Here is a 56,036-nt window from a genome sequence, read left to right as displayed (position 1 = left end):
CATTCGAGCAGATATAGAACACATTTCCTCAAATACAATGAGTCCATTTTCTTGTAATGTTGTTCCTGTTTCAACAATATCAACAATTGCATCTGCCAATCCAAGAATAGGAGCGATTTCTACAGAACCTTCTATTTTAATAATTTCTACATCCTCTCCTTTATCATGAAAATAGGTAGAAGTAATATGGGGATATTTCGTTGCAATACGTTTCTTCCGGTAGCTCTTCGGGTTATATGTAGGGATAGAAGCTACACAAAACTTACACACGCCTACTCCTAAATCCAACATTTCATAAATATCTTTCTCGTTTTCCATTAAAATATCTTTTCCAACGACCCCAATATCCGCTACTCCATGTTCTACATAAGTAGCAACATCTACTGCTTTCACTAAAATAAATGAGATATCTGTATTTTTACTTTGAAAGACAAGCTTTCGTCCTTTATTTTTGAGCTCTGAACAATCAATTCCAATCTGCTCAAAGAGTGGAATCACATGCTTCTCTAATCTTCCTTTCGTTAACGCAATTTGAATGTTACGCATGAGGTTTCTCCTTCTTTCTGGACTACCCATTTCTCTTTCCATACATATTCCACTAATGATTCATTCTTTGCCTCAACGACCGTTATTATTTGATTTTTTCTTGCAAATTGAAAGGTATCGTTTACATTAGAGAATAAAGATAGCTCTACTTTTTTCCCGTCCTTTTGAAGTAAACTTCGTAATCTTTCCGCTTCTGCTAATCTATTTAACTCATAATGAATAATAATATCTATTCTCTTTCGTTCATATGGTTCTTGCTGCTCTTGCAGCGCCTTCACAATTTGATTGACTTGCACCGCGAGTCCAACGGCCGGCAGCATTTCTCCAAAATTTCCAATTAACTCATCATATCTTCCGCCACTAACAATTTCTTCTCCAATTTCATATATATACCCTTTGAAAATAACTCCCGTATAGTAATCTAGATTTTGGATCATACCTAAATCAATTGATATGTAAGATCCATAGCCTAGTTTTTCAATGGCTTCATATATTTCTTTCACTCTTGCGATGGCCATTTTCATTTCATTACTCGAGGCGAGTTTTTCCGCTTCCTCAATCACTTCTAAATTCCCAAATAACCTTGGTAATTTCTCAAGTAATCTCACTGTTTCATCACTTCGATCTAATTTCTTTTCTCTAATAAAATTTGATAGAGCAGCATAATTTTTACTTTCAATATATGTTCTAAGTACTCTCTCTTCTTCCTCATGAATGGAGAGCTTTTTGACAATACATTTATATAACTGCACTTGCCCAATCTCTATTGTAAAAGATTGCACCTTCACCTTTTGAAGTGATTGAATGACGCTTATGACGCATTCAATTTCAGCTCTTACATTATCAATCCCAATAATTTCAATACCACTTTGTACAATTTCATTATATTTTCCAGTAAGGGACTCATTCGCCCGAAATACATTCCCGCCATACGTCAGTTTTAGCGGCGTATCCCACCTCTGCGTTCCCATTACTCTCGCTAAAGGAATTGTCATATCTGGACGTAAGACGATAATCCGTCCCTTTTCATCAAAAAATTTATACATCTTTTCTTCATCTATCGGTCTATTTTGAAAGGCGAAAACATCATAAAATTCTATTGTAGGTGTCCTTATTTCCTCATAACCTCGCTCTAAAAAAGTACGTCTTAATTTTTGTTCCACTTCTTCAATTAACGTACATTCTTCGAATAAATAGTCTCTCGTTCCATTTGGATTTGCCCGTTTCCATTTTGTCATCTAAATTCTCACACCTTTCCCTTTCTAATGTATGCCTATTTCATTCACCTAAACCGAAAATAAAAAGAGCCTTGTAGACAAAATACCTACAAGGCTCTTTAGTAGAGTGTAGGTACAACGGGAATAACCCTTGTGCCTACACGTTTTCACGCTAGGTTCAAGGGCTTTATGTATGATGATGTAGTTGTGTAAGCATTTCAATAGGTTGCACGATATTCATAATACTTACTCCCTTTCTCCTCTGATTTTTTACATAGTATATAATACTTAATTCTGAATGTAAATACATTTCGAACATTCCGTTATTTCTTAATATAAAGCTGCTTTCCTTTCATATTCTACAATCTCTTGTTCATATTGCATTGTAATACTAATTTCATCTAGACCATTTAATAATTTCTCTTTCCACATTTTCTCGATTGTAAAATGAAACCTGTGCGTACTCGTTGTAATGACTTCATTCTCTAAATCTACTTCTATTTGTTCTCTCGCATCCGTTTTGGCAAGTTGTTCTCGCATTTCTTTATCCATTACAATTGGTAACATACCATTTTTCATACAATTCATATAAAAAATATCTGCAAACCCGCCAGCGATAATAACGCGAAAACCATAATCAGCAAGCGCCCATGGAGCATGTTCTCTTGAAGAACCGCAACCAAAATTATCACCTGTAATTAATATACTTGCTCCTTTTCTATCTTGTGCATTAAGTGGAAAATTAGGGTTTTCATGGCGGTTATTATCATAACGCCATTCATCGAATAAATATTTTCCAAATCCCGTCCGTTCAATTCTCTTTAAATATTGCTTCGGAATAATTTGATCTGTATCAATGTTATCATTCATCAGTACTGCGGCAGTACCTTTATGAATACGAAATGGCTCCATCATAACTCTCCTTTCTAGTATCAACAAAATGACCATATAATGCAGCTGCTGCCGCCATTGCTGGGCTAACCAAATGTGTTCGTGCTCCTTTTCCTTGTCTTCCTTCAAAATTACGGTTTGAAGTGGAAGCACAATGTTCTCCTTCAGGTACTTGATCTGGATTCATTCCAAGACACATTGAACATCCAGGTTCTCTCCATTCAAATCCCGCTTCTTCAAAGATATGATGTAGCCCCTTTTGCATCGCAGCTTCTCTTACTCTTTTCGATCCAGGCACAACGAGTGCTCGCACACCTTCTTTTACCTTTCTTCCTTTCACAACAGATGCAGCAATTTCTAAATCAGAGAGCCTGGAATTTGTACAAGATCCAATAAAAACATGCTGAACTGGAATGTCATACGTACTTTGTCCAGGGCTTAATCCCATATAAGAAAATGCTCTTTCGTCATTTGCATCATGCTTTTCTGGCAATTTTTCATCAATACGAACACCCATACTCGGGTTTGTTCCCCACGTAACGTACGGTGCTAAATCCGCCACATCAATTGAAATATGTAAATCATAAATCGCATCTGAATCTGTATACAGTTCAGACCATTTTTTCTCGAAAGTTCCATAGTCTTTCGGTGCATATTGACGTCCTTTTACATAAGCAAATGTTTTTTCATCTGGTGCTATAATACCAGCTTTCGCTCCTCCTTCAATTGCCATATTACAAAGCGTCATTCTCTCTTCCATCTCCATAGCTCCAATTGTCTCTCCATAAAACTCCATTACGTATCCGGTTCCAACTGCTACACCGTACTTTGAAAGGAGATGCAAAATAATATCTTTAGCGTAAACACCTTTCTGTAATTTCCCTTTTAACTCAATGCCCATCGCTTTCGGTTTACGTTGCCATAACGTTTGTGTCGCCAATACATGTTCCACTTCACTCGTGCCAATGCCAAATGCTAGCGCGCCAAACGCACCGTGTGTTGCTGTATGACTATCACCACAAACAATTGTTTTTCCTGGCTGCGTGAGCCCAAGTTCTGGTCCGATAACATGAACAATCCCTTGCTCTTCATCTCCAATATCCGCTAAAGGTACCTGAAATTGTTTACAATTTTCACGAAGTGTATCTAGTTGCTGTTTCGCAATGCGATCGGTAATATTCCAAACATCTTTCGTTGGAATATTATGATCCATCGTTGCGAATGTTAAATCTGGTCTACGGACCGTTCGATTTGTAAGCCGCAAGCCTTCAAAGGCTTGCGGTGACGTTACTTCATGGACAAGATGAAGATCGATATATAATAAATCCAACCCATTTTCGTTTGTCGTAACTATATGTCTTTCCCATAGTTTATCTAGCAACCTTTTCCCCATTATCTCCCTCTCCCTACTAACGCTTGCTCTTCCATTTCTTGCATAACCGCCTTCGTAAATGAAGTTGTCGTTTCAGTCCCACCGATATCTGCTGTACATTTCCCTGATGTAAGGACTGCAGAAATTGCTTCTTCAATTGCACACCCTTCTCTCGTTAATCCGAACGATTGCCCAAGCATCATTGCAACAGAGCGCATCATTGCAATTGGATTCGCCTTATTTTTCCCGGCAATATCCGGTGCTGATCCGTGAATAGGCTCGTATAATGAAGGTCCCTTTTCCGCGTGACTTGCTGATGGAAGCATCCCTAATGATCCAGCTAATACGGAAGCCTCGTCACTCAAAATATCTCCAAATAAATTTTCCGTTACAATTACATCAAACCGTCCTGGATTTCGAATTAATTCCATCGCGGCGGCATCTACTAAAATATGTTCTAGTTCAATGCCTGGATAACGAAGTGCTACTTCTTCTGTCACAGTTCGCCATAGTTTACTAGACTCTAAAACATTCGCCTTATCAATCGATGTCACTTTCTTCTTCCGCTTGCTCGCTAATTGAAAAGCATACGAAACGATACGCTCAATTTCATGACGATGATACGTAAGTGTATCTGTTGCTACTTCGTCCGTTCGTTCTTTCGGATAAGAAAAATAAATTCCACCTGTTAATTCACGAACGACAACGAAATCAATTTCATCAGCCTTTTTTAATGGCGATAAATGTGCCGTTGCGCTTTCTACCGTTACAGGGCGAACATTTGCAAATACGCCGAGTCCTTTTCTTAAAGCTAATAACCCTTTCTCTGGTCTTTCTTTCGCACTATCCCACCTTGGTCCACCAACTGCTCCTAATAAAACTGCATCACTTGCTAAACAGGCGGCAAGCGTTCGCTGTGGTAATGGTTGCCCATTTAAATCGATAGCACTCCCACCAAAGTACTCATCTTGCAAATGAAAACGATGCCCATATAATCTCTCTACCATATGCAATACTTCCTTCGCACTTTCCATAACTTCCGGGCCAACACCATCACCAGCTAAACAAACGATACGTTTTTCCAAGTTCAACACTCCTTTTAACTGAATTTTCAGAACTTTAATTTGATAGGTGAGGAAAGCTTCTCTCACCTATCAACCACTTATTTCACAAGCTGGATAAAAGATTTTAATTTCCCCGCCGCATGGACATATGCTCTCGCCGACGCTTCCAATACGTCTTGCGCGACACCAAAACCTGATACTTGATGCGTTCCTTCTTTTAATTCAACATGAACATGAGCTAGTGCGTCTTGACCTTGTGTAATAGATTGTATGCGATAATCCGCCAATTCACATTCTAATCCTAAAATTCTTTGGATTGCATTATAAATCGCTTCAATACTACCAGAGCCAGTAGCTGCATCTTCGTATATATTTCCTTCCTCATCTTTTAGCACAACTGTCGCGCATTGTGTACTATTTGATACGAAATGTACTTGCAGTTGCGTAATGGTATATTGCTGAGCCGCAAATGCTGCTTCACCAAGCATAAGTGCACGTAAATCTTCCTCCGTAATTTCCTTCTTGCGATCAGCTAATTTTTTAAACGCTTCAAACACCGCATCTCGTTCTTCCTTTGTAAACTCATAGCCAAGCTCTTTCATTTTTTCTGTAAACGCGTGACGTCCAGAATGTTTTCCAAGTACGAATAGATTTTGAGATTCGCCTACTAGCTCTGGTTCAATAATCTCATACGTTGTCACTTCTTTTAATACACCATCTTGATGAATGCCTGATTCATGAGCGAATGCATTCGCTCCAACGATCGCTTTATTTTTCGGTACAACCATACCTGTTAATCTGCTTACTAGTGTACTCGTCGCTTTAATTTCTTTTAGCGTCATAGAAGACTCTGCTTTATAGAAATCTTTTCTAATATGAAGAGCAACTGCGACTTCTTCTAACGCCGCATTCCCTGCTCTTTCTCCAATTCCATTAATTGTTCCTTCTACTTGCAACGCTCCACCTTCAACTGCAGCTAATGAATTGGCTACAGCCATCCCAAGATCATCGTGACAATGACAAGAGAAGATTGCTTTTTCATATGAAGGAACAGATTCTTGTAAGTATTTAAAAAGAGAATAATATTCTTCTGGATTCGTATACCCAACTGTATCTGGAATATTAATTACATTTGCTCCTGCACGAATTGCAACTTCTACTGCTTCAGCTAAAAAATCTCTTGCTGTTCTTGTCGCATCTTCTGCTGAAAATTGTACTGTCGGAAATAACGATTTCCCAAGTGTCACCGAGCGATGAATACTATCTAACACATCTTCCTTTGACATACAAAGTTTATACTTCATATGAATATCACTCGTAGCTAAAAATACGTGTAGACGGGGAGATACAGCACCTTTCACCGCTTCATATGCTCTTCGAATATCACTTTCTTTCGCTCTAGCTAAACTCATAACTGTCGCATTTTGAATTGTATTTGCGATGCGTTTTACCGATTGAAAATCCCCTTCGGAAGCTGCTGCAAAGCCAGCTTCCATGACATGAATACCCAGTCTCTCTAATTGCCTTGCAATTTGCAATTTCTCTTGTTCATTTAAATTCACTCCTGGTGATTGTTCGCCATCACGTAGCGTCGTATCCATGAACAAAATCTGCTTCATATTATTTGACCCCTGCCTTTACTCGTGGCTGTACGAAAGGCATCATTTCACGTAACTTACGTCCAACTACTTCGATTTCATGTTCATTCTCTTTCTCATTTGTCGCATGGAAATTTGGTTTTCCTGCTTTATGCTCTGCAATCCAACCTCTCGCAAATGTACCATCTTGAATTTCGGCTAGCACTGCACCCATCGCTTTCTTCGTATCTTCCGTTACAACGCGTGGTCCTGATACGAAGTCGCCCCACTGTGCTGTATCTGAAACTGAATATCTCATATTTTCAAGTCCACCTTCATACATAAGGTCAACGATTAGTTTTAGTTCATGTAAACATTCAAAATAGGCAAGTTCAGGCTGGTATCCTGCATCAACTAGCGTTTCAAATCCAGCTTTTACTAGCGCAGTTACTCCGCCGCAAAGTACAGCTTGCTCTCCAAATAAATCTGTTTCTGTTTCTTCTTTAAACGTCGTTTCTAATACGCCCGCTCTCGTCGCTCCGATTCCATCAGCATAAGAAAGTGCCTTTTCAGTCGCAACTCCTGTCGCGTCTTGATATACGGCAAATAATGCAGGAACGGCTCCGCCTTCAGCAAACGTACGGCGTACAAGATGCCCTGGACCTTTAGGCGCTACTAGAAATACATCTACATTAGCTGGTGGTTTCACTTGATCAAAGTGAACATTAAATCCGTGTGCAAAAACGAGAGAATTTCCTGCCTGTAAATTTGGTGCAATTTCCGCTTCATATACTTCTGGCTGCAGTTCATCGGGTAGTAAAATCATTACTAAATCAGCCTGCTCCGCTGCTTCTGCTACTGTATATACAGAAAATCCATCTTCTTTCGCTTTATCCCAAGACTTCCCTTTTCTTAAACCTACTACTACATCAAATCCGTTATCACGCAAGTTTTGCGCATGCGCATGACCTTGCGAGCCATATCCGATAATTGCTACTTTCTTTTCTTTTAATACATTTACCGTTACATCTTTCTCATAATAAACCTTTGCCATTTTCATTTCCCCCTATATTTAAATGATTATTGAATTAACATAACTTGCTTATCTTGTTTTTTCATACTACGCGTAAATGCTGTTACACCTGTTCTAGCAATTTCTTTCAAACCGTATGGACGAAGTAATTCAATTAGTGCTTCTACTTTCTCCTGCGTACCAGTTACTTGCACAACTATGGAATCCTTCCCAACATCTATTACAGCGGCTCGAAACGGTTCAATTAAACTATATAATTCTGCTCTTGCTACTGATGTTGCGACTTTAATAAGTGCAAGTTCTCTTGCAATCATCGCTTCTTCTGTAATATCTGATACTTTCAGAACATCAATTTGCTTATGAAGTTGTTTAATTAACTGCTCAACTTGCTGTTCATTTTCAACGTGTACAACAATCGTCATCCGTGATATGTCCGATGATTCTGTATGACCTACTGAAATACTTTCAATATTAAAATGTCTTCGTGTCATAACACCTGTAATTCGGTTTAACACACCACTTTGATTTCGAACTGTCGCTGTAACAATTCTCTTCACCTTTTTTCCACTCCCTCCATTTGGTGAACACCTTTCCCCGGCGCAACCATCGGCATTACCTTTTCTGATTGAAGTACACGGCAATCAATTACGACCGGTTCTTGTAATTCAATCGCATGCTGTATTTGCTTCTTTGCAAGAAGTGGATCATCTATGCGAACTCCTTTTATGCCATACGCATTCGCAAGAGCAACGAAATCTGGTTGACACGATAGTAAAGAGTGCGAATATCTTTTGTTATAAAATTCATCTTGCCATTGTCTTACCATTCCTAAAGCTTCATTATTTAAAATAAATACTTTAACAGGTAAAGAATGTTCTTTTAATACACTTAATTCTTGCAGCGTCATTTGAAATCCAGCGTCACCAACAATTGCAATAACTAGTTCTTCAGGCTTTGCAATTTGCGCACCAATTGCTGCTGGAAATCCGAACCCCATCGTCCCTAATCCTCCTGAAGTTACCCATTTATCTGGGTTTTTCAGCGGATAGTATTGGGCTGCCCACATTTGATGTTGCCCAACATCTGTTGTTACAATCGCTTCTCCCTTCGTAATTTCATATAACATATCAATTGCGTATTGAGGCTTAATACTTTCAGAGTTTCGTTTATAAGAGAATGGATACTGTTCTTTTCTACTCTTTAATAAAGTGATCCATTCATGATGATTTTCTTTCCTTCCTTCCGGTTGAAGTAATACTTCCAACGCTTGCTTAGCACTTGCAACAATAGGAATTTCAGTTGGCACATTTTTTCCGATTTCTGCTGGATCAATATCGATATGTGCAACAGTCGCCCCTTTAGCAAAATAAGCTAAATTCCCAGTAAGCCGATCATCGAATCTTGCACCTATATTAATAAGTAAATCGCATTCATATAATGCCATATTGGCTGTGTAAGAACCGTGCATTCCTCCCATTCCTAGAAAAAGTTCATCATCTGGCGGAAAGCCCCCAAGACCAAGTAATGTATGCACAACTGGAATTTCATACTTACGAGCAAAACTCGTTAACTCTTTTGATGCTTTCGCATGCAATACACCTGCTCCAGCTAAAATTAACGGCTTATTTGCAGCACGAATTGCTTGTAATAATTTGTTTATTTGGAGTAGATTCGGTTCATAATTCGGATTGTATCCTGGTAAATCCATTTGTACGTCATTACATCGTTCTCCTTGCTCTACCACCATATCTTTCGGAAGATCAATAACGACTGGGCCTGGTCTTCCTGTTCTAGCAATATGAAAGGCTTCTTTAATAATTCGAGGTAAATCTGAAGCCTTTCGCACCTGATAGTTATGTTTTGTCACCGGCATCGTAAGCCCCATAATATCCGCTTCTTGGAAAGCATCACTTCCAATTAACGTTGTTGCTACTTGCCCTGTAAATACAACAAGTGGTAACGAATCAATCATCGCATCTGCAAGACCCGTAATAACATTTGTAGCACCTGGTCCACTCGTTGCAATGACAACCCCTGGATTACCAGTAATTCTGGCATACCCTTCAGCGGCGTGAATAGCACCTTGCTCATGCCTTGTTAAAATATGCGGAATTTCACAGTCATAGAGTGCATCATAAAGAGGTAAAACAGCACCACCAGGATAACCGAAAATTACTTCTACTCCTTCCTTTTCTAGCGCTTCTAACAATAGCTGTGCACCTGTTGCCAGTTTCTCTTCCGTTTTTGAAGACATTGTTCTTATAAGCCCCCTTTTTGAAAACTTTTATCAATAAAAAAATCCTACGTCCACACTCCAGCTATGTGCTGAAGGGACGAAAGATTTCGCGGTACCACCCTTCTTCGCAAGAATACTCTTGCCTCAGTGACCCATAAATGAGTCTAGCTAATAACGGAGCTACCGTCTAAGCCTAGACAAATGCTTCAGCTTAGCACTCAAGGGCGATGTTCGTCGACGTGAACCATCGGTTTTCAGCAACCACCGACTCTCTGTGAGGCTTCACAATCAACTACTCCTCCCTCTCAACGCTTTCTTATGTTATAAAAAGTTGTTATCCAACTTTATTTTCTTCGTAAATTTTCTCTCCATCTTCTATAACTAATTTTCGGAATTCTTCTAATAAACGATTCGTATGTGGACCTGTTTGCCCTAAACCAATCGTTCTACCATCTACTGTCGTAACAGCAATTACTTCAGCAGCCGTTCCTGTTAAAAATACTTCATCAGCTACATATACATCATGTCTTGTAAATAACTCTTCTCTAACGTCATATCCAAGTTTTTCGCCGATTTCTAAAATAGCGTTTCGTGTAATACCTTCTAACGCTCCAGCAGAACTTGGTGGTGTAATTAATTTATTTCCTTTTACAATAAACACGTTATCTCCTGAGCCTTCAGCTACGTATCCTTGGTCATTTAACATAAGTGCTTCTTGTACTCCAGCTAATTTCGCTTCAATACGAACTAAAATATTGTTTAAGTAATTTAAAGATTTTACTTGAGGCGACAAAACATCTGGACGGTTTCGGCGCGTCGCAACTGTTACAACCGAAATCCCTTTTTCATAATATTCTTGTGGGAATAAAGATAGTTGTTCTGCAATTACTACTACATTCGGTTTCTGACAAGAATCAGGATCTAATCCAAGATTTCCTGCACCTCTCGATACAACAAGGCGAATGTATCCATTAGATAATTTATTTTGTCGAATCGTCTCAACAACAATATTCGTTACTTCATCTAAAGAATATGGAATTTCTAACATGATGGATTTTGCTGATTCATATAACCGGACAAGATGCTCTCTCAAACGGAAAACATTACCGCTATAAACTCTAATTCCTTCAAATACTCCATCTCCATATAAATAACCATGATCATATACTGAAACTTTTGCTTCGTCTTTTGGAACAAATTCTCCATTTAAGAAAATCCATTGCTCATTCACTGGAAAGCGCCTCCTATGTTCTATGAATTTTTTATTGTTTCCTAGTTTACTCTCCTTTTTAAATAAATCAAGTAAATTTTTAGAAAATTTTTAATTTTTAATCGTACGTACATCTTTGATTATATTGATTTAACAGCATTGTTAACGTTTACAAAAAGTCAAAAATTTTTTTTCGCCAAATTCCACTAAAAAATATATTTGTTTAAAAGAAGGATTTTCATCAATTGATACGAATCTATTGTATTCAATAAACGGACGTCCGTTTTTATAAATTCGGGAATATACAACGACTTTTGCTGAAAAAGGGGGAAAATAATAAAAATAACGCTGTCTAAAAATAACATTCATATTTTTCATCTCGCAATCATAATCCTATTTTTAAAAAACAATTTGTCAAAATGAAGGAGGAAATCAATATGGCGTGTGTACAAATTAAAGGAACGAGACAAGAGGTAGTAGAAATGCTTCAACTATTTGATCTAATGGATACGAAAGGTTTTTGTAAATTCGATAATTATGTAGAGGTAGAACCAAATAATAAAGAACATAATAATTTTATTGCTTCAATCGACATTCGTTCAAATACTTCTTCCGCCCAAGATACTTTAAACGATCAATTCGTAAGTCAAATGCTTACTGGTGTATATAACGACTAAGTAAAGTGATACGTTAATTAAGCTATCCGTCAATAGCAGGATAAATATAGGCTTCCTACCGTCTTTGCATAAATATATGCGATGTACTTGAGCATACTAGCAACTAGATGGTAGGAGGTGAGAATTATGGCTAGAATTGGCGTTGAAAACTCATTAACAGATGTTAAACAAGCTCTTAAGCAACAGGGACATGAAGTCGTTACCCTTCACTCCGAACATGATGCACAAGGGTGCGATTGTTGTGTTGTAACTGGGCAAGATTCCAATATGATGGGTATTGCAGATACATCTATTAAGGGATCGGTAATTACAGCTCATGGTTTAACAACAGATGAAATTTGTCAGCAAGTTGAGAGCCGTACTTAAAAAAGAAAGAGGACTCCTTTTCAAAAGGAGTCCTCTTTTTTATATTCACCTAACGGGAAAGTAACATATACTGGATGAAAGCCCTACCTCTCTCTCATCATTACGGTTCCAATGACCGCTCCTTGATTCACTAGTATACCTATAAAGCCTACAATTATAATTTATAGGGTTTGTTCACAAAAGTTGTTGGTAAGACTACCCGATCTTTCGCAAACTTTTCGTATTATATTTATAAGATTTATTTACTTTACACTAGCTGTAACCGAGACACGAATCAAAATTCTAACACCAATATAATAACTTGTCAACATTTTTTACAAATTAAAAACAGACAGTAACGGTTTGTCTGTTTTAGAATGGAGCTTTTTCTTTTATTACATATACAACAAAACCGCTTACTAACATACATAAGCCAACTACTAAGTTTTTGATATTAATCATAAATTCCTCTCCCTTATTCCACACATCATATATATTTACAGTTCAATTATTCCGATCATCCTAAAGCGCACTTTTTCTAATATATCATAATTCCTAAAAAATGCAAGTTCACTTTTGACGACCATTTACAAATTTATCTACAGTGCTTGGTACAGTATTTAAAGCCTTTTCAATTAAATGCGTACTACTATTGAGGTGCAATACTTGCACACCGTTAGAACCGACTACTAAAAAAGCAACTGGACTAATTGAAACCCCAGCTCCGCTTCCGCCTCCAAATGGATGACTTTGCTTGTTCTCTTTATGCTGCCCTTGTCCGTTATTATGTTTTTCAGAAATAAAATCACCTTTAAAATCACTTCCACCGGCACCAAAACCAAAAGCCACTTGAGATACTGTTAATACTACATTTCCATCAGCCGTTGAAACGGGACTTCCGACAATCGTATTTACATCTACCATCTCTTTTAAATTTGTCATTGCTGTTTTCATTAAATTTTCAATTGGATGTTCCATTATGTATTGCACCCTTTCCTTCTTATTCTTTTTTATACTTTCCAAAATAGAGGAAGTCATACTAACTTTTCCTATTTCAAAAAAACAATTTCTACCTTTTAAATGGATATTACTCCCTGTACATACTCGGATAAAAAAGAAAAAGAGAAACATACTACTATTGAACCTTGTTATGAAAGGAGTCATGACTTTGACTGAGAAATTTGATGAGTATAAAAAAAGAGATAGAATAGATAGTGATTATAGTGACTATAAAGAAGAATATGCAGCTGAGGTTGCACCACAGCGCATTGATTATGATTACGATGAGAAAGATCATAAAGGTGATGTAAGATCGTCTGCGGCTGGATCAACTGCTGGCTTTATCGCTCTTGCCTTATCTATCTTATCACTCTTTACCTTCCCAACATTATTTGGTCTTGTTTCTGTATTACTAGGGATTTACGCTTATAATCGTGGAGCTACTGTAACTGGTGGTATCGCTGCGATTGTCGGCGGAATTGCAGCACTTATTGCAATTTTATTCCGAGTAGCACTTGTCGGATTATTGTTCTCCCTTTTTTAAAACGAAAAAGGTATCTCGCTTATGCGGGATACCTTATCCTGTAAATACATCTTCCGATGGATATTTAATTTTTTGTTTTGCTGGTCGCGCTAAAGAAAACACAAGTGTTAACGGTCCAATTAATCCGCAAAACATAACAAACATAATAATGCATTTTCCAAACGCTGATAGCTTTGCAGTAATCCCCATCGTTAACCCTACTGTACCGAACGCTGAAATTGTTTCAAATAGTAACTGAATAAAGCTGAAGTTTTCTGTAAGCATTAATACAAATACCGCTGCAAAAATGAGGATTTGACTGGCAACAGCAATAGCTAATGCTCTCGTTACCGTCGATATTTTTATTGTGCGCTGAAATAATACAATTTCCTCTTTCTTTCTAAAGAACGAAAGGACAGATGTAACTAAAATAACAAACGTTGTTAATTTAATCCCTCCACCCGTGGATACACTTCCTGCCCCAATAAACATTAAAACCATCGTAAATAATATAGATGATTCTTCCATACCCCCGTAATCAACTGTATTAAATCCAGCAGTACGAGGAGTAATACCTTGGAAAAAAGAAGCCCATAACTTTTCATTTAAAGGTAAATTCCCTAACGTCTTCACATTATTATATTCTAATACAAAAATCACAATCATCGCTATAACATTTAACGCTACTGTTCCAACAATCATAATTTTGGAATGAAGCGATAGTTTTCGAAAACTACGGCTATACCATATATCAATTAATACAGTAAAACCGAGACCACCTATTACGATTAAAGAGCAAATCCCTATATTAATAATAGGATCTCCTACATACCTTGTTAAATTATCCGGCCATAGAGCAAATCCAGCATTATTATAAGATGCAATAACGTGAAAAATACTATAGTATACACCTTTTCCAAAACCAAACTCTGGAATAAAACGAAATGATAAAAAGATGACTCCAATAAGCTCAATACAAATTGAAAATATAAAGACACGTTTTACTAATTTTACAAGACCACCTATATTTGTCTGATTAAATGCCTCTCCAATTAATAATCGATGGCGTAATCCGATTTTTTTACCTAATACCCAAACAATTAAAATGGCAATTGTCATAAGACCTAAACCGCCTGTTTGAATTAAAAACATAATAACAATCTCGCCAAACATCGTAAACGTACTTGCAGTATCTACTACTCCCAATCCCGTTACAGTTGCCGCTGACGTTGCCGTAAAGAAAGCATCTACCCAACTAATATGTACTTTCGTTGCGAATGGTAACTTTAATAACAAACCGCCAACCACAATTAAGCAGAAAAAACCTAATGCTAATATTTGTGGTGGATTTAATCGTATAAAACGATTATATAGCCCTTGTCTTTTTGTTACTTCCATATTCACTAACTCCCTTTTTCCCCTCATAACTAAAGGCTTATAAGAAACCTTACATAGCGGGATAAACCTTATATTCTCATAATATAGTTGAGCATAATCCTTTTTTTCATAGTTTTCAACTTTTATTTATACTTGAACTTTACTTCATTTTATGACGAAACACTTTCTATTCTATTTATTCTTATTCTATAACTCTCGCAACAATCATTTTATATGTATCATTTCTCAAATCCTCATACCTTTCACTCTATGTTCACGCCAAGGTCACATCTATCTTTTATAGTATATGTATCGAAGTTGTTCCTCCCTAATTTATAAGACATTCCCCAGTGTCTTGAACAACTTCCATCCCTAATTAAATTGACATAAATTGTCCCCTTCCTTGACCATCTCTTATGTGATGGTCTTATTTTTGTTTACCCTATCTTCTATTTAAAACTCCCTCTCTCTTTCACTCTATGTTCACACCCTGGTCACATCCACCTTTTATAGTATATGTATCGAAGCTGTTCCTCCCTAATTTATAAGACATTCCCCAGTGTCTTTGAATAGCTTCCATCCCTAATTAAATTGACATAAATTGTCCCCTTCCTTAGACCATCATATGTGATGGTCTTATTTTTTGTTTACTTTATCCTTCATGTAAAATTCCCTCTCTCTTTCACTCTGTGTTCACGCCAAGGTCACATCTATCTTTTATAGTATATGTATCGAAGTTGTTCCTCCCTAATTTATAAGACATTCCCCAGTGTCTTGAACAGCTTCCATCCCTAATTAAATTGACATAAATTGTCCCCTTCCTTGACCATCTCTTATGTGATGGTCTTATTTTTTTGTTTGCTTCATCCTTTATGTAAAACTCCCTCTCTCTTTCACCCTATGTTCACACCCCGGTCACATCCATCTTTTATAGTATATGTATCGAAGCTATTCCTCCCTAATTTATAAGACATTCCCCAGTGTCTTTGAATGGCTTCCATCCCTAATTAAATTGACATAAATTGTCCCCTTCCCTAGACCATCCTATATGATGGTCTATTTTGTTTTCTAACTAGATTTCCCGATTTTTTTGCTTACTCTAGCAAAAGCAATCTATATTTAAATAGATATTTTTATACAAAATATTCAGAAAATATTGTCAAAATAGGTAGTTTTTCGGTACAATTAATGTAGAAAGTAATTTCACAAAAATAAGGGGGGGTTTTATTGAAACAAACAAAAGCAATCTTAATTGCATTATTTCTCGGTTTAGTTGTTGGGCTTACTTTAAATTTAGCTGCACCATCCATTTTTGAACCATTAAATCAATATGTGTTCAATCCACTTGGTCAATTGTTTATTCGCCTCATTAAAATGCTAGTTGTTCCTGTTGTGTTCATTTCTATCGTGCTTGGGGCTGCTGGACTTGGAGACCCGAAACAACTTGGAAGAATCGGCTTAAAATCAATTTCATTCTTTCTTGTCACTACAGCCGTTGCCATCTCTATTGCAGTTACATTTGCACTGATTATACAACCAGGATCTGGTGGTAACTTTAAAACCGAAGGGCTTAAATATGAAGGTGCAAAAACCGAAACATCTTTCGTCGATACACTACTCAATATCGTACCAGATAACCCAGCAAAAGCGATGGCTGATGGAAACATGTTACAAATTATTGCTTTTGCCGTATTAATCGGACTCGGTATCGCTATTTTAGGAAAACGAGTTCAAGGTATCCATTCATTACTTGAACAGGGCAACGAATTAATGATGTATCTTGTTAATCTCGTTATGAAATTAGCTCCAATCGGAACATTTGGATTGCTCGCTTCATCCGTTGGTAAAATGGGTCTTGCAGGCGTCGCTGCGATGTTCAAGTATATGATTGTCGTTATGCTAGTACTTATTATTCACGGCGTCTTCGTCTATGGTGGATTATTAAAGGTATTAGCAAAAGAAAGCATTGTCCGTTTCTTTAAACATTTCGGGCCAGTAATGGCAATTGGATTTAGTACATCTAGCTCTAATGCATCTCTTCCATTTGCAATGAAAACAGCACAAGAAAAACTTGGCGTTCCAAAAGCGATAAGTTCTTTTGTGCAACCACTAGGTGCAACGATTAATATGGATGGTACTGCCATTATGCAAGGTGTAGCAACTGTGTTTATCGCTCAAGTATACGGAGTTGAGCTTACTATGTCCCAATTAGCTGTCGTCGTATTAACTGCCGTACTAGCTAGCATCGGTACTGCCGGTGTACCAGGTGTTGGACTTGTAATGCTTACGATGGTATTAAATCAAGTAAACCTACCAGTAGAAGGTATTGCCTTAATTATCGGTATTGACCGCATTCTAGATATGTCACGAACAGCTGTAAATATTTCTGGTGATGCAATTTGCGCAATGATTGTCGCAAAATCAGAAGAAAAATATAATACGGATCAATCTGCAGCATCTTAAATCAAAAAAAGGAGTGAAAAGATTCACTCCTTTTTTTGATTTACTTCCTTTTTTCGAACGATATTCTTTCCCTTTGTTATCATTACCAGTCTCAAATTCCGCACTAAACTCTTGCTGAAATTGCCCTGATTTTGGTGAGCCTTGATTTCCGCTCCCTTTACTACCATTTCGATTTGTCATATTTCTGCCCCCTTTCTTTACTAGTAGTATGTTACATATTTTCTTTTTTATAATCTTTTACATACGAAAGAAGACCTTCCTCATATAAGGAAGGTCTTCTTCTTTTCTACGTAAGCGTTTTCTTACTTGTAATGGATTAAATAAGTTTTTTAGAAATAGATATCATGATATTCATTTCTTCTTCTGAAAGCGCGGAGAATCTTTCTTGTAAATATTTCTTTTTCTCCCCTTCCATTTTCGCAACCAAATCTTTTCCTTGCTCTGTAATCTCTAAATATACAACTCTGCGATCTGATGTAGAACGTGAACGGGTTACAAAGCCTTTATTAATTAATTTTTCTGTAACAGCTGTAATATGACTATTCGATACATTTAATTCGTTAGCTACACGTGATACCATTTCTTTATTCGTACGGTTCAATATTCTAAGGACGATAAACTCATTCCACGGTATGTAACCACCAAATATTTTTCCAATATCATTACGCAACGTGCGAAACATAGCAAACACATTTGTCGATAGTTCTTCCATTAATTGCTCTCGATTTTGAGACAATTTTGACAGCCCCTTTTACTTCATTTAGTTAAATAAAAACCTTATTAATAATTTTACATGAAATCTTACTTTTTGTCACCTTATTTTCCCATAATTCGTAGTTTTTTAATATACATTTCATGATACAATAAAATCAAATTTCCAGAAAAAGGAGATGAGATGATGAGTGAAGAAGACAAATTTTCTAATCTTAATCTAAAAGATAAGACTTTGATTATTGGTTTTGTTATTCTATTTCTCATTATAATTTTTGCATTTATTTTCTTTGTATATGTAGGAATCTTTCATATGACAGGTATAGAGTATAGATCACGCACTGCTTTACTTCTATTTATTTTATTAATCACTTTCTTAGACGGTATTACATTCTTTATCTTCGGTTTCCTCAAGGCGTTGCTATACCCAATGACAAAAAACATGCCAAATTGGCTAGCTATTACCCTTTTTGCAATCATTGAAATTACGTTAGATTGGTTCGTCATTCATACTGCCGACGATTGGATAGAGAGTGTCCAACTGTCCAACATTGCTGAATTATGTGTCGTACTATTCCTTTTCCTATTAAATACATTATTAAGTGACAAGAAGGAGTAAGAATACAAGCTTTTCTATATAAAAATTGGTACAATGAAAACAAATCATACTAAAGAGGTGTTACTTATGAACTTACAACAATGGGCTGATAAAGGTATGTCCTTTGATACATATGTGAATGAAATGAAAGTAAATCAATACGAGCTACTACACATTTACAATAACTTTTTAATTCCAAATGAATTACTTCCTGTATTAGAAGAACGTCAAAATGATGGCTGGCGTGTTATCATATTAACAGCTGATTGGTGTGGTGACGCCCTTTTATGCGTACCTGTTATGAAACGAATTTCTGAAGTTGCAAATATTGATATGAGATTATTAATTCGCGATGAAAACTTAGAATTAATGGATCAATATTTAACAAATGGATCAGCACGTGCCATTCCAATCTTTATTTTCATTGATAAAGATGGAAATGAACAAGCCGTTTGGGGACCACGCGCTCCAAAAGTACAAGAATTAGTAACTTCTATGCGCGCTACATTGCCTGAAAAAGAAGATCCAACATTCGAAGAGAAACAAAAAGAAATGTACGCTAACTTCCGTGCTACATTAGCGGATGATACTTCTCTTTGGGAACATGTAATGGAAAGTATGATGGAAAAAGTAGTAAAATAAAAAACTGCCGAACTCGGCAGTTTTTTTATTACATAATGAAGAAGAAATAGAATACCGCAGCTAAAATGAAACGGTAGTAAGCGAACGGTGTTAGTTTTACACGCGCTAATAATTTTAAGAATGAAACAATTGCAAACATCGCAACAACGAATGCAGTAATGAATCCTGTTGCAAATAACGGTATATCAGCTGCGCTTAAAATATCCCAGCTTTTAATTAAATCTAAACCACTTGCAGCTACCATCATTGGTACTGCTAAAATGAATGTGTATTCAGCCGCCGCTGTATGTGACACGCGAGCTAATAAACCACCACTTATTGTAGATCCAGAACGAGAAAATCCTGGCCAAAGCGCTAAACATTGGAACATTCCAATTGTAAATGCTTGCTTATATGTGATTTCATCTAATGTTCTTGCTGTACTTGGTTTCGAAAACTTTTCAGCAACAATCATTAAAATACCACCAGCCACTAAGCTAATGACAACTGGGCCTGGCCCAAATAACACTTCTTTAATCGCACTATGGAACAATACACCAAGTACGCCGGCAGGAATCATCCCGATAATAATATGTAATAAATTTAACGATGGTCCGTCTGTTACTTTTCCTATACCTACTAAAGACCATAGACGCTTCCAAAATATAACAACAACTGCTAAAATCGATCCCAATTGAATAACAACTTCGAAAACTTTCGCTCTCTCATCGTCAAATCCAAGTAAATGACCTGTTAAAATCATATGTCCTGTTGATGAAACTGGTAAAAACTCTGTTAAACCTTCAACAGCACCCATGATTATTCCAATTAACCAATCAGCCACGAGTAGTGCCTCCTTAATAACGAATATGTAATTTTTTCACACCTTATCATAATACCTTATCCCTTTTCAAAGTGCATCCTTTTTTTATCGATTCCATATGTTCTAAGCGCGTATTTCTTTTCTATTTTTTAATTAAATTGTATGATAGTGAGGGTTTGTTTTTATGCGGAAAGGGGCTTTTATGAAAGAAACTAATTCATTCTCACAAAAATTAAAGCAATTTGTATTACTATTTTTCCCGATTTTCGTAACACAAATGTCATTATTTGCAATGAGCTTTTTTGATACGACAATGTCAGGGCACGCGAGTCCTATTGATTTAGCAGGTGTCGCTATCGGAACAAGTATATGGCTTCCCGTTAGTACCGGATTAACAGGAATTTTAATGGCTACTACTCCAATTGTTGCGCAGCTCGTTGGATCAAAGAAAAAAGAGGATGTGCCCCAAATTGTCATACAAGCAGTATATTTAGCAATTTGTGCTAGTTTCGTGGTCATCCTTATCGGTTTCTTCGCTGTTTCACCTATTTTAAACGGCATGCGCCTGGAAGAACCTGTGGAACGTATTGCGGCACAATTTTTAAGTATTATTGCAATTGGAATTATCCCTTTATTTACTTACACTGTTTTACGCGGATTTATTGATGCATTAGGAAAAACTCGCACAACAATGATCATTACATTACTATCATTACCAATTAACGTAGTATTGAATTATGTATTAATTTTCGGTCATTTCGGTTTTCCAAAACTCGGTGGTGTCGGAGCAGCAATTGCTTCTGCAGCAACCTATTGGTGTATTTTAATTATTACCGTTATTATTATTCGTACGAAAGAGCCTTTCGCATCTTTCCATATCTTTAAACAATTATATCGTCCTTCTCTTTCAAGTTGGAAAGAGTTCTTAAAACTTGGCGTCCCTATCGGATTTGCTATCTTTTTTGAAACGAGTATTTTCGCTGCAGTGACACTTATGATGAGTAATTTTAGTACGACAACAATCGCAGCGCATCAAGCAGCTATGAACTTCGCTTCCTTGTTATATATGACTCCTTTAAGTTTAGCAATGGCAATGACCATCGCTGTTGGATTCGAAGTTGGAGCAAAGCGATATAATAACGCAAAACAATATGGATTTATCGGGATTGGCTTAGCACTTGCATTCGCTCTCTTATATTCAATTCTTCTCTACTTCTTTGATGATGAAATTGCTTCTATTTATACGACAGATATACAAGTTCATCATTTAGCAAAAGAATTTCTTATATTTGCGATTTTATTTCAAATTTCAGATGCAATTGCAACTCCTGTACAAGGGGCACTACGTGGTTATAAAGACGTAAATGTTTCCTTAATTATGACATTAATTGCTTATTGGGTAATAGGTCTCCCTCTCGGTTACATATTAGCAACGTATACTGAATGGGCGGCAAAAGGATATTGGATTGGTCTTATTATCGGTCTAGCATTTGGTGCTATCTTCCTTCTTGTCCGTCTCTTTCAAGTTCAAAGAAAATATACAACAGAAAACCGCCGCTCACGATAGAGGGGCGGTTTTCTTTATGCATATTTTTTCTTTGAACGTATAACATAATGAAAAAGAAAGGTGGATACATATGGACGAAAAAGAAAAAAAGCAATCATTCGATGAAGAATTCGCCCCTGAAATTTCACCTGGATATCGACAAGATGTACATAAGCCACCTAAAAATAAAAACACTTCTTTTTTAATGGGTATTACCATTTTTGCTGCTGTACTACTTGTGCTTATCATTTTTGTTTATTTTTAAGGAAAGGTGACATATTATATGAAGAAACAAAATTCCAATCATACGAAAAGTACTGTAAAAACAGAAAAAGGGTATGCAGGTGATTCTGTTCTTACTCAGAAACAAGTTGAACAAGGAAATTTATACATTGCGCAAAAAGAACTTGGACAACAAAATGAAAACCTTTAAAATCCCTCAAAGAACTGGGGGATTTTTTTATCGGCTATTTGTGGCACTTTATTGTACATACTGCTTTTGTTCTAACACCTTAAATATATTATTAACCTTTACAATTTTCATTTCATAATTCAATCTCATTTCGCTTCTCTTACCATTTTCAGTACCCGCAACGTATGCTACAGTTTGATAGAGAAAACTTTCATCCGTCACTTCACGTATATCCTCGTTTATAAATTTATACGCTAAATCTCGAAAACGATTTGGATAATAATTTTCTATTAATCTGTCATACCCTCTATTTAAAAATATTTCTTCAGCTTTTCGTTTCACATCTTCTTTATTATTAAACTCAAACACAGATAATTGCTCTGTCACAAAATGTTCTCCTACCTTTTTCATTTCATTATGAGTTAAAGTTTCTATACTTTTGTTCTGTAATCCCTTATTTAATTCGTACTGATTAATCGTTTTATAGCTAGCAAAAACTTCTTCTTTATATGACCAAAACAATCCAAAAGCAATACATAGAGAAATGATGAATAGTCTTTTCTTCGTAATACTCCCGCCCTTCTTCATAATGATACTTATATTTTAACATATAGAAAGAAAATTCTGATATCATAAACTAGAATAAGTTAACTTAGAAACGAGGAACAATTATGCACACTTACAAACAATATATAAAAGAAGCTTTGCCTAATCTTTCTATACATTCCTATAAACAAAATGAAGAAGGCTGGGATAATGTAGCGGTTATCGTAAATGATGAGCTACTGTTTCGTTTCCCTCGAAAACAGGAATATGCAATACGAATTCCGTTAGAAAAAGAACTATGCACACTTCTCTCTTGTTCACTACATGAAATTGAGGTTCCAAAGTATCACCTATTATATAAAAATGATGTTGATACTTTTCCACTTTGTAGTTACTATACTCTCATTCATGGTGAACCATTAAAAACAGAAATAGTAATCAAGCTTGAGGATAAAGAACTACAAACTATTATTACACAATTAGCTACCTTCCTTGCAACCCTACATAGTATTCCTTTAAAACAAGGTACAACGTTAGGATTCCCTGTTGAAAAAACACTCACCTACTGGAAAGAGCTACAAACTAAGTTAAATCAGTATGTTACTAATAGTTTTACTTCGTTACAGAAATCATCTTTAAATCGGTTATTCGAAAATTTCTTTACTTTTAGCGATACAACCACTTTTCAAAATACAATTATTCACGCTGATTTTACCCATCATCACATTTTATTTAATAAGCAGAACAAAAATATTTCAGGGATTATCGATTTTGGTGATGCTCAAATTGGCGATCCTGCTTTTGACTTTGCTGGGCTATATTATGATTTCGGACATGAATTTACCACATCTGTATATGAACAATACAGCACACTTATTTCTCACCATGACCCATTACTCATTCACCGCATCACGAGTTTTTATCAATACAGCCCTTTACTACATAATATTGTTTATAACTTTGAAACAAAGGATGAAATTGAATTCCTAGCGGGTACAGAACAACTGAAAGTAATACTACAGGGATGAGATTACATTCTCTCCCTATACTCTCTCTCCTCATACATCATTAACTTTTTATCCATTTCAACAATAACTTGATACAGTTGAAATGCTTGTAAAATTTGCAGTTGAATTCCAAAAGGAGCATTCTGTTCTTTTAACCATTGAAATACTTTCGTTTCATCTTTCATTGATTATTCCTCCCTTTATCCCGCTTTAATGGGCAGTAAGACCCCCACCTCCAAATTCAGCGAAAGCAAAGAAGTTAGGCGGGGATCAACTGCCCATAAAAGTCCGATTGGTTCAACTAATAATCAGTGGGGGATGAAGAAAACCCCCACTGATTAAAGTTTCACTTTATTAAAATCTGCTACAAATATACGGTAAATGATGAAAAGCTTTTCATGTCAATAGCAAAAAAGGATGCAAATTTGCATCCTTTAATGTACGATATTTTTCTTCTGCTTCGCTTCTTTCTTTACTTCTTCCCCTTGGCATTCCCTACGAAACGCACAACTCATACACTCAGAACGAAAATGACGCTCTGTATAATGCTCAGGTTGTTGCAACATTGCTTTCATTCTAGATAAATCAGCCATTCCAGTTATAATATCTTCCTGTTTCGGAACATACTCGTACTTAGTTCCTTCTATTAAATTAATAACTTCAATTTTCCCGGGAAGAATGCCGAAAGCTTTATAACTGAATACTGTCATTAACTTTTGACAAAGAGCAAGCATTTCCTCATCCGCATCGACAACATACTTTTTAATTACAAACGACTCAGTACTCCACTCACCAACTTCTAATGTCAATGACATGTGAACACCTAACTCTTCCATATAAGTTTGAAATTTTTCATATAAAAATAACGGCGGTGTTTGACTATCATCTCTTTCAACAAACTGTAATAAATGATCCGTTAACTTCGCTAACACAATATAATACTCCGTCTTTGAAGCAAACATATTAATCCTTACTTTTTTCCAATACTTTTCTATTAATATTAAAAGTACGATTTTCGTTTGTTGGCCCGCAGGTAGTGTGTAATATTCGTTAATAATTCGATTCACAATCATTTGTGCGATTTGTTGCCATTCAAACGAAGAAGGTTCTCTTCTTTTTATATGACGGAAATAAAATTTATGCGGACAACGCATAAAATCATACAAATGATAATCTGTCATCGTTTTGATTGCGATTTTCTCATGCACTTGCTCTTCATCTCCCTTCTGCCATTAAGAAAGGTGTTTTACAAATTCAGCTCCAAACTGTAAACATTTTTCTACATCTTCATCTTCTGGCGTTAATTCTACTTTTAGTCCTTCTAACACAACTGCCGCTCCGCGCTCTTGTAGTTTTTCTATTAAAATATCAACCGCCACGCCGTATTTCGGATAAGCTGAATCACATGATCCGAATACTGCTGCTTTTTTCCCAGTTAAATCAATAGAATCCATTGCGTCATAAAAATCTAAGAAATCATCAGGAAGATCACCATCTCCCCAAGTGTACGCACCTAAAATAATTCCATCATACTGTTCTAGTATAGAAGCTTCTGGTGAATCCATAATATCGATAACTTCAATTTCATTTTCCGTTTCACGAATGGCACCTGCAATATGATCAGCCATTTCCTCTGTATTTCCACTCATACTTGCAAAAATCATTACTAACTTACTCAACTGTATCTCTCCTTTTACCTTGTGTCTCTTTTTCTGTTGGAAGTGTACTCTTCTCATCTACATATTCAGAACGAATTACATTTCTTTGCCATTCCATATGCTGATCAACATCTTTATTTTTATCTTTTAATCCCCTCCGCAGAAGGTGAAAATTTTTTCTCATTAACATGTCGCACCCATCCTATTGATAATAATTATCAATTTCAACTATCCTTAGATTAATTGACAGTGATTATCAATGTCAATAACTATTTTTAAAAAAATGATGAAAATGTACAAGCTTGTCCGTTAGCTATTCATATACTATAAATGAGCATAGTTCTTTCTCAGCCCTCTCTGACGGAAAGAAATAAAAGCAACTGCGATAGAGCGCAGTTGCCTTTTTTTATACTTTTCTATGATTTTAGTAGTCTTATCGCTGTCTCTAAAAATAATTCCACTCCATAAATTAAAGCTGATTCATCTACATCAAATTTTGGATGATGATGCGGATAACAAGTACCTATCTTTTCATTCCCCGTCCCCAATTTAATGAAGCAACCTGGTGCCTTTCGTAAATATGCTGAAAAATCTTCTCCTCCCATAGAAGGTTCAAGCTTCACAACACGCTCATTCCCAAACAAATGTAGTGCACTTTCTTCTACTACTTTCGTAATATATTCATCATTAATAACAGGATCATATCCATATCGATACGTATATGTATACTCCCCTCCATGTGCCTTTATAATGCCTTTTACGATTTTCTCAATTTTCTCCTCTGCTTCCACCCTTAACGCTTGATTAAATGAACGAACAGTTCCCATTAAAGTTGCTGCACTAGGAATAATATTATCAGCCATTCCCCCATGAAACTGCGTAACTGAAACAACTCTTTGCATGAAAGCACTTGTATTTCTTGATACGATATGTTGTAAATTTGTAATAATCTGTGCTCCGATAGCAATAGGATCTATCGTTTCTTCTGGCCTCGCTGCATGCCCTCCTTTCCCTTGAATTTCAACTGTAAATACGTCTGGTGCTGCCATCATAGGTCCATACGCAATTCCTATCTTCCCGCTCTCAAGTCCTGACATAACATGTAAACCTATTACATAATCCACACCATCCATCACACCTGCCTCAACCATTTCTTGTCCGCCGCCAGGATACATCTCTTCTGCGTGCTGAAAGAAGAGACGAATCTCACCTGCAAAATCTTCCTTTATATGTGATAGCACTTCTGCTGTACTTAACAAAATAGCTGCGTGAGCATCATGCCCACATGCATGCATCATTCCTTTATTCACAGACGTATAAGATTTCCTTGTCTCCTCTTGAATTGGTAAAGCATCTATGTCAGCTCGAATCGCAATCACTTTCCCTTGCTCCGTTCCTCTTTTAATTGCTAGTACACTATACTTCGTCGGTCTCGTTACTTCAAAAGAAGAAAATGAGCATAATGTATCATATATAAATTGCGAAGTTTCTTTTTCATGAAATGATAATTCCGGATACTTATGGAAATGCCTTCTCCATTTCACGATATTTTCTTCCGAAATAAGACTCTTCCACACTCTATTCATGATAATTTCCTCCTTTTAAAAAGATTTAGAAACTTAAAGTTTGTTCACTCTCTACCGATTAATAAGTAACAAATCTTATATTTTCACGTATTCTTATCGTCCACTTTTATGTATTCACACAATCCACTTTCTTTTTACATGTCAAACCCGTTACAAATTGGTGCTGAATGTAATATAATTGCTAAGTTAGGGATTTTCTTTTTTAGTATTTAGTGCTAATATCAGAAAAGAGCCTTTTGACTTATTTTTACCTAAAATGTGGAATTTTGTTTTTTTCACAATAATGTAGGACATGATACCTACAAAGAGCTATTATTTCATTAAGAGAGGGAAAGACATGGAAAGATTAAAAGAGATATGGTCTCGACCACTCACACAATGGGTTGCAAAGACGGTTTATTACCTTGCAATTTTATTTGCATTACTTTGGTTGTATGGATTCCATGATACAAACACAAGTACATTTATTTACAATGAATTCTAGGGTGGGAACGTTATGAAGTTATTAGAACAAATTGAAAAGTGGGCTATTGAAACGCCTGATCAAACTGCTTTTGTTTGGCGAGATGCGAAAATTACGTACAAACAATTAAAGGAAGATTCTGATGCGTTGGCACATTGGATTTCTTCTGCGTATCCAGATGATCGTTCACCAATTATGGTGTATGGCCATATGCAACCTGAAATGATTATTAACTTTTTAGGATGTGTAAAAGCTGGACATGCTTATATTCCTGTAGATTTATCTATCCCAGCTGATCGTGTACAACGTATCGCTGAAAATTCTGGTGCGAAACTACTTTTATCAGGAACAGAAGTAACTGTAACTGATTTACCAGTTCGCATTGTAAGTGAAGACAACTTAAAAGATATTTTCTTTACTCATAAAGGGAACACTCCAAATCCTGAACATGCGGTAAAAGGTGATGAGAACTTCTACATTATTTACACATCAGGAAGCACAGGTAATCCGAAAGGGGTTCAGATTACTTATAACTGCCTTGTAAGCTTTACAAAATGGGCTGTAGAAGATTTCAACTTACAAACAGGGCAAGTATTCTTAAACCAAGCACCTTTCTCATTCGATTTATCTGTCATGGATATTTACCCATCATTAGTAACAGGTGGTACACTTTGGGCAATCGATAAAGATATGATTGCACGTCCAAAAGACTTGTTTGCTTCTTTAGAGCAATCGGATATACAAGTATGGACTTCAACACCATCTTTCGCAGAAATGTGTTTAATGGAAGCATCTTTCTCTGAGAGTATGCTACCAAACATGAAAACATTCTTATTCTGCGGTGAAGTGTTACCAAACGAAGTGGCTAGAAAATTAATTGAGCGTTTCCCGAAAGCGACAATTATGAATACGTACGGTCCAACAGAAGCTACTGTCGCTGTAACAGGTATTCACGTTACAGAAGAAGTACTTGATCAATACAAATCACTTCCAGTTGGCTACTGTAAATCAGACTGCCGCCTTCTTATTATGAAAGAAGATGGCACGATTGCACCTGATGGTGAAAAAGGTGAAATCGTAATTGTCGGTCCAAGCGTAAGCGTTGGATATTTAGGAAGCCCTGAATTAACAGAAAAAGCATTTACTATGATTGACGGTGAGCGCGCCTATAAAACAGGCGATGCTGGCTATGTTGAAAATGGTCTTCTATTCTATAATGGTCGTCTTGATTTCCAAATTAAGCTGCATGGTTATCGAATGGAATTAGAAGAAATTGAGCATCACCTTCGTGCGTGTTCTTACGTAGAAGGAGCAGTTATCGTTCCAATTAAAAAAGGTGAGAAATACGATTATTTATTAGCGGTTGTTGTTCCTGGAGAACATTCATTTGAAAAAGAATTCAAATTAACATCTGCAATCAAAAAAGAACTCAATGAGCGATTACTAAACTACATGATTCCACGTAAATTCATGTATCAATCTTCTATTCCAATGACACCAAATGGAAAGGTAGATCGCAAAAAATTATTGAGTGAGGTTACAGCATGACCGCATATGGATCATTTTATTTTTTCGCTATAGTGGGCATTTTATTAATACCTACTATCATAGCTGGATTAAAAGGTAAAATGTTGCGTAAATATAATGCCGTTTTAACATTAGTCATGCTTGCTATTATCTTCTCGGATAAACCGAAGCAAGCGATTATGTTAGCCGCATTTATTATTTGGCAATATGCCCTGATTAAAGGCTATTTATTATTAAGAAAACAAAAGAATAGTACACTCACTTTTTGTGTAGCTGTTATTTTATCGATTTTGCCACTTATTTTGGCAAAAGTCGCACCATTTGTACCTGAATTGCATTTTATTGTTTTCGCAGGTATGTCTTACGTAACGTTTAGAGCTGTACAAATGGTCTTTGAAGTTCGTGATAATTTAATTAAAGAACTTTCCTTCTTTAATTTCTGGGAGTTTGTTTTATTCTTCCCAGCGATTTCAAGTGGACCTATCGATCGTTACCGTAGATTCCAAAAAGATATCCAAAAGCCACCTAGTGCTGAGGAATATCAAAAATTACTATATACAGGGCTTAACCGTATTTTCCAAGGTTTTCTGTATAAGTTTATAATCGCGCACTTGATAACAACATATCTTGTTAAGGCAGTATTCGCCAACCAAGATACACTTTTATCTAATGTGATTTTTATGTACGCTACTAGCATGCAATTATTCTTTGACTTTGCAGGTTATAGTGCGTTCGTAATTGGTATCAGTTACATGATGGGAATTAAAACTCCAGAAAACTTTAATAAACCATTCCTTAGTCGTAACATTAAAGACTTCTGGAACCGCTGGCACATGAGTTTATCATTCTGGTTCCGTGATTTTATTTACATGCGTTTCGTCTTTTTTGCAACGAAGAAAAAGTTAATCAAGAACCGTTACACAATTTCGTATATCGGTGCCTTTTTAAACTTCTTCATTATGGGAATTTGGCACATCCAAGGGAGCGCTATTGCGCAGTATGTTATTTATGGTCTCTATCATGCCGCACTGTTTATTTTATTCGATATTTTCGAACGAAAAAACAAGAAGCATAAGTTTTGGCCAAACAATAAATTTACACACGTCCTTGCGATTGTAATTACGTTCCACGTTGTATGTTTCGGTTTCCTAATTTTCTCTGGACACCTTAACAGATACTTTTAATGCACCCTTCTTATACTAGTAAGAAGTTGCACATATAATATATTTCGGATATAAAGGAGATTTTAAAAATGGCAGAATTCAAAGAGCAAGTATTAGATATTTTAGAAGAAGTATGTGAAAACGATATTGTGAAAGAAAACTTAGATGTTCAATTATTTGAAGAAGGTATTCTTGATTCTTTCGCTGTAGTATCTTTATTAGTTGAATTCCAAGAGCGTTTAGATATTGAAGTTTCTATTTCTGATTTTGACCGTGACGAGTGGGCTACACCAAACATGGTTATTAAGAAGTTGGAAGAAATCCGATGAACAAAGCAAAATTTGGTCCGATGCTTTTAGCATTGGCCCTTTTTGCTGTATTCTTACTTATTCCAACGCGCTTCCTACTTCCACTTTTAAGTGATGAAAAAGTAGAACAAGCTGCAACTTCTTTAAAAGAAGAAAAGATTCAAAGTATGATTTTACAGCAAAAGATGTTAGCAGACCCGAAATATCTTCCGATGTACGGTTCATCGGAATTCGCACGTATGGATGCTTTCCATCCATCAAATTATTTCAAAGTAAAGCCTGAAGGGTTCACACCATTCCTTCTTGGACGCGGAGGAACACAAGACCTTGTACATGTGTTAAACTTTGCATCTACAATGGATCAATTGAAAGATAAGAAAATGGTATTCGTTCTTTCTCCTCAATGGTTTGTACCACAAGGTATTGATGAAACACACTTTGCACCTAACTTTTCAAAACAACAAGGCTATCACTTACTTTTCAATGATGACTTAAAGCCTGAAATGAAAAAGCAAATTGCAAAACGTTTATTAAACTTTGAGATCGTTAAGAAAGAAACTTTACTAAAAATCTCGCTTGAAGGTATCGTTTATGATGATACAAAGCATAAAGTAAAAGCACTTGCTGCTAAACCTTTCGCTTATATTTACCGTAACATTTTAGATCGTAAAGATTTATTTACAGCAATGTTTGATATTAAACCGCATAAAGAAAAACTTGACCCTTCATTAAAACAAATGAATTGGGACGAAGCTCGTAAACATGCAGATCAAACTGGTGCAGTAGAATCAGGTTCTAACGAATACGGTATCGAAGATGATTACTTCAACAGCAAAATCAAGAAGAAATTAAAGCAACGTGAAGGCTACTTAAAAAATGATGCTTATGATCAATCGCCAGAATATGAAGATTTACAAATTGTACTTGATTTATTAAAACAATCTGGTGCAAAACCACTCTTCATTTCTGTTCCTGTAAAAGGTCCTTGGTACGATTACGCTGGCTTCCCGAAAGAACGTCGCGAATTGTACTACAAGAAAGTTCATGAGCAAATTGAGAAAGCTGGTTATCCAATTGCCGACTTCTCAAATCATGAGTATGATAAATACTTCTTAAAAGATCATATGCACTTAGGTTGGAAAGGCTGGGTTTATATCGATGAGGCCATCCAACAATTTTATAAAGCAAACTAATGAAAAGACCACTTGAATTATTCAAGTGGTCTTTTTCTATATATATTTTGTAATTGTTCGATTACATTCTCTGCTTCTTTCATCACTCGCTCCACTACATGCTGAGCTGATTCTATTCGTGCTAATGATGACGCTTGCCCTGCCCAAAGCGACATGTATTCTCCTTTATTTTGTTTTGCTGCTTCTTGGCGTATTTTAGAGGTTAATACATTTTGCACTGGATACATCGGAAGCCCTTCTTCTTTCCCTTCATGTCTCTCTATAAATTCATTACGAATACCTCGCGCATATTTCCCGGAAAACGCACGGGTCACAGTTGTACTCGTATCTGTACTATGTAAAACTGCTTCTTTATACACGTCATGCGTAATACTTTCTTCACTCGTCAAAAAGGCTGATCCCATTTGAACAGCTTCTGCTCCCAGTGTAAAAGCAGCAACAAGCCCTTGTCCGTTCATGACACCACCTGTTGCAACAATTGGTATATGCGGGACTGCTGCTACTAACTGCGGAATTAATGCGAATGTCCCAATCATAGCGTCCTGTTCTTTCCCGATAAATGTTCCTCTATGCCCTCCTGCCTCGCTACCTTGACCGACAATAATGTCTACTCCTAATTCAGCAAGCACTTTTGCCTCTCTCACATGAGTAGCTGTTCCGATGACTTTTATTCCTCTTCTTTTTAAGTCATCTATTTCTTCTTTTTCTAACGTTTGAAATGCAAAGCTAACGACTGGTACGTTTTCTTCTACTAACACTTGTAATTGTTCTTTATAGCTTTTCGGAAGCTTTAGCTGCTCTTCTTCCTCTATACCGAATTCTCTATTCACTCCGCTAAGCAATCCCTTTGCCAAGGTTACCTTCTCTTCTTCTATCTGTATTTCTTTCGTTAACAATAAATTAACACCGAAAGGCTTATCCGTTCGTTCCCTTATTTTATAAATTGCGTCACGAATTTGTTCAGGGCTCATATAACCTGCTCCAAGCGTTCCTAGTCCTCCGCTATTACTTACAGCTGCAACAAGCTCAGGCGTCGTAATCGCACCTGCCATACCTGCTTGAATGATTGGGTACTTAATTTGTAATATATTTAACACTCGACTTGTAAACATTATTCCTCCTCCTATTCCTCCTCCTATTCCCCTTATATCTTCTTTAGATGACAAACTTTCCCCTTCTTTTACAAGGGTTGAACTTCCTATGAAGCGAATATATTGAAAGTGAAGGAGGCTGAAAACGATGATTTATCCAAATGCGTTACAACAAGGTGATACAGTAATGGTTATTGCACCGTCCGGTCCACCAACAATTGAAAATGTATTAAAAGGTGTAAACGTATTACAAGAAATAGGTTTATCTGTAGTAATGGGGAAGAGTGTTTATGAGAAATATGGATATTTAGCTGGAAGTGATCAAGTTCGCCTCGATGATATACATGAAGCATTTTCAAATCATGAAGTAAAGGCCATTTTTTGTGCACGAGGTGGTTATGGAAGTGCTCGTCTCCTCCCTCACATTCAATATGAAATCATTAGGCAACATCCAAAAATCTTTTGGGGATATAGCGATATTACAGCTTTACATACTGCTTTTTCACGTTATGCAAAGCTCATTACTTTTCATGGCCCAATGGTTGAAGAATTAGGAAAAGGTGTAGATTCTCTCTCTTTATCTTCTTTCAATCAACTATTCCATCCGTATTCCACCATCTTATCTGCTTCAGAATGTATCGTACCTACCTCTTCCTGTACAGTTACGGGCACATTGGTGGGAGGAAATTTAGCTGTGTTAACGAGTATAATTGGCTCACCTTATGAGATAAATACGGCGAATAAACTTTTGTTACTTGAAGATATTGGGGAAGAACCGTATCGCATTGATCGTATGTTAAATCAGCTACTTTTATCTGGAAAGTTTAATGAATGTAGTGGTGTTATTTTTACAAGTTGTCACGACTGCATCCCTTCTAAACCATCTCAATCATTGCAAACAATACTATATGAATATTTCTCCCCCTATCATATACCTGTTCTATTCGGTTTACCGATTGGACATATAAGCCCCAACATCGGGATTCCTCTTGGAGCTACAGCGACCATAAATACAAATAATAAAACACTCTCTATTTCTTCTGGCGTAGCCACTCCGTTTTCAAATTAAAAAGGAAAAGCGATTCCGCTTTTCCTTTTATTTATAATAATTAAAAATTCGTCCAGATGCGATATCTGCAATTTCTTCTGGAATAAATGTTTTACTTATCTCAGTTCCAACATTTAATACTGCTGTAGCATCTTTCTCAATGCCACCAAATAACTCTTTCCCACGTATCGTAATAAGGGGCGTTCCTTCTGGCAACACGTCTTTTACAAATTCCATTTGTGTAAAGAACGGAACGATCCATCTACCCTCTCCTTGGAAATGACGCAAACGAAGTATTCCTTCTGTTGCCCCGTCCTCTGCTTCTAGTGAACCAGCAACATAAAACTCAGTAGATAAGAGCAATTCATAAAATTCCTTTTGCTTCTGTTTATCGTCCCCTGCTATAACAAGTACTTCTTCTATTCTCTTTACCGGAATTTGCTCCATATGATGCCACCCCTATTTCAAAATGATTGTACTTAGATTATACGAAATATTCTTATTTTTTTCTACATAATTCGCAATTATTTTCTTAAAATAATTTTAACACTTCCTTTGTCGTCACAATCTTAGCAAACTCTTCATGTAAATTTACAAGTGTCATATTGTGAATATCCTCTGCATTATACTCTTTATCATCTAGACCTTTACGGTTAAAAGTAGCCGTTGCATCACTCACTAAATACGTTGTAAATCCTAAATTTCCTGCCATTCGTGTCGTAGTCTCCACACAATGATTTGTCGTTAATCCTACAACCACTACTGTATTACATTTGTTCTCTCTTAATTGCTCTTCTAAATTTGTCCCAATGAACGCGCTGTTAACAGATTTCTGAATAATCACTTCACCTGGTAGTGGCTGCACTTCTTCTTTAAAGTTTACCGTTTCCGCTCCCTCATAAAACATCGACTGAGCATTTTCTTTATTTACATGTTGAATATGAAAAACTGGTCGTTTCCTTTTTCTCCATTCTTCTAATAACATTCTCATGTTTTCTTCAGCAAAAAGATTATTTCTCTGGCCCCAATATGGTAACTGAAACGCCTTTTGTACATCAATTATGATAAGTGCTATTTGATTAGTCATCATTTTCTCCTTCATTCGGGCTGTAATTGAAACAGAAAACCAAGTTGTTGTGACGCAGTAATAAAGCAAATATAAGCGCAAAGCTCTACAATTTCTTTTTCCGTCCAATATTGTTTCAATACATGAAACATATTATCATCTATCGCCTTTTTCTCATGAACAAATGTATGTGCAAAAGTAACGGCTACACTCATTTCTTCTACCTTTTGCATATCATCAGGCCTTCCCTTTGCCATACAGTACGGACATTCATTCCCGTACGCTAATGTTCTTCTTACTTGCTCCTTCAACTCTGCCGAAAGAGTTCCTTTACTATACAATGTATTCTCTACCATACACCATGAATGTAATAGATCCGGATTATGCCCTAATAACTTTTGAAACTTTGTATCTCCTACATTTGATAATGACATTCTCTCCATCATTTTCCCTCCTATTTCCTTCTGTTTTATTGTAAAATAAATAAAGTTCACTTCACATTTCATATGAATCTTAATTTATATTTTTACTTTATAAAAATTATCATTTTACTGGAGGTATATTTACAAATGCAACTAGACCGTGTTGATCGAAAAATTTTAAATGAATTATATAATGATAGTCGCCTTTCGATGCGCGAATTGGCGAAACGAGTAAACTTATCTGCTCCGTCTACTGCAGAACGTGTTCGTAAACTCGAAAGTGAGGGCGTGATTCAAAAGTACACAATCGATATCGATTATAAAAAAGCAGGACTTGTTTTAGATTGTATTTTAGAAATCACTTTAAAAAATGGTGATACAACACGTATGCAACAGTTTATTCAGTCTTATCCATCTGCAAGTTTTTGTTACCGCGTAACAGGAAGCTTATGCTACATTGTAAAAATTTCTGTTCCTTCACTCGTTGAACTTGAAGAATTTATCAATGATGTTTCCTCATATGCAACGACTGTTTCTCATATCGTATTATCAGAAGTATCTCTTACTCCTGATATTGAACATATCTTCCCAGAAGATTAATTAATTTTTATTCATAAAATATAAAAAAACCCCTTACAATAAGAATAAAAATAATATATTATGTATTAAAATACATAAAGTTCGAGAAAGGGGCTTTACATTGAAAATCTGGTTTTATGAAAAAACGGCACAATTAGATGACTTGCTTGGCATTTGGGATAACGTTCCGACTATCCCTCGAATTGGTGAAAAAGTTGAGATTTTAAAAACAGTCCGTATCGTTACAGATATTAAATATGTAAAGAACGGTAATAATTTTCGTGTAGAAATTATTACAAATTAAAAAGTAGCTCCAAGGAGCTACTTTTTAATTATCTATCAAGTGCTTTCTTTATAACGATTTTATCTTCTTCTACAGATACTGTTACATAATCATTTTCTTCTAACCGAAGCTTATTGACTGCTTCATCCGGTAACTCTACAGCCATCAGTCTATCTGTTACGATCACTTGACTATACGCTTCATTTTCTTGTAATGCATTCACCACTTTTTCCTTATTTATAAATCGTATCGGCGGCACACCAACTTCTTTTACTGTACGCCATTGCTTCCAAACATACGGAGTTAACCAAAGTAAACCAACAACTGTAAGACCGATACCGATCCATAAATTACTTTGCGCTTGTAATTCAGAAATTGAAATTGCACTACTCTTTTCTCCACCGACAAATTGCATACTTGTTGCAATCAAATTATTTAGAGCGTGCACAGCGATATTCGTCCATATATTCTTTGTCTTTATGTATAAAAGACACATTACAACACCAAACATGAATGCACCAATAACATCAAAATGTCCTAAACCAAAAATAAGTGAAGATATGATCACAGCTTTTTTAATTCCCCATTTGTAAGCCATTCGCTGTAAAAAGAAGCCCCTAAAAATAACCTCTTCCATAATAGGTGCTAACACACACGCTGAAATGAAAGTAAATATCGTCATATATATGTTACTCGTATTAATTACGTTTCCGTCTTCTAACATAGTAACTAAGAAATTTGGTAACGTATGTGCTAATATGTAAAATTGAATATGAGATATACCAACTGAAAAAATCATTCCCATTATCGTTGCTAATACAATTAATCCCCACGACAAACGTCCTGGCTTATCAAAAAAACTATTAAATACAACATTATTTTTATTTGTTTTTACGTATAACCAAAATAACGGAAATACAAAAAATACAGTTATTTGTGAAATAACTTCCATCGTATTCTCAGAAACCTTTGCTAGACTTAATGGAATCATCGTAAGGAGCAACCCTATAATCATCCATCCAAAAAAACTGCGTAGCCTTATACGTGAAAATGCATAGTGCATATAGAACACCCCCAAAGATAGTAAAAATAAATGATCTGATAATGAAATTATAATATGAATATAGTTGGAAATCTTCCTATTTTTCTCAAATTCTTTCAAACAACATATAGTAATCATTTTTTCAATTGAAATCTACGAGAAAGTTATGTAATAAAAATCCCCGTTTTTACAAGCGGGGATTTCTTTTATTATAATACGTCACGTTTTTGGAATAATGCACTTGATGCTACAAGTAATACAACAAAGTATGCAGCTACAAGTAATAATGAAGTTGTAAAAGTAAACTCTGTAAATGTTGGTTCCGTTCCGCCACTTACTAGTTTATTGCTATCGTACACACTTAAGTTTAAATGGAAAAACACTACAAATTTAGCTACACCTTTTGCAAACATCATCAGTACCATATTAATTGGTCCTTGTAAAAAGAAGAGGAACATCGTAATAATTAATGGTAATACAGACTTTCTAAATACGTTTGCTAAGAAAAATGCAAGCGTCGCAAAGAAGAATGGTGAAAGTACTTGATATAAAGCAGATTTCATTACGATTCCTAGCGTTAATTCTGTTTTACTACCATCCTTTACAATTCCGCCAATAATCATTGAAATGATCGTGTTAGCAAATATGATAAATACTATAGTAAGTAACACTGTAATATATTTAGAGAATAAAACTGTCATTCGTTTTCTTGGACGGATTAATAATTGCTTAATTGTACCTTTTTGGAACTCATCAGTAATGATACGAGAAGCAATCGTAATTCCAAAAATTGTTGCAAACAAAGTAATTAAACCAATCTCCGAACTTGCAAAATCTAAATATGATCCTTTAAATTCGCTTCCGTCTCCCCATTTCAGCATCGCTAAAACTCCCAAGATCTCCAATACTGCAATAACACCAATTAAAATATACATACCTTTTTTCGCATGCAACTTTAAAAATTCATTTTGAATTAATTTAAACATTACGCTTTCACTCCCCCTGTAATCGCTAAGAACTCATCCTCTAACGTTTTATTTTGAACAGTAACTCCGTATACAAGCACATCGTCATTTACAAGTTGTTTTACCAATTGTGGGATTTCATCTTTCATTACAGATACTGCAATTACATTTTCTTGTGCCTTACCTTTAATGATCTCATTTGCTCTCTGTACTTGATCTACTTCAAACGCTACAACTACTGTCTCATCATGTTTCGCTTGTTCATGTAAGTTGTACTCTTGTACAAACTCCCCTTGCTTAATAATAACGACGCGATCACACATAAGTTCAATTTCACTTAATAAGTGACTTGATACGATTACGGCAATATTCTCTTCTTTCGCTAAACGCTGTAAATAATCTCGAATTTGGCGAATACCAGCTGGATCTAATCCATTTGTCGGCTCATCTAAAATTAAGATTTTCGGCTGATGAAGTAATGCTTGTGCAATTCCTAAACGTTGTTTCATACCAAGTGAATATGTTTTCACCTTTTTATGAATCGCATGCTCTAATTCAACAAGCTTTACAATTTCAGCAATACGCTCTTTACTAATTGGTGTAATTGCCATGTTCGCAAAATGCTTCAAATTTTGCATTCCAGTCATATAATCATATAGTTCAGGATTTTCTACAATCGCTCCAATTTGCTCTAGCGCCTTTTCACGCTCCGTGCGAATACTATGACCACAAATTGTAATATCGCCCTCTGTCATTGATATAAGACCTGTCATCATACGAATTGTCGTCGTTTTACCACTACCGTTCGGTCCAAGAAACCCGTACACTTCCCCTTCACAAACTTCAAATGATAAACCGCGAATAATTTCTGTTCTACCAATTTTTTTTCGAACATTCTCTAACTTTACTACTACATTTCCCAATGTTGATTCCTCCTTTAGACTTCTAGTTTTTTATCGATTATGCGTCCTGTTATATAAACAAGTAAAACAAATATACCGATTGAAAAAGCAATACTATATAAATTCATAAGACTTTCTGGATATAGTATAAGATTTATATCCATTGATTCGTCTATATAAACTAACTTCCTAATAAAATTAGATGTAGGTGCAAGTCCGCCTAGCATTTCATATATCATATTGATTACTTTCGTTACGAGTAAAAATATGAAGAAAATAAGTACATACTCCATCTTTTTCTTTTTTAAAGAAAATACTTTAACACCAGATACTGTGAAAAGTAAAACTAACAATATACTTGATAAATTAAATACATATAATACACTACTAAATACTTGTTTTACTATATCTAGCTCAATTGTACTTTCGGTAAATAACATTCCATAGAGTTCTGTACCTTTTATTACTTTCATCGAAATACTATAGACAAATATAGTACCTATCACTTCAAAACACATTAAACTAATTGCCGCATATGACAATATTGCTAAAACAATTTTTTTACCAGATATCGGTGTTAATCGAAATAATGTACTTTCGGTCATTTTCCCAAACGCAGACATCGCCTGCAGTAATACTAATACCGCAAAAATTATATAAACTAAGAATACTAAGGCAATTATAATCATTTGCCTTACTTCTCCTGATTCTTGTTTAATATAATTCCCCATACTTACAAAAGCGACAGCTACAATAAATATGAATGATAATAACGAAATAACAATTTGCTTTTTATTCGCATTGTACATATATATTAAACTGGCCTTCATCTACTAAACACCTCCTTAAACAAATCCGTAACAGCTTTTCCTCGTTGGAAACGTAATTCCTCTACATTTTCATGCAGTACACTCTCACCATCTTTTAAAAAGATTACTTCATCAAAAATATTTTCCACTTCTCCGATTAAATGCGTGGCAATTAAAATGGTACAGTCTTCGCGATAAAACTGTAAAATAAGCTCTAATACGTGTTCTCTAGAAACAAGGTCAATTCCGCCAAGCGGTTCATCTAGTACGTATAACTTTGCTTTTCTCGAAAATGTTAAAATAATTTGTAGCTTTTCAACCATACCTTTTGATAAAGCTGTAATTTTTTCTTCTAACGGTATTTTAAATTCCGCAATCGTATCTACCGCTTTTTGAATGTCGAAGTCTTTATAAAAATCTCGATAGAAAAATAAAGAATCTTTTACCGTCATCCAACCATCAAATACTGGTTTATCCGACATAAAAGAAACAATTTCTTTCGTTTCTAATCCGACCTTTTTACCAGCGATTGTAATACTCCCTTCGGAAGGATGCTGCAGACCGGCAATCATTTTCAATAACGTCGTTTTTCCGCTTCCGTTATCTCCAACGAGTCCTATAATTTTCCCTTCCGTAGTCTCTATGTTTAATTCACGGATCACTGCTTTTAACCCGTATCTCTTCCATAAGTTTTCTATTTTTAATAACTCTGTCATTCGCTCTCCTCCCTTTTCTCATATAATGAAGAACGAAGGATTGTAAGAATTTCTTCTTCTGAAAAACCTAAATTGTCCATTCCATCTATAAAAGAATGAAGTAATTCTTTCGCCATCTCTTTTCGCAGCTCCATAATTTTCTCCCCTTCATTCGTTACATATCGTCCCATTCCTCTACGCGTTACAACAACCCCATCCCGTTCCATCTCTTGAAATGTACGCTGAATCGTATTTGGATTTACTTGTAATTCACTCGCTAATTCACGTACAGAGGGAATTTTATCACCAGGCAATAAATGTCCTGTTACGATTTCTTTTTTTATGTATTCCATTACCTGAATGTAAATTGGTGTATTTGGAGAAAACTCTATTTTCATTTCTTCCCTCCTTTTGTATCAGTGTACTAGTTAAATAATACACCGATACAAAAGGATTGTAAATACCCATTTAATTACAAAAAAGTGCTATCCATTAGCTGGGTAGCACTTTTCAAACAGAAATTGTTATATAAAAATAATAGTGTTATGTAAACAAATTCATAAAGAAAAGCTGTCTTATTCATTGATAAGACAGCTTTTCTTTATAATCATATCTTAAAAATTAAACACGAAGTCATCATCAGATAACTTTTCAACGTTCGTCGCTTTTACGTAACCATTTCCTTTTACAGAGAAGAAATCATGGTTTTTCGTATCTGTACGTAAACCATTTAAAACGATTGGGTTAATTTCTTCTTCTTCAAACTTCGGCTCAAGTCCTAAGTTCATAAGTCCTTTATTCGCATTGTAACGAACGAAACGATTTACATCCTCTACAAGACCGATAGAAGTGTAAATTTCTTCTGTGTATGCCATTTCAATTTCATATAGTTCCATTAATAACTCTTGCGTTTCTTTTTGCACTTCTTGTTGATCTTCTGCAGAAAGTTCCGCGAAGATTTGTTGTGCTAAAATACCGACGAATACGCCGTGAATTGATTCATCACGAATTATTAAGTTAATAATTTCACCACTTGCTGTCAATTTACCTTGACCTGCTAAGTAAAGTGGATAGAAGAATCCACTATAGAATAAGTAACTTTCTAAAAATACACTTGCTACCATTGCCATGTATAACTCTTTTTTCGTTACTTCAGGCTTTAATAAACGACGATAGTAACTAGTAACAATCCCAGCTTTTTTCTCAAGTAATGGATGATTGTCTACCCATTCAAAAATATCATCAATTTCTTCTTCAGTAGCTAACGTTGTGAAAATATGACTGTAACTCTTCGCATGTACTTCTTCCATAGCTCCCATGAAAGCTAATACACTTTTCGCTTGTAAATTTTCAAGATGCACAAGTACAAGTGGCATCCCTTCGCCACCTTGTTTCGTATCTAAAAGTGTTAAACCACCTAATACACGCTTATAAGCAACCTGCTCTTCTTTTGATAATTGTGCCCAAGTATTTTTGTCAGAAGATACCGCGATTTCTTCTTCTGTCCAAAACTGAGCGATGTTTTGCTTCCAAAACATTAAACTAAAATCATCTTCTTTTTTGTTCCAGTTTACCGCACGCATTCAATCGCCCCTTCTCTAAATAAACATGAAAAATTGATAACTAAGCATGAGCAGGGTTCAGAAAACCCTGCTCATGATGTCTCACTTTTTATATTAAACGGTACAAGCTACGCACTCTTCCACGCTTAACTTACGTGTTCTCGTATAATAAAGACTCTTTAAGCCTTTTTTATGTGCATAGATGTAGTAACGTGCTAATTCACGTGTTGAAATATCACTATTAACATAAAGAATTGTACTAATTCCTTGGTCAATATGTTCTTGAATTTCTGCGATTAAATCAATTAATTTAAACTGATTCATATCGTAAGAAGATTTATAGTACCAGAACGTATCCTTTGATAAATACGGCATTGGATAATATGTTGTCGCATTCGCATATGTTCTTGATTCAATTTGACTTACGATTGGCATTACGCTTGAAGTTGCATTTTGAACGTAACTGATAGATTGTGTTGGAGCGATAGCAAGACGGTATGAATTATATAATCCATTCTTCTTCACTTGCTCTTTTAAACTTGTCCAATCTTCTTTTGTTGGAATATGAATTCCATCAAATAGTTGTTGAACTTTTTCAGTTACTGGGCTGTAATCTGTCGTTTCGTATTTTTCAAAGTATGTGCCATTTGCATAATCAGACTTATCGAAGTCTTTAAATGTTTCGCCTTTTTCTTTAGCGATTTCCATACTTTTCTCAATAGAGTAGTAATTTAACATCATAAAGAATGTACGAGCGAACTCTTTCGCTTCAGCACTTTCATATGCAATTTTGTTTTTTGATAAATATCCGTGTAAGTTCATTGCGCCAAGTCCAACTGAATGAAGCTCATCATTCGCTTTTTTCACAGTTGGTGCATTCGGAATGATCGTCATATCAGAAACAGCTGTTAAAGCTTCCATTCCCGCATGAACTGCTTCACGAATTTCTTTATTTTCCATTACATTTACGATATTTAACGATCCTAAGTTACAGTTAATATCACGGCGGATAATGTCATCTGTACCGTAATCATTTATTTCAGAAGTTTCTTGAAGCTGGAAGATTTCTGTCTCGAATGTTCAACCGAGTTCGCTACTCCTCAGTCCGTTGCGCAAGCAACTGCTGTATGTCACCATACAGGACAGACTATATCATCACCTACAGCATTACCTGATTAGGTGCTCCGCTTTTCGAACGCCAATCGCTTGCGCTCTACTCCCCTAAGGGATAGTCGTTAGGCTTTTACTTATCTTAATACTTCAGAAAGTCTCTTATTACTTTATGTTGTCCCATAACTCTGCTATACAAAATAATAAGATACATTCTGAACTTTTATATTTTCATTCTAAGATAAGATTTAGCACGGTAGGTTACCTCAAATTTGAGGCTTTCCCCGTTTAACGGAGTTTTCGACTAGCATTTCTACTAGAAGGTGCTACATATTTAACACAAGTTCGACATCTTCACAGTTCCAATATCCTTCAGTGGATGTTGGTTATTTGCATTTGATTTAAACATTAAGTATGGGTAACCAGACTCAAGCTGAATCATAGCAATTTTAATAAGCATATCACGTGCACTAATATCTAGCGGCTTCTTCTTCACTTTCGGATTGCTCATTAATTCATCGTACATTTCATCGATATCAATATCATCTAAATGCTTTCCGTATTCTTTATACACCGTATAAGGCGCGAAAACATGGAAAGGTTCGTTTTTCTCAGCAAGCTCAAAGAACTTACTTGGAACGATAATTCCGATTGATAGAGACTGAATACGGCTCTTCTCATCGGCATTTATTTTCTTTGTATCAAGGAATTCAATAATATCCCAATGGAAAATGTTTAAGTATACTGCGCCGGCACCTTTTCGTTGGCCAAGCTGATTCGCATATGAAAACGAATCTTCAAGTAATTTCATAACAGGTACTACACCACTTGCAGCATTATCGATACCTTTAATTTGCTCACCACGTGCGCGTAGCTTAGATAAGTTTAAAGCTACTCCCCCGCCGATTTTCGATAATTGCATTGCAGTATTAATGTTAAAGCCGATTGAATTTAAGCTATCATCCATCTCTAACAAGAAACAAGACACCATTTCTCCTCTTCTGCTTCGTCCCGCATTTAAAAAGGTTGGTGTCGCTGGTTGGTAGTTTTGTTTTACAATCATGCTTGCGAAGTGTTTTGCCTTCGCAACATCACCGCGTCCTAAGTATAATGAAACAATTGCTACACGATCTTCATAGCTTTCTAAGTATTGTTTTTGATCATTTGTTTTTAACGCATAATCTTTGTAGAACTTAGATGCTGCCATATAAGATTGGAACTCGAAGTTTTCACCATAAGCGATGTTATATACCTCTTCTACTTCCTCCAAGCTATACTCGTCCAGAACGTTGTAATAGTAATCATGTTCTTTCATATACTCCATTCGCTCTGCCACGCTATTAAAATGAACGGTATTCTCTCTAGCTTCTTCCATAAAGACTTCTAATGCCTCTTTATCTTTATGAAGCTGATAAAAACCGTCCTGCATTTGCGTGATTTCATTATTCAGTTCAATGTGTCGCAATCTCCCGCACCCTTTCCTTAAAATATTCTACATCGTTATTTGTTCCTGATAACTCAAATTTTGATACAATAGGCACTTCATATTTAGCAGAAATTTTGTCAGCACTTGCACCGAACATGTCTCCCCAGTTACGATTGCCGCTTGCAGATACGCCTTTTAATTTTTCATTATTGCGCTCTAAAAATTCTAAAACACGTTCTGGTACATTGCCAAAACCTGTTGTATACGTAATTAAAACAAAGTCTTCATCTATTACTAGATCTTCACCAATTTGAACGGCCGGCATATTTAATTTGTGAATGAAACGCTTCACGTTTCCTGTCATAGAATCATATGCAACTATCATTTCCGACCCTCCCTCTCCAATCTATACTCTCTGTATGTTCCTTCTTGTTTTCTCTATATATTGTATTACGTTTCAAAATAAGACACAAGATATATGTATAAATTCTTTCTTTTTTTAAATTTTACTTTTCGACAAGATAGTCGATTTTTTTCAATACAATGACTATGAAACAACATTCTAAAACTCATGTCAATAAAGTGCTTTTCAAAAAAGTTGTCAACGAATTTAACCTTATTTTTTAAAAAGTTACCAATATATTTTGTCATAAAACGGCAAATGCTGGAGGAATATATTTCTCCAGCATCACGCAAAAAAGAACAGACATGAAACGATAATCTGTTCTAAAAAACGATTACATTTATCAATTTTACTTTATTAAATATTATACATATACTTTTGGCTCGCGTTACATACTAAAAGATAACTATTATAGAAAAAGATTATTATTATGGAAATTCAACTTATTTATGAAAAGATTATTCAGAGTGCTCAATACGCAAAATATCTTTTACAAATATATGATGTGGATTTTCATCTTTATCAATCATTGTACATACAGGAGCTTCTTCATCAAAGTACACAATCATTCCTTCTACGTACTGATATGTATGTTGAACTTGTACAGTTACTTTAATTTCTATAGCCTCTTCATATGCTCTTTTTATTTTTCGAAGCATTTTTTCCGAACACTTTCGTTTCTCTGGGTACATAACCATCCCCATAAACCTATTGCCGGCTCTGTCTTTCCACATATAATCCCAATGCGGTAATATGCCTTGTTTAAAATCGCCCATAATTCTCCTCCCCTATATTCTTCTAGTTACGAACGTGGCGTTTCTGAATATGTATAAATTACTTGTCCGCCGCGCTGCGCGTTCCCAATAATATGTTTAAAATCTTCACGCCCTACTACAACTTTCCTAAACGTATAAAATACATCTTTCGTTACAACATACTCCTTTATTTCACCATTTTTCAGCTGATCCAAAATTGTATTTGCTAATTGCTCATCCATGTATTTCACCTCTATGCAATATTTTATTTTATCGTATATTCTTTAGGTCAACAACTGTAAAATTATCCAGATGCTATACCTTCATTTCATTTTCAATATTTCGCAAACGATATCACTTTACTATATGTCCACTAAATATCATATACTAACATAGCTACTTCTCTATATCAAACATTTCGACATTCAATTATGCAAAGTTCCATACCACTATGCTACAATATACAAATAGAACTAGGAGGGATACTATGATTCGGAAAGCAAAAAAGACAGATGCGAAGCTAGTAGCGCCTTTATTGTATAACGCTCTGCACGAAATTGCTGAAAAAATCACTGGTAGCACAGTTGAGACAGAAGTATTACTAGGACTTGAAACATGGTTCTCAAAAGAGAGAAATCGACTGAGCTACGAAAACTGTTTTGTATATGAACAAGACGGGGATGCAGTTGGGGTTATTGTCGCTTATCACGGTAGTGAAGCAACAACGCTTGATACACCAATTGTACATTACTTAAGAGAATTACATAAAGATGAATCGATTACGTTAGAAAAAGAAGCTGAACTTGATGAATATTACATTGATACATTATCAGTTTCAAGTGCATATGGCGGAAAAGGCATTGGTTCTAAATTAATTGAAGCTGCTGAAATCCATGCAACTGAAAAGGTGTATGAAAAAATTGCATTACTTGTTAATTTAGAAAACAAACGTGCCTATTCACTATACGAGAAACTAGGTTATAAAAAAGATCAAATCGTTATGCTCGTAGGCGAACCTTATGCACATCTCGTAAAAACATTAAACATCAAAGTTTCTATATCTTAAAAAGAAAGCACACGATTTATATAAATCGTGTGCTTTTATGTTAAATTTGTATGTAATGCATTACCACCCATCACTTCGTGGAATGTATAGGTTGTACATCCCCATGGCTTCCTATGTAAAATAGGAGAACCAGACCATCCCATCGCTCTCAGTTCCGCCCCAACCATTGCATGAATGTAATTATGACCTATAAGAGCAATACTTCCGTGTACGAGGGCGTAACGATGTAATAAGTAAGCCGCTTGCCTTGCCCTCTCTCTTACTTCCTTATAAGACTCAACATCTTTATGGTAACCAAGTATCCATAATGTTCGTCCGATAAACATCCATATGTTAGGTTTACACTTCAACCCTTTCGGAGCATAAAAACTCGTCGGAACTTCCGCTTCCCTAAAAAGAGAATTTTGCATAAAGGATAAAGAATTCATTAATTCAGCTGCTGACTGTACAGCACACCTTTGATCACTCGTTACAATCAATTTTGCTGCTTCAACAGCTTCCTTTGTTTCCATTGGTACAGTTGCTTGTTCTGTTGTAGTATGTAAGTCATATCCTTTCATCCATTCATGAAAGGATGTAACCGTCATTGGTTCTATAGTACGATCTAAGCGACCATGACGAATAAAAGAAATCTTCATTCTTTCCACTCTCCATTCATCACTTACGAACTCTATTATGTACTATTTTTAAATATCATACCACGCAAAAAAAGAAAGTTATACACCTTTACATGTCCCCGCCACTCTCATTTGTGACCCCAGCATGTATACCATCCATCCCATCAAAATATGTAGTCGTTTCATGATGACGAATCTTTTTTAAATTTATATAAGAAAATACAAATAAAGTTAATGCTATAACACTCCCCACAAATTCAAACATCATTTTACCGCCTCTAATTTCTCCCACTTTAGTAGGTTATTGTATATTTTTTATTATAACCCTATATAAAGATGTTCGCATTTAAACCATTCTTTTTTCTATTAACATGGAGTTCTTGCATATTCTCTTACAAAATGTGAATATTTTTCGAATTTTTACTTTGGAAACATTTACAAACTGGACAATATGGTTCAAAATAGGAGGAAATAAAAAAAACCCAAAATTATTCTTTTTTGGGAAAACTGTAACAAGGAGAGTTGCTTATGCAGATCGCAGAAACTGGAGATATCATTGAATTTAAAGGTGGAATGCAAGGCCGTGTTCAAAAAGTAAATCAAAACTCCGTTATTGTAGATATAACAATTATGGAAAATTTTAGAGAACTAGATATGGAACCTCTTACAGTTGTAAGTCATAAAAACTATACTGTCATTAATCAAAATGCATAATATAATAGAAAGAAAGGATCTGTATAACATACAGATCCTTTCTTTCTATTATATATTAACGATTATCAATTGTTTCTGGATATAGATCATGGTTCATCATGCGGTAGTCTGCCATTTGTTCATATTTCGTTCCTGGGCGACCATAGTTGCAGTAAGGATCAATTGAAATCCCTCCACGTGGTGTGAATTTACCCCATACCTCAATGTAACGTGGATCCATTAATTTAATTAAATCATTCATAATAACGTTCATGCAATCTTCGTGGAAGTCACCGTGATTGCGGAAACTAAATAAATATAGCTTTAAAGATTTACTCTCTACCATTCTTTGTTCTGGAATGTAGCTAATATAAATTGTCGCAAAATCTGGTTGGCCTGTTTTCGGACATAAACTTGTAAATTCAGGGCAATTGAATTTCACAAAATAATCACGGTTTGGATGATTATTATCAAACACCTCTAAAATTTCTGGGCTATATTCAAATAAATATTTTGTATTTTGATTTCCTAGTAACGTTACATCTTTTAAATCTTCATCTAATCTTCCTGCCATTTTAAACATCCCTTCTCATTATACTCCGCGTTTATTTCCCCATACTAACGCATGCAGCTGCGGCAATACTTTTGCATCATTCATCTCTTTACAGTTTACAGCTTTATCAATAAGCCACTCATACTTATCTAATAATTTCTTAATCAGCATCGCATCATCCACTGTTTTTGTATCATCATTCCCTACTTGTAAGAAAAATGGTACATCTGGATAACGTTCGTGCATCTTAACTGCATACTCAAAGTCATAGTCGTCAAATACTACTACCTTTAAACTAATATCTTTTCCTGCTAGTTTCTGAATAACAGCATCTAACTTTTGAAAATCAGTATTCATTGCCGAACTTGGTGGTTTTGGAGAAATCGTTATCTCATCAATTTGAAGTAACCAATCTTGCCATTTACTTCCTTGCGTTTCGATTGCCGTCCGCATTCCATTCTCTTTTAATATAGAAAGAAGAAACTCAATATTTTTCAACAATGCTGGATTTCCACCTGAAATCGTAACATGAGAAAAATTTTCGCCACCAATTTCTACAAGCTCATTCCAAACGTCCTCTGCTGTCATCTGTCTAATTTGATCCTTAGCCGATCCATCCCACGTAAAAGCAGAATCACACCATGCACAGCTATAATCACAACCTGCTGTACGGATAAACATCGTCTTTTGTCCCACAACCATTCCTTCACCTTGAATGGTCGGACCAAATATTTCCAAGACAGAGATTTTACTCATCGAGCATCCACTCCCGTCTTACTTCCGCATAACTAGTTGGCGTCTCAAAAAGACGAACAAATTCAACGCGAGCTCCTTTATATTCGTTCGCACGATTATCTTTTATTAATGCTTCTGCCATCTTTTCGTAAATCCAAACGACCATGTTCTCAGCAGTCGTATTCATCGCTGGTAACGTTTCGTTTAAATAACGATGGTCTAAATAAATTTCTATTTCATTCTTCCAAATTTCTTTTATATCTCCAAAGTCAATCGCAAGACCTATTTCATTCACATATCCGCTAATACCAAATACAACTTTATATGTGTGACCATGTAAGTTTTTACATTTCCCTTCATAACAGTGTAAATGGTGTGCTGCATCAAATGTAAATTCCTTGCTGACCATTACTCTTTTATTATGATATTTAAGCTGTTTACGCTGAATATCCTTGTCCATTTTTTGCAAATCTTCTACGATGCGAAATCCAAAGAAGTTATCCATTAGTTACTCGCTCCTTCGCGTTCTTGTAGGTACGTATCTAATCCTGCTTTACGAAGTTGACATGCTGGACATTCACCGCAACCATCACCAATGATTCCGTTATAACATGTTAATGTTTTTTCTCGAACAAACTCGAATGCTCCAAGTTCATCTGATAATTTCCATGTTTCCGCTTTATCAATCCACATAAGTGGTGTATGAATTACGAACGGATAATCCATGGATAAATTTAAAGTAACGTTTAACGATTTCACAAACACGTCACGGCAATCTGGATAACCACTAAAATCAGTTTCACATACACCCGTTATAATATGACGTGCCCCAACTTGTTTTGCTAATACAGCAGCAAATGATAAGAATAGTAAATTTCGTCCATCTACAAACGTCGATGGCAATTCACCTTCTTCATGTGTAATCTCCATATCCGTTCTCGTTAACGCATTTGGAGCAAGTTGATTTAATAGACTCATATCTAGTACCGTATGTTTAATTCCTAGCTCTTTTGCAATTTCCGCTGCACAATCAATTTCTAGCTTATGACGTTGATTGTAATTAAACGTTACAGCCTCTACTTCTGCAAACTGCTCTATTGCCCAAAATAAACATGTCGTACTATCTTGTCCTCCACTAAAAACAACAACTGCCTTTTCTTTTTTCATTTCACTCATTCTCCTTCTCTACTACGAATAAGAAGAAAGAACGTTCTTGAACTGTCACAATAAAAAAACAAAACAATACCTAAAGATATTGTTGTTTCCATAGTTTTTTATAGAGGGAGTTCGCGAACCTCTCCCGCGCATTGCACGGAATTCCTTCTTTCATTGACAAAGCTTATTGTAACATATTGTATACTACCAGAAAAAATTTCTGATTTTTCCGCTATTTCTCATTTCATTTCTTTCATTTTATAGTATGATTAATTTAATATGAGAAGAGAGGAGGCATCCCACTGAAATCCTTTATTATTTATCTCTTTTTAAATATATTATTCATCCTTGTTACCATGCTCGTATACCATTTATTTTGGAATCAAAAAGGGAAACGCTCTCCTAAATTAAATTCAGCTATATTTATTGTATTATGTTGCCTCGTTACTATACTATGTATCACTTTCGCAGCAAAAACAGATTATGGATTTCAATTTGATATGCGTCATATCGTATTAGTTGTCGGTACATTAACCGGAGGTCCTATTGCCGGTGGATCAATATTAGTGGTATTAAATATATACCGCTTCTTATTAGGAGGAATAGGTGTTTTCCCATCGCTTATCGGTTCTATCCTTCTATTTATTGTTCTACTATTTACATACAAATTTTTCAATCGAACTTCTAATCGTATAAAAATAATACTTGCTATTATCTACAGTCTCACATACGGATTTAGTTGGATACCTTTCTTCCTTTCAAAGGTTACAAATAAGGCTGATTATATACCACATATTATTGTGTATGAGTTATGTACGATACTTGGTACCATCCTTATTTTATATTTATTACACATATTACAAACTCAAGTCCGTCTACAAAACGAACTTATGAATGCTGAAAAATTTCATTTAATTGGTGAAATGGCAGCATCCATCTCTCATGAAATTCGCAACCCATTAACTTCAACGAAAGGATTTTTACAACTTTTACAATCAGATACATGCACTGAGCAAGAGCGAAAATTATATATCGACATAGCCATCAACGGAATCGAACAAGCAAACCATGTTCTTACAGATTATTTAACCTTTGCAAAACCAAGTATTGAAAAAGAACAAAGATTACAGTTAGAAGAAGAACTATTACATGCATTATCGCTAATTACACCGCTTGCTAATTTAGCAAATGTGCGTACTCATTATATAAAGCAAAGTACTTCTTTTTTTATCGCGGGAGAAAAACAAAAACTAAATCAATGCTTGTTAAATATTTTAAAAAACTGCATTGAGGCCATGCCAAAAGGCGGTGATCTTTATTTCACATTAGTTCCTGATCATAAACATATTCAATTATATATAAAAGATACAGGAGTTGGCATGGATCAAGAACAAGTAAAACGCCTTGGATCCCCTTTCTACTCAACAAAAGACAAAGGGACTGGTCTTGGAATGATGGTCGTATTCAGCGTTGTGCAAGCTATGAATGGAAAAATTGATATTATAAGTGAAAAAGGGACTGGTACAACCTTTTTATTAACTTTTCCACTCATACAAAAAACGTGATGAAAAAATCATCACGTTTTTTCTGTTCCTTCAACTAATTCAGCAAAGGCTTTCACTTTTCCATGTGGTTTTTGATTTTCTTTACGTGCTTTCCAAGCGCGCTCTTCTTCTTTCTTTTTCTTGGACATACTTTTCAACTCCTTCTTTTCTTTCTCCATGTAGTATTCCAAAATAAGAAAGAAAACTATGCACGTATCAAAAAAGAAGTGGTCTCCCACTTCCTTCTAATTATCGCTGTAAAATTGCGTGTTTCGCCTCTTTTAACTGCGTAAGATGTCTTTGTTCATGCAAATCAAGAAATTGAACCCACTGATACAAATTCAGATCATTAAAAACAGGATGCTTTAATCCATTTTCAAATAGATCTTTTTCATCTATTACACTATGAAGCGCGTGTAGTAGTTCTTGCCGTGAATGTTCTAGTAATTGAATTCCTTGCTGTTTTTTCATTAACGTTTCTGTTGGTTCCATCTGCTGAGGAGCTTCTCGTTTATGTGTGCGATCAAGCGTAAGTTGGAGGTCTTTAAATGGAGTCGTGTTTCTTTCATTTTTTTGTAAAGCATATACAAGGGCAGACGTGACAGATTGTTCAACTAAATGTAAATGATGCAAAATTTGAATAATACTCCATTTATCTCGGCGCGGCTTTACATTCACTTCTGTATCATTTAACATTTCAATTTCTGATAATAGCGTGCTTCGGGTAGACTGTAACGAGTTCACCAAACTTTCTAAACTCACATCCATATTAGATTGAAGCATACTTCTTTCCCCCCTTTTTGTTGGTGAAAAGAGGTGCTCCTTATTAGAAACACCTCTTTAGTATTCTGAATTTTCTTTTATTATCTCATCATTTTCTCGTTATGTCGATGTTAAACATGTGAAAAAAAGCGCATGTTTTTTACAATTTTGTGTCGTCAATCGCATGTAGCCACGCTTCAATTTCTGTAATGACACTTTTCACACAACCTTCAGCAAATGGTGATGTTAAATTTGCAACTTCTACTAATTCCAAGAATGATTTACTTCCACCTTGTTGGCACAGATTTACATAATCTTCCCAGGCTTCTTGTCTATTATCTCTTGCACGTTTCCAAAATTGCAGTGCGCAAATTTGTGCTAACGTGTAGTCAATATAGTAAAACGGTGAGCTATAAATATGCCCTTGACGTTGCCAGAATCCACCGCGCTCTAAATAATCATTATCTTCATAATCACGATGTGGTAAATACTTTTTCTCTATATTACGCCATGCTGTCTTACGCTCTTCTGGTGATGCTTCTGGATTTTCATATACATAATGTTGATATTCATCGACAGATACACCGTATGGTAAAAACAGAAGTGCTGAACTTAAGTGAGAGAAATAATATTTATCTGCATCTTCTTCAAAGAATGACTTCATCCATGGCCATGTAAAAAATTCCATACTCATAGAATGAATTTCACATGCTTCATACGTTGGCCAATTGTATTCTGGAATTTCAAACTTACGGCTTTCATATACTTGGAAAGCATGACCAGCTTCATGTGTTAATACATCAATGTCGCCAGATGTTCCGTTGAAGTTTGAGAAAATAAATGGCGCTTTATAATTCTCAATATATGTACAATATCCGCCACCAGCTTTTCCTTTTTTCGCAACTAAATCTAATAAATCATTATCTAGCATGAAATTGAAAAATTCATCCGTTTCAGCCGATAACTCTTTATACATCGTTTTCCCATGATTAACAATCCAATCCGCATCTCCTTTTGGAGTTGGATTACCAGTAGCAAACTCAAAGTTTTCGTCGTAATACGCTAACTTCTCTACACCGATACGTGCTTGTTGTCGTTTTCTTAATTCCGTTGTAACTGGAACGATATAATCAAGTACTTGCTGACGATAATTCGCCACCATTTCCGCATTATAATCTGTACGGTACATCCTTGCATATCCAAGTTCAACAAAGTTTTTGAACCCTAAAGATTTGGCGATTTTCGTTCTCACTTTAACGAGCTCGTCATAAATACGATCTAACTCTTCCTCATTCTCAGCTAAAAATCCGTAATATGCTTCACTTGCTACTTTACGTTCACTTCTTTCTTTCCCTTGCATAAATGGAATAAGCTGTGATAACGTTCTTTCTTCTCCTGCAAAGTCAATTTTCGCAGATGCTAATAACTGCGTATATTGTGAAGACAATTTATTCTCTAATTGTAAATCTTTCACCACTTCATCAGAATATGTTTTCAAATCACACTCCGCTAAAGCAAATAATTGCTTTCCATAATATGCTTCTAATTCTTCACGGAATGGAGAATGAATTAACGCATGATAATACTTTGTACCATATCCTTGTACAACTGGAGAGAATTCATCAAAGAAATCTTGCTCTTCCTTATAAAAAACATCTGTCGTATCAACAGAATGACGAATATAACAAAGGTTCCCCATTGTACCGAAGTCGTTGCGAATTTCGTTAATTGAATTGATGACTTGTTTTTGTTCTTCTACCGTTTTGGCGTTATCAAATTTCTCTAACGCAACAGTAAACTTCTCTTTTAATTCTTCAATATTTGGCCGTTTATATTCATAGTCTTTAAATGACATGAACGAGCCTCCTCTCCATTATGTGCATCCTTACTATAATTCAATGCTTACTTGCAAATCTCCTCTTATTCTTCAGCAAAATACGGCAGATGCTGTCATAATTATATGTAAACAAAAAAGCTTTGGATTTCATCATCCAAAGCTCCTTTGGAACATACTATTACTTTTCATACTTTCCAATCTTTTTTAATAGATCAAGTAATTCATCCTTTTCTTCTTTCGTTAACATTTCAAAAGACTGATGTATAACTTGCTCATGCCCTGGAAAAATAGAAGCAATAAATTTCTCTCCAGACTCAGTTAATTGTGCATAAATAACACGTCTGTCATTCGGGCACGGAATTCTCTTTACTAGTCCCTTTTTCTCTAGCTTATCTACAACATATGTAATGCTGCCACTAGCTATTAAAATGCGCTCACCAATTTGCTGAAGTGGTTGACCGCCTTTATGATATAGCAGTTCTAATACAGCAAATTCAGTTGGATTTAACCCGTTACTTTGTATAGATTTATTTGTAGTATCCATAACAGAACGATGTACACGAGATAATGCAATAAATACTTTTAGAGATTGAGAAATATCTTCTCGTTCATTATTTGATGTCATACAACTTTCAACCCTTCACTTAAATTCTCAGTAATAAAAAGAAAAAACAGCTTAGTACTTCATGTAAATTCCGAATGAGTATTCACTCATTCATTTCCTCTCCCCAAATATATTATGAATGATTCTTGAATAAAAACATGACAATTTTAACATAGTTTATATATAATGATAATAAAAAAGAAGGAGTACCAAATTTGAAAGTCAAATTCCACAGTATAGTTTTATATATATTGCTTGTTATCCTACCAACGATAGGGATTGGCGCTACATTTTATTCATATCATTCATATAAAATGAAGCAGGAAAACAAACTATCTGCTCACACGGTTCTCTTTTTATATAGAGACTATTTAGATCATCACCTTGGTGAAGCAATTTCCGCATTAGAAATGCTCTCAAAGGTCGTAGGAACCGAGACTGGAAATATAAATGGTGTGAAACAAATTGTACATGATACAGATGGAAACGATGCACGTTTTTCTGGTCTATATTACGCTACACCAAAAGGTATCATTACAGTCGCATCCGAAGGCGACCGACCACCTGTTGATGTCTCAGATCGTAAATATATTCAAGACGCGTTACAGACGAAGAAAACA

The 56,036-nt window shown here is 35.6% G+C and carries 68 protein-coding genes, 3 pseudogenes, 1 riboswitch and 1 other annotated feature (2 of these 73 cut by a window edge); of the genes and pseudogenes, 22 read left to right on the top strand and 49 right to left on the bottom strand.

Translation table 11 applies throughout. The features are described from left to right. The 11 genes from hisG to PDL00_RS34755 all read right to left on the bottom strand — a co-directional run. On the bottom strand, positions 1-546 hold the 5' portion of the coding sequence (hisG, locus tag PDL00_RS22390) for an ATP phosphoribosyltransferase (protein ID WP_242250914.1). The gene continues 90 nt to the left of window position 1, outside the view; the window shows 546 of its 636 coding nt (coding positions 1-546); its start codon is at positions 544-546; its stop codon lies beyond the left edge, outside the window. Then, complete coding sequence (hisZ, locus tag PDL00_RS22385; protein WP_270731218.1) at positions 522-1,784, bottom strand: ATP phosphoribosyltransferase regulatory subunit; 1,263 nt, start codon at positions 1,782-1,784, stop codon at positions 522-524. Before hisZ ends, hisG begins: the two co-directional genes overlap by 25 nt. A 309-nt stretch (positions 1,785-2,093) precedes the next feature. Further along, positions 2,094-2,675: a 3-isopropylmalate dehydratase small subunit gene (leuD, locus tag PDL00_RS22380; protein WP_242250912.1), complete on the bottom strand. Its 582-nt coding sequence runs from the start codon at positions 2,673-2,675 to the stop codon at positions 2,094-2,096. Further along, positions 2,653-4,047, bottom strand: a complete 1,395-nt coding sequence (gene leuC, locus PDL00_RS22375) for a 3-isopropylmalate dehydratase large subunit (RefSeq protein ID WP_242250911.1) — start codon at positions 4,045-4,047, stop codon at positions 2,653-2,655. The genes leuD and leuC overlap by 23 nt, the downstream gene beginning before the upstream one ends. Beyond that, positions 4,047-5,111, bottom strand: coding sequence for a 3-isopropylmalate dehydrogenase (gene leuB / locus PDL00_RS22370; protein ID WP_242250910.1), 1,065 nt, complete (start codon positions 5,109-5,111; stop codon positions 4,047-4,049). Before leuB ends, leuC begins: the two co-directional genes overlap by 1 nt. 77 nt (positions 5,112-5,188) lie before the next feature. Next, positions 5,189-6,709 carry a 2-isopropylmalate synthase gene (gene leuA, locus PDL00_RS22365; protein WP_270731217.1) on the bottom strand — a complete coding sequence of 507 codons (1,521 nt, stop codon included), beginning with the start codon at positions 6,707-6,709 and terminating at the stop codon, positions 5,189-5,191. A 1-nt stretch (position 6,710) separates the two neighbouring features. Then, complete coding sequence (gene ilvC, locus PDL00_RS22360) at positions 6,711-7,721, bottom strand: ketol-acid reductoisomerase (RefSeq protein WP_001151727.1); 1,011 nt, start codon at positions 7,719-7,721, stop codon at positions 6,711-6,713. 26 nt (positions 7,722-7,747) lie between these two features. Next, positions 7,748-8,257 (bottom strand): acetolactate synthase small subunit, encoded by a 510-nt coding sequence (gene ilvN, locus PDL00_RS22355; protein WP_000822948.1) that lies wholly within the window; start codon positions 8,255-8,257, stop codon positions 7,748-7,750. After that, positions 8,254-9,954 (bottom strand): acetolactate synthase large subunit, encoded by a 1,701-nt coding sequence (ilvB, locus tag PDL00_RS22350; RefSeq protein WP_242257327.1) that lies wholly within the window; start codon positions 9,952-9,954, stop codon positions 8,254-8,256. Before ilvB ends, ilvN begins: the two co-directional genes overlap by 4 nt. 72 nt (positions 9,955-10,026) lie before the next feature. Further along, positions 10,027-10,254: a binding site (T-box leader), on the bottom strand. Between the two features lie 16 nt (positions 10,255-10,270). Continuing rightward, a complete protein-coding gene (ilvE, locus tag PDL00_RS22345; RefSeq protein WP_270731216.1) occupies positions 10,271-11,167 on the bottom strand; it encodes a branched-chain-amino-acid transaminase in 897 nt (298 codons plus the stop codon). A gap of 141 nt (positions 11,168-11,308) precedes the next feature. Beyond that, complete coding sequence (locus PDL00_RS34755) at positions 11,309-11,524, bottom strand: hypothetical protein (RefSeq protein ID WP_333563533.1); 216 nt, start codon at positions 11,522-11,524, stop codon at positions 11,309-11,311. A 59-nt stretch (positions 11,525-11,583) separates the two neighbouring features. On the opposite strand from PDL00_RS34755, the gene PDL00_RS22340 reads away from it, so the two are divergent. Both PDL00_RS22340 and PDL00_RS22335 read left to right on the top strand, forming a co-directional pair. After that, complete coding sequence (locus tag PDL00_RS22340; protein ID WP_242257325.1) at positions 11,584-11,823, top strand: DUF3911 family protein; 240 nt, start codon at positions 11,584-11,586, stop codon at positions 11,821-11,823. A gap of 126 nt (positions 11,824-11,949) precedes the next feature. Continuing rightward, complete coding sequence (locus tag PDL00_RS22335; protein WP_270731215.1) at positions 11,950-12,189, top strand: YkuS family protein; 240 nt, start codon at positions 11,950-11,952, stop codon at positions 12,187-12,189. Between the two features lie 351 nt (positions 12,190-12,540). On the opposite strand, the gene PDL00_RS22330 is transcribed toward PDL00_RS22335, so the two are convergent. Then, the gene (locus PDL00_RS22330; RefSeq protein WP_000608225.1) at positions 12,541-12,630 is read right to left on the bottom strand and encodes a hypothetical protein; all 90 of its coding nucleotides are present in this window, start codon (positions 12,628-12,630) and stop codon (positions 12,541-12,543) included. 108 nt (positions 12,631-12,738) lie between these two features. Further along, entirely contained in the window at positions 12,739-13,206 is a 468-nt protein-coding gene (gene ytfJ, locus PDL00_RS22325; protein WP_061678666.1) for a GerW family sporulation protein, read from the bottom strand. Positions 13,207-13,318: 112 nt separating this feature from the next. Between ytfJ and PDL00_RS22320 the strand changes: the two genes are divergently transcribed. Further along, positions 13,319-13,711 (top strand): imidazole glycerol phosphate synthase, encoded by a 393-nt coding sequence (locus tag PDL00_RS22320; RefSeq protein ID WP_242257328.1) that lies wholly within the window; start codon positions 13,319-13,321, stop codon positions 13,709-13,711. Positions 13,712-13,744: 33 nt separating this feature from the next. Here the strand turns inward: PDL00_RS22320 and PDL00_RS22315 are convergent, their stop codons facing one another. Beyond that, positions 13,745-15,088 carry a TrkH family potassium uptake protein gene (locus PDL00_RS22315; protein WP_242257324.1) on the bottom strand — a complete coding sequence of 448 codons (1,344 nt, stop codon included), beginning with the start codon at positions 15,086-15,088 and terminating at the stop codon, positions 13,745-13,747. A gap of 1,206 nt (positions 15,089-16,294) precedes the next feature. Between PDL00_RS22315 and PDL00_RS22310 the strand changes: the two genes are divergently transcribed. Then, positions 16,295-17,530 (top strand): dicarboxylate/amino acid:cation symporter, encoded by a 1,236-nt coding sequence (locus PDL00_RS22310; RefSeq protein ID WP_061678898.1) that lies wholly within the window; start codon positions 16,295-16,297, stop codon positions 17,528-17,530. Between the two features lie 30 nt (positions 17,531-17,560). On the opposite strand, the pseudogene PDL00_RS22305 reads toward PDL00_RS22310, so the two are convergent. Both PDL00_RS22305 and PDL00_RS22300 read right to left on the bottom strand, forming a co-directional pair. Beyond that, positions 17,561-17,710: pseudogene (locus PDL00_RS22305) on the bottom strand (imidazoleglycerol-phosphate dehydratase); the annotation flags it as partial. A 136-nt stretch (positions 17,711-17,846) separates the two neighbouring features. Then, positions 17,847-18,266 carry a MarR family winged helix-turn-helix transcriptional regulator gene (locus PDL00_RS22300; protein ID WP_000081442.1) on the bottom strand — a complete coding sequence of 140 codons (420 nt, stop codon included), beginning with the start codon at positions 18,264-18,266 and terminating at the stop codon, positions 17,847-17,849. A 162-nt stretch (positions 18,267-18,428) separates the two neighbouring features. Here PDL00_RS22300 and PDL00_RS22295 point away from each other — a divergent pair, with 162 nt between their 5' ends. Both PDL00_RS22295 and PDL00_RS22290 read left to right on the top strand, forming a co-directional pair. Next, positions 18,429-18,860 carry a YrvL family regulatory protein gene (locus PDL00_RS22295; RefSeq protein WP_270731214.1) on the top strand — a complete coding sequence of 144 codons (432 nt, stop codon included), beginning with the start codon at positions 18,429-18,431 and terminating at the stop codon, positions 18,858-18,860. 33 nt (positions 18,861-18,893) lie between these two features. Further along, complete coding sequence (locus tag PDL00_RS22290) at positions 18,894-19,481, top strand: thioredoxin family protein (RefSeq protein WP_270731213.1); 588 nt, start codon at positions 18,894-18,896, stop codon at positions 19,479-19,481. A gap of 28 nt (positions 19,482-19,509) precedes the next feature. Here the strand turns inward: PDL00_RS22290 and uppP are convergent, their stop codons facing one another. Next, the gene (uppP, locus tag PDL00_RS22285; RefSeq protein ID WP_242252452.1) at positions 19,510-20,304 is read right to left on the bottom strand and encodes a bacitracin resistance undecaprenyl-diphosphatase; all 795 of its coding nucleotides are present in this window, start codon (positions 20,302-20,304) and stop codon (positions 19,510-19,512) included. 181 nt (positions 20,305-20,485) lie between these two features. Here uppP and PDL00_RS22280 point away from each other — a divergent pair, with 181 nt between their 5' ends. From PDL00_RS22280 to PDL00_RS22270, 3 genes are all read left to right on the top strand, one after another. Then, positions 20,486-21,850, top strand: coding sequence for an MATE family efflux transporter (locus PDL00_RS22280; RefSeq protein WP_270731212.1), 1,365 nt, complete (start codon positions 20,486-20,488; stop codon positions 21,848-21,850). Between the two features lie 70 nt (positions 21,851-21,920). Next, the gene (locus tag PDL00_RS22275; RefSeq protein WP_000343557.1) at positions 21,921-22,094 is read left to right on the top strand and encodes a hypothetical protein; all 174 of its coding nucleotides are present in this window, start codon (positions 21,921-21,923) and stop codon (positions 22,092-22,094) included. A gap of 18 nt (positions 22,095-22,112) precedes the next feature. Further along, a complete protein-coding gene (locus PDL00_RS22270) occupies positions 22,113-22,262 on the top strand; it encodes a hypothetical protein (protein ID WP_063261924.1) in 150 nt (49 codons plus the stop codon). A gap of 48 nt (positions 22,263-22,310) precedes the next feature. Here PDL00_RS22270 and PDL00_RS22265 read toward each other — a convergent pair whose 3' ends face one another. Beyond that, positions 22,311-22,829 carry a biotin transporter BioY gene (locus tag PDL00_RS22265; RefSeq protein WP_270731211.1) on the bottom strand — a complete coding sequence of 173 codons (519 nt, stop codon included), beginning with the start codon at positions 22,827-22,829 and terminating at the stop codon, positions 22,311-22,313. 83 nt (positions 22,830-22,912) lie between these two features. On the opposite strand from PDL00_RS22265, the gene PDL00_RS22260 reads away from it, so the two are divergent. Beyond that, on the top strand, positions 22,913-23,815 hold the full coding sequence (locus tag PDL00_RS22260; RefSeq protein WP_270731210.1) for an aminoglycoside phosphotransferase family protein: 903 nt from the start codon (positions 22,913-22,915) through the stop codon (positions 23,813-23,815). A 2-nt stretch (positions 23,816-23,817) separates the two neighbouring features. Here PDL00_RS22260 and PDL00_RS22255 read toward each other — a convergent pair whose 3' ends face one another. The 5 genes from PDL00_RS22255 to amaA all read right to left on the bottom strand — a co-directional run bounded on the left by PDL00_RS22255 (position 23,818) and on the right by amaA (position 27,038). Beyond that, a complete protein-coding gene (locus PDL00_RS22255) occupies positions 23,818-23,979 on the bottom strand; it encodes a hypothetical protein (RefSeq protein ID WP_016088745.1) in 162 nt (53 codons plus the stop codon). Between the two features lie 249 nt (positions 23,980-24,228). Next, entirely contained in the window at positions 24,229-25,002 is a 774-nt protein-coding gene (locus PDL00_RS22250; protein ID WP_097816716.1) for a hypothetical protein, read from the bottom strand. Positions 25,003-25,026: 24 nt separating this feature from the next. Then, positions 25,027-25,473 carry a flavodoxin gene (locus tag PDL00_RS22245; protein ID WP_000041146.1) on the bottom strand — a complete coding sequence of 149 codons (447 nt, stop codon included), beginning with the start codon at positions 25,471-25,473 and terminating at the stop codon, positions 25,027-25,029. Then, positions 25,466-25,642 (bottom strand): hypothetical protein, encoded by a 177-nt coding sequence (locus PDL00_RS22240; RefSeq protein ID WP_242252439.1) that lies wholly within the window; start codon positions 25,640-25,642, stop codon positions 25,466-25,468. Before PDL00_RS22240 ends, PDL00_RS22245 begins: the two co-directional genes overlap by 8 nt. A gap of 226 nt (positions 25,643-25,868) precedes the next feature. After that, a complete protein-coding gene (gene amaA / locus PDL00_RS22235; RefSeq protein WP_270731209.1) occupies positions 25,869-27,038 on the bottom strand; it encodes an N-acyl-aliphatic-L-amino acid amidohydrolase in 1,170 nt (389 codons plus the stop codon). A gap of 337 nt (positions 27,039-27,375) precedes the next feature. Between amaA and PDL00_RS22230 the strand changes: the two genes are divergently transcribed. From PDL00_RS22230 to dltD, 5 genes are all read left to right on the top strand, one after another. Next, the gene (locus tag PDL00_RS22230) at positions 27,376-27,522 is read left to right on the top strand and encodes a teichoic acid D-Ala incorporation-associated protein DltX (protein WP_000440293.1); all 147 of its coding nucleotides are present in this window, start codon (positions 27,376-27,378) and stop codon (positions 27,520-27,522) included. Positions 27,523-27,534: 12 nt separating this feature from the next. Further along, a complete protein-coding gene (gene dltA / locus PDL00_RS22225) occupies positions 27,535-29,049 on the top strand; it encodes a D-alanine--poly(phosphoribitol) ligase subunit DltA (protein WP_270731208.1) in 1,515 nt (504 codons plus the stop codon). After that, complete coding sequence (dltB, locus tag PDL00_RS22220; protein WP_270731207.1) at positions 29,046-30,212, top strand: D-alanyl-lipoteichoic acid biosynthesis protein DltB; 1,167 nt, start codon at positions 29,046-29,048, stop codon at positions 30,210-30,212. Before dltA ends, dltB begins: the two co-directional genes overlap by 4 nt. A gap of 68 nt (positions 30,213-30,280) precedes the next feature. Beyond that, positions 30,281-30,520, top strand: a complete 240-nt coding sequence (gene dltC / locus PDL00_RS22215) for a D-alanine--poly(phosphoribitol) ligase subunit DltC (RefSeq protein WP_000807310.1) — start codon at positions 30,281-30,283, stop codon at positions 30,518-30,520. Next, positions 30,517-31,692: a D-alanyl-lipoteichoic acid biosynthesis protein DltD gene (dltD, locus tag PDL00_RS22210; protein ID WP_001030275.1), complete on the top strand. Its 1,176-nt coding sequence runs from the start codon at positions 30,517-30,519 to the stop codon at positions 31,690-31,692. The genes dltC and dltD overlap by 4 nt, the downstream gene beginning before the upstream one ends. 17 nt (positions 31,693-31,709) lie before the next feature. Here the strand turns inward: dltD and PDL00_RS22205 are convergent, their stop codons facing one another. Then, positions 31,710-32,804, bottom strand: coding sequence for an NAD(P)H-dependent flavin oxidoreductase (locus PDL00_RS22205; protein ID WP_242252426.1), 1,095 nt, complete (start codon positions 32,802-32,804; stop codon positions 31,710-31,712). Positions 32,805-32,931: 127 nt separating this feature from the next. Between PDL00_RS22205 and PDL00_RS22200 the strand changes: the two genes are divergently transcribed. Next, a complete protein-coding gene (locus PDL00_RS22200) occupies positions 32,932-33,852 on the top strand; it encodes a S66 peptidase family protein (protein ID WP_270731206.1) in 921 nt (306 codons plus the stop codon). 27 nt (positions 33,853-33,879) lie between these two features. On the opposite strand, the gene PDL00_RS22195 is transcribed toward PDL00_RS22200, so the two are convergent. The 3 genes and pseudogenes from PDL00_RS22195 to PDL00_RS22185 all read right to left on the bottom strand — a co-directional run bounded on the left by PDL00_RS22195 (position 33,880) and on the right by PDL00_RS22185 (position 35,403). Next, positions 33,880-34,278, bottom strand: coding sequence for an SseB family protein (locus tag PDL00_RS22195; RefSeq protein WP_061678885.1), 399 nt, complete (start codon positions 34,276-34,278; stop codon positions 33,880-33,882). Between the two features lie 85 nt (positions 34,279-34,363). Then, the gene (locus PDL00_RS22190; RefSeq protein ID WP_242252417.1) at positions 34,364-34,918 is read right to left on the bottom strand and encodes a cysteine hydrolase family protein; all 555 of its coding nucleotides are present in this window, start codon (positions 34,916-34,918) and stop codon (positions 34,364-34,366) included. Beyond that, positions 34,911-35,403: pseudogene (locus PDL00_RS22185) on the bottom strand (carboxymuconolactone decarboxylase family protein). Before PDL00_RS22185 ends, PDL00_RS22190 begins: the two are co-directional and overlap by 8 nt. 63 nt (positions 35,404-35,466) lie before the next feature. Between PDL00_RS22185 and PDL00_RS22180 the strand changes: the two are divergent. Together PDL00_RS22180 and PDL00_RS22175 are read left to right on the top strand one after the other, a co-directional pair. Continuing rightward, the gene (locus PDL00_RS22180) at positions 35,467-35,919 is read left to right on the top strand and encodes an Lrp/AsnC family transcriptional regulator (protein ID WP_001175498.1); all 453 of its coding nucleotides are present in this window, start codon (positions 35,467-35,469) and stop codon (positions 35,917-35,919) included. A gap of 100 nt (positions 35,920-36,019) precedes the next feature. Next, complete coding sequence (locus PDL00_RS22175; RefSeq protein WP_000707104.1) at positions 36,020-36,202, top strand: DUF3913 family protein; 183 nt, start codon at positions 36,020-36,022, stop codon at positions 36,200-36,202. A gap of 28 nt (positions 36,203-36,230) precedes the next feature. Here the strand turns inward: PDL00_RS22175 and PDL00_RS22170 are convergent, their stop codons facing one another. From PDL00_RS22170 to PDL00_RS22115, 12 genes and pseudogenes are all read right to left on the bottom strand, one after another. Continuing rightward, positions 36,231-37,244, bottom strand: coding sequence for a CPBP family intramembrane glutamic endopeptidase (locus PDL00_RS22170; protein ID WP_270731205.1), 1,014 nt, complete (start codon positions 37,242-37,244; stop codon positions 36,231-36,233). A 188-nt stretch (positions 37,245-37,432) separates the two neighbouring features. Next, on the bottom strand, positions 37,433-38,209 hold the full coding sequence (locus PDL00_RS22165) for an ABC transporter permease (RefSeq protein ID WP_270731204.1): 777 nt from the start codon (positions 38,207-38,209) through the stop codon (positions 37,433-37,435). After that, a complete protein-coding gene (locus PDL00_RS22160; protein ID WP_270731203.1) occupies positions 38,209-39,111 on the bottom strand; it encodes an ABC transporter ATP-binding protein in 903 nt (300 codons plus the stop codon). Before PDL00_RS22160 ends, PDL00_RS22165 begins: the two co-directional genes overlap by 1 nt. 14 nt (positions 39,112-39,125) lie before the next feature. Continuing rightward, positions 39,126-39,920, bottom strand: a complete 795-nt coding sequence (locus PDL00_RS22155; RefSeq protein WP_242252404.1) for an ABC transporter permease — start codon at positions 39,918-39,920, stop codon at positions 39,126-39,128. Continuing rightward, entirely contained in the window at positions 39,917-40,615 is a 699-nt protein-coding gene (locus tag PDL00_RS22150; protein WP_270731202.1) for an ABC transporter ATP-binding protein, read from the bottom strand. Before PDL00_RS22150 ends, PDL00_RS22155 begins: the two co-directional genes overlap by 4 nt. Then, positions 40,612-40,992, bottom strand: a complete 381-nt coding sequence (locus PDL00_RS22145; protein ID WP_270731201.1) for a GntR family transcriptional regulator — start codon at positions 40,990-40,992, stop codon at positions 40,612-40,614. Before PDL00_RS22145 ends, PDL00_RS22150 begins: the two co-directional genes overlap by 4 nt. Positions 40,993-41,208: 216 nt before the next feature. Continuing rightward, positions 41,209-42,177 (bottom strand): class 1b ribonucleoside-diphosphate reductase subunit beta, encoded by a 969-nt coding sequence (gene nrdF, locus PDL00_RS22140; RefSeq protein WP_270731200.1) that lies wholly within the window; start codon positions 42,175-42,177, stop codon positions 41,209-41,211. 93 nt (positions 42,178-42,270) lie between these two features. Then, a complete protein-coding gene (locus PDL00_RS22135; RefSeq protein WP_306472068.1) occupies positions 42,271-43,221 on the bottom strand; it encodes a ribonucleotide reductase in 951 nt (316 codons plus the stop codon). Positions 43,222-43,603: 382 nt separating this feature from the next. Beyond that, positions 43,604-44,731, bottom strand: a pseudogene (locus PDL00_RS22130) (ribonucleotide reductase N-terminal alpha domain-containing protein); the annotation flags it as partial. Then, a complete protein-coding gene (nrdI, locus tag PDL00_RS22125) occupies positions 44,718-45,077 on the bottom strand; it encodes a class Ib ribonucleoside-diphosphate reductase assembly flavoprotein NrdI (protein WP_000634376.1) in 360 nt (119 codons plus the stop codon). The gene nrdI and the pseudogene PDL00_RS22130, both read right to left, overlap by 14 nt. Before the next feature lie 476 nt (positions 45,078-45,553). Continuing rightward, positions 45,554-45,871 carry a hypothetical protein gene (locus PDL00_RS22120; protein WP_088029065.1) on the bottom strand — a complete coding sequence of 106 codons (318 nt, stop codon included), beginning with the start codon at positions 45,869-45,871 and terminating at the stop codon, positions 45,554-45,556. Between the two features lie 26 nt (positions 45,872-45,897). Beyond that, positions 45,898-46,092, bottom strand: a complete 195-nt coding sequence (locus PDL00_RS22115) for an abortive phage infection protein (protein ID WP_073517441.1) — start codon at positions 46,090-46,092, stop codon at positions 45,898-45,900. A gap of 245 nt (positions 46,093-46,337) precedes the next feature. On the opposite strand from PDL00_RS22115, the gene PDL00_RS22110 reads away from it, so the two are divergent. Then, positions 46,338-46,916: a GNAT family N-acetyltransferase gene (locus PDL00_RS22110; protein WP_063261904.1), complete on the top strand. Its 579-nt coding sequence runs from the start codon at positions 46,338-46,340 to the stop codon at positions 46,914-46,916. A 35-nt stretch (positions 46,917-46,951) separates the two neighbouring features. On the opposite strand, the gene PDL00_RS22105 is transcribed toward PDL00_RS22110, so the two are convergent. Both PDL00_RS22105 and PDL00_RS22100 read right to left on the bottom strand, forming a co-directional pair. Next, a complete protein-coding gene (locus PDL00_RS22105; protein ID WP_270731199.1) occupies positions 46,952-47,554 on the bottom strand; it encodes a histidine phosphatase family protein in 603 nt (200 codons plus the stop codon). An 88-nt stretch (positions 47,555-47,642) separates the two neighbouring features. Then, the gene (locus PDL00_RS22100) at positions 47,643-47,798 is read right to left on the bottom strand and encodes a hypothetical protein (protein WP_063261962.1); all 156 of its coding nucleotides are present in this window, start codon (positions 47,796-47,798) and stop codon (positions 47,643-47,645) included. Positions 47,799-48,061: 263 nt separating this feature from the next. Here PDL00_RS22100 and PDL00_RS22095 point away from each other — a divergent pair, with 263 nt between their 5' ends. Beyond that, entirely contained in the window at positions 48,062-48,247 is a 186-nt protein-coding gene (locus tag PDL00_RS22095; protein ID WP_001165081.1) for a YkvS family protein, read from the top strand. Positions 48,248-48,302: 55 nt separating this feature from the next. Here PDL00_RS22095 and queF read toward each other — a convergent pair whose 3' ends face one another. Genes queF through queC form a run of 4 tightly spaced genes read right to left on the bottom strand, consistent with a single transcriptional unit; the run spans position 48,303 to position 50,681 of the window. Beyond that, positions 48,303-48,800 (bottom strand): preQ(1) synthase, encoded by a 498-nt coding sequence (queF, locus tag PDL00_RS22090; protein ID WP_000918895.1) that lies wholly within the window; start codon positions 48,798-48,800, stop codon positions 48,303-48,305. Positions 48,801-48,818: 18 nt separating this feature from the next. Next, positions 48,819-49,535: a 7-carboxy-7-deazaguanine synthase QueE gene (gene queE, locus PDL00_RS22085; protein WP_270731198.1), complete on the bottom strand. Its 717-nt coding sequence runs from the start codon at positions 49,533-49,535 to the stop codon at positions 48,819-48,821. After that, complete coding sequence (queD, locus tag PDL00_RS22080; RefSeq protein WP_242252396.1) at positions 49,528-50,019, bottom strand: 6-carboxytetrahydropterin synthase QueD; 492 nt, start codon at positions 50,017-50,019, stop codon at positions 49,528-49,530. The genes queE and queD overlap by 8 nt, the downstream gene beginning before the upstream one ends. Further along, positions 50,019-50,681 carry a 7-cyano-7-deazaguanine synthase QueC gene (queC, locus tag PDL00_RS22075; RefSeq protein WP_242252388.1) on the bottom strand — a complete coding sequence of 221 codons (663 nt, stop codon included), beginning with the start codon at positions 50,679-50,681 and terminating at the stop codon, positions 50,019-50,021. The genes queD and queC overlap by 1 nt, the downstream gene beginning before the upstream one ends. A 93-nt stretch (positions 50,682-50,774) precedes the next feature. Further along, a riboswitch (PreQ1 riboswitch) is annotated at positions 50,775-50,818 on the bottom strand. A 207-nt stretch (positions 50,819-51,025) separates the two neighbouring features. Here queC and kinB point away from each other — a divergent pair. Then, entirely contained in the window at positions 51,026-52,234 is a 1,209-nt protein-coding gene (kinB, locus tag PDL00_RS22070; protein WP_270731197.1) for a sporulation sensor histidine kinase KinB, read from the top strand. Between the two features lie 11 nt (positions 52,235-52,245). On the opposite strand, the gene PDL00_RS22065 is transcribed toward kinB, so the two are convergent. The 4 genes from PDL00_RS22065 to PDL00_RS22050 all read right to left on the bottom strand — a co-directional run bounded on the left by PDL00_RS22065 (position 52,246) and on the right by PDL00_RS22050 (position 55,437). After that, complete coding sequence (locus PDL00_RS22065; protein ID WP_000038254.1) at positions 52,246-52,362, bottom strand: DUF6254 family protein; 117 nt, start codon at positions 52,360-52,362, stop codon at positions 52,246-52,248. Positions 52,363-52,462: 100 nt separating this feature from the next. Next, positions 52,463-52,996 (bottom strand): DinB family protein, encoded by a 534-nt coding sequence (locus PDL00_RS22060; RefSeq protein ID WP_242252367.1) that lies wholly within the window; start codon positions 52,994-52,996, stop codon positions 52,463-52,465. 139 nt (positions 52,997-53,135) lie between these two features. Then, a complete protein-coding gene (locus PDL00_RS22055; RefSeq protein ID WP_242252365.1) occupies positions 53,136-54,830 on the bottom strand; it encodes a M3 family oligoendopeptidase in 1,695 nt (564 codons plus the stop codon). A gap of 160 nt (positions 54,831-54,990) precedes the next feature. Then, on the bottom strand, positions 54,991-55,437 hold the full coding sequence (locus PDL00_RS22050; RefSeq protein ID WP_242252362.1) for a MarR family winged helix-turn-helix transcriptional regulator: 447 nt from the start codon (positions 55,435-55,437) through the stop codon (positions 54,991-54,993). Between the two features lie 194 nt (positions 55,438-55,631). Here PDL00_RS22050 and PDL00_RS22045 point away from each other — a divergent pair, with 194 nt between their 5' ends. Further along, positions 55,632-56,036 carry the 5' end (the start) of a DUF3149 domain-containing protein gene (locus PDL00_RS22045; RefSeq protein ID WP_242252352.1) on the top strand. Its footprint extends 1,092 nt past the window's final position, so the window shows 405 of its 1,497 coding nt (coding positions 1-405); the start codon lies at positions 55,632-55,634; its stop codon lies off the right edge, out of view.

The organism is Bacillus cereus group sp. TH152-1LC (genome assembly GCF_027710505.1).
In the GTDB taxonomy this organism is placed as follows: Bacteria; Bacillota; Bacilli; order Bacillales; family Bacillaceae_G; genus Bacillus_A; species Bacillus_A mobilis.
Note: the sequence above shows the minus strand (reverse complement) of the source record. Positions and strands in the feature narration are given on the sequence as shown.

Excerpts from the sequence above, each read along its gene's own strand:
- PDL00_RS22295 (WP_270731214.1), top strand. The coding sequence starts at position 18,429 with ATGAGTGAAGAAGACAAATTTTCTAATCTTAATCTAAAAGATAAGACT.
- ytfJ (WP_061678666.1), bottom strand. The coding sequence starts at position 13,206 with ATGACTTCCTCTATTTTGGAAAGTATAAAAAAGAATAAGAAGGAAAGG.
- PDL00_RS22270 (WP_063261924.1), top strand. The coding sequence starts at position 22,113 with ATGAAGAAACAAAATTCCAATCATACGAAAAGTACTGTAAAAACAGAA.
- PDL00_RS22055 (WP_242252365.1), bottom strand. The coding sequence starts at position 54,830 with ATGTCATTTAAAGACTATGAATATAAACGGCCAAATATTGAAGAATTA.
- queC (WP_242252388.1), bottom strand. The coding sequence starts at position 50,681 with ATGAAAAAAGAAAAGGCAGTTGTTGTTTTTAGTGGAGGACAAGATAGT.
- PDL00_RS22060 (WP_242252367.1), bottom strand. The coding sequence starts at position 52,996 with ATGCTTCAATCTAATATGGATGTGAGTTTAGAAAGTTTGGTGAACTCG.
- PDL00_RS22320 (WP_242257328.1), top strand. The coding sequence starts at position 13,319 with ATGAAAGGAGTCATGACTTTGACTGAGAAATTTGATGAGTATAAAAAA.
- leuA (WP_270731217.1), bottom strand. The coding sequence starts at position 6,709 with ATGAAGCAGATTTTGTTCATGGATACGACGCTACGTGATGGCGAACAA.
- ilvB (WP_242257327.1), bottom strand. The coding sequence starts at position 9,954 with ATGTCTTCAAAAACGGAAGAGAAACTGGCAACAGGTGCACAGCTATTG.
- PDL00_RS22120 (WP_088029065.1), bottom strand. The coding sequence starts at position 45,871 with ATGGGCGATTTTAAACAAGGCATATTACCGCATTGGGATTATATGTGG.
- PDL00_RS22335 (WP_270731215.1), top strand. The coding sequence starts at position 11,950 with ATGGCTAGAATTGGCGTTGAAAACTCATTAACAGATGTTAAACAAGCT.
- dltB (WP_270731207.1), top strand. The coding sequence starts at position 29,046 with ATGACCGCATATGGATCATTTTATTTTTTCGCTATAGTGGGCATTTTA.
- PDL00_RS22145 (WP_270731201.1), bottom strand. The coding sequence starts at position 40,992 with ATGAAAATAGAGTTTTCTCCAAATACACCAATTTACATTCAGGTAATG.
- PDL00_RS22170 (WP_270731205.1), bottom strand. The coding sequence starts at position 37,244 with ATGCACTATGCATTTTCACGTATAAGGCTACGCAGTTTTTTTGGATGG.
- queF (WP_000918895.1), bottom strand. The coding sequence starts at position 48,800 with ATGGCAGGAAGATTAGATGAAGATTTAAAAGATGTAACGTTACTAGGA.
- amaA (WP_270731209.1), bottom strand. The coding sequence starts at position 27,038 with ATGAATAGAGTGTGGAAGAGTCTTATTTCGGAAGAAAATATCGTGAAA.
- PDL00_RS22200 (WP_270731206.1), top strand. The coding sequence starts at position 32,932 with ATGATTTATCCAAATGCGTTACAACAAGGTGATACAGTAATGGTTATT.
- PDL00_RS22205 (WP_242252426.1), bottom strand. The coding sequence starts at position 32,804 with ATGTTTACAAGTCGAGTGTTAAATATATTACAAATTAAGTACCCAATC.
- PDL00_RS22265 (WP_270731211.1), bottom strand. The coding sequence starts at position 22,829 with ATGAAGAAGGGCGGGAGTATTACGAAGAAAAGACTATTCATCATTTCT.
- PDL00_RS22165 (WP_270731204.1), bottom strand. The coding sequence starts at position 38,209 with ATGTTTAAATTAATTCAAAATGAATTTTTAAAGTTGCATGCGAAAAAA.
- queD (WP_242252396.1), bottom strand. The coding sequence starts at position 50,019 with ATGGATAACTTCTTTGGATTTCGCATCGTAGAAGATTTGCAAAAAATG.
- PDL00_RS22275 (WP_000343557.1), top strand. The coding sequence starts at position 21,921 with ATGGACGAAAAAGAAAAAAAGCAATCATTCGATGAAGAATTCGCCCCT.
- PDL00_RS22330 (WP_000608225.1), bottom strand. The coding sequence starts at position 12,630 with ATGATTAATATCAAAAACTTAGTAGTTGGCTTATGTATGTTAGTAAGC.
- PDL00_RS22315 (WP_242257324.1), bottom strand. The coding sequence starts at position 15,088 with ATGGAAGTAACAAAAAGACAAGGGCTATATAATCGTTTTATACGATTA.
- dltD (WP_001030275.1), top strand. The coding sequence starts at position 30,517 with ATGAACAAAGCAAAATTTGGTCCGATGCTTTTAGCATTGGCCCTTTTT.
- hisZ (WP_270731218.1), bottom strand. The coding sequence starts at position 1,784 with ATGACAAAATGGAAACGGGCAAATCCAAATGGAACGAGAGACTATTTA.
- kinB (WP_270731197.1), top strand. The coding sequence starts at position 51,026 with ATGCTCGTATACCATTTATTTTGGAATCAAAAAGGGAAACGCTCTCCT.
- PDL00_RS22195 (WP_061678885.1), bottom strand. The coding sequence starts at position 34,278 with ATGGAGCAAATTCCGGTAAAGAGAATAGAAGAAGTACTTGTTATAGCA.
- ilvC (WP_001151727.1), bottom strand. The coding sequence starts at position 7,721 with ATGGCAAAGGTTTATTATGAGAAAGATGTAACGGTAAATGTATTAAAA.
- PDL00_RS22230 (WP_000440293.1), top strand. The coding sequence starts at position 27,376 with ATGGAAAGATTAAAAGAGATATGGTCTCGACCACTCACACAATGGGTT.
- PDL00_RS22260 (WP_270731210.1), top strand. The coding sequence starts at position 22,913 with ATGCACACTTACAAACAATATATAAAAGAAGCTTTGCCTAATCTTTCT.
- PDL00_RS22280 (WP_270731212.1), top strand. The coding sequence starts at position 20,486 with ATGAAAGAAACTAATTCATTCTCACAAAAATTAAAGCAATTTGTATTA.
- PDL00_RS22050 (WP_242252362.1), bottom strand. The coding sequence starts at position 55,437 with ATGACATCAAATAATGAACGAGAAGATATTTCTCAATCTCTAAAAGTA.
- PDL00_RS22100 (WP_063261962.1), bottom strand. The coding sequence starts at position 47,798 with ATGTTTGAATTTGTGGGGAGTGTTATAGCATTAACTTTATTTGTATTT.
- PDL00_RS22155 (WP_242252404.1), bottom strand. The coding sequence starts at position 39,920 with ATGAAGGCCAGTTTAATATATATGTACAATGCGAATAAAAAGCAAATT.
- leuD (WP_242250912.1), bottom strand. The coding sequence starts at position 2,675 with ATGGAGCCATTTCGTATTCATAAAGGTACTGCCGCAGTACTGATGAAT.
- leuC (WP_242250911.1), bottom strand. The coding sequence starts at position 4,047 with ATGGGGAAAAGGTTGCTAGATAAACTATGGGAAAGACATATAGTTACG.
- PDL00_RS22240 (WP_242252439.1), bottom strand. The coding sequence starts at position 25,642 with ATGTTAATGAGAAAAAATTTTCACCTTCTGCGGAGGGGATTAAAAGAT.
- PDL00_RS34755 (WP_333563533.1), bottom strand. The coding sequence starts at position 11,524 with ATGAAAAATATGAATGTTATTTTTAGACAGCGTTATTTTTATTATTTT.
- PDL00_RS22095 (WP_001165081.1), top strand. The coding sequence starts at position 48,062 with ATGCAGATCGCAGAAACTGGAGATATCATTGAATTTAAAGGTGGAATG.
- PDL00_RS22115 (WP_073517441.1), bottom strand. The coding sequence starts at position 46,092 with ATGGATGAGCAATTAGCAAATACAATTTTGGATCAGCTGAAAAATGGT.
- dltA (WP_270731208.1), top strand. The coding sequence starts at position 27,535 with ATGAAGTTATTAGAACAAATTGAAAAGTGGGCTATTGAAACGCCTGAT.
- PDL00_RS22105 (WP_270731199.1), bottom strand. The coding sequence starts at position 47,554 with ATGAAGATTTCTTTTATTCGTCATGGTCGCTTAGATCGTACTATAGAA.
- PDL00_RS22180 (WP_001175498.1), top strand. The coding sequence starts at position 35,467 with ATGCAACTAGACCGTGTTGATCGAAAAATTTTAAATGAATTATATAAT.
- PDL00_RS22065 (WP_000038254.1), bottom strand. The coding sequence starts at position 52,362 with ATGTCCAAGAAAAAGAAAGAAGAAGAGCGCGCTTGGAAAGCACGTAAA.
- PDL00_RS22290 (WP_270731213.1), top strand. The coding sequence starts at position 18,894 with ATGAAAACAAATCATACTAAAGAGGTGTTACTTATGAACTTACAACAA.
- queE (WP_270731198.1), bottom strand. The coding sequence starts at position 49,535 with ATGAGTAAAATCTCTGTCTTGGAAATATTTGGTCCGACCATTCAAGGT.
- PDL00_RS22110 (WP_063261904.1), top strand. The coding sequence starts at position 46,338 with ATGATTCGGAAAGCAAAAAAGACAGATGCGAAGCTAGTAGCGCCTTTA.
- PDL00_RS22340 (WP_242257325.1), top strand. The coding sequence starts at position 11,584 with ATGGCGTGTGTACAAATTAAAGGAACGAGACAAGAGGTAGTAGAAATG.
- PDL00_RS22150 (WP_270731202.1), bottom strand. The coding sequence starts at position 40,615 with ATGACAGAGTTATTAAAAATAGAAAACTTATGGAAGAGATACGGGTTA.
- dltC (WP_000807310.1), top strand. The coding sequence starts at position 30,281 with ATGGCAGAATTCAAAGAGCAAGTATTAGATATTTTAGAAGAAGTATGT.
- PDL00_RS22255 (WP_016088745.1), bottom strand. The coding sequence starts at position 23,979 with ATGAAAGATGAAACGAAAGTATTTCAATGGTTAAAAGAACAGAATGCT.
- PDL00_RS22190 (WP_242252417.1), bottom strand. The coding sequence starts at position 34,918 with ATGACTAATCAAATAGCACTTATCATAATTGATGTACAAAAGGCGTTT.
- nrdF (WP_270731200.1), bottom strand. The coding sequence starts at position 42,177 with ATGCGTGCGGTAAACTGGAACAAAAAAGAAGATGATTTTAGTTTAATG.
- nrdI (WP_000634376.1), bottom strand. The coding sequence starts at position 45,077 with ATGATAGTTGCATATGATTCTATGACAGGAAACGTGAAGCGTTTCATT.